At 48.7% G+C, this 57,671-nt stretch carries 52 protein-coding genes (2 of these 52 cut by a window edge); 4 read left to right on the plus strand and 48 right to left on the minus strand.

Annotation, left to right across the window (positions count from 1 at the left end; genetic code table 11):
- From PAEAM_RS28270 to modA, 16 genes are all read right to left on the minus strand, one after another.
- Positions 1-326: the 5' portion of a polysaccharide biosynthesis protein gene (locus PAEAM_RS28270; protein ID WP_017692517.1), read on the minus strand. It extends 661 nt beyond the left edge of the window; only the first 326 of its 987 coding nucleotides appear in the window; it begins with the start codon at positions 324-326; its stop codon lies beyond the left edge, outside the window.
- Positions 319-1,410 carry a non-hydrolyzing UDP-N-acetylglucosamine 2-epimerase gene (wecB, locus tag PAEAM_RS28275; RefSeq protein WP_036605946.1) on the minus strand — a complete coding sequence of 364 codons (1,092 nt, stop codon included), beginning with the start codon at positions 1,408-1,410 and terminating at the stop codon, positions 319-321. The genes PAEAM_RS28270 and wecB overlap by 8 nt, the downstream gene beginning before the upstream one ends.
- Before the next feature lie 14 nt (positions 1,411-1,424).
- Positions 1,425-3,050: a glycosyltransferase family 4 protein gene (locus PAEAM_RS28280; RefSeq protein WP_133120496.1), complete on the minus strand. Its 1,626-nt coding sequence runs from the start codon at positions 3,048-3,050 to the stop codon at positions 1,425-1,427.
- 66 nt (positions 3,051-3,116) lie between these two features.
- Positions 3,117-4,256: a CgeB family protein gene (locus PAEAM_RS28285; protein WP_036673455.1), complete on the minus strand. Its 1,140-nt coding sequence runs from the start codon at positions 4,254-4,256 to the stop codon at positions 3,117-3,119.
- A 60-nt stretch (positions 4,257-4,316) separates the two neighbouring features.
- On the minus strand, positions 4,317-5,411 hold the full coding sequence (locus PAEAM_RS28290; protein ID WP_083669917.1) for a CgeB family protein: 1,095 nt from the start codon (positions 5,409-5,411) through the stop codon (positions 4,317-4,319).
- 250 nt (positions 5,412-5,661) lie between these two features.
- A complete protein-coding gene (locus PAEAM_RS28295; protein ID WP_051446920.1) occupies positions 5,662-6,003 on the minus strand; it encodes a FliH/SctL family protein in 342 nt (113 codons plus the stop codon).
- Between the two features lies 1 nt (position 6,004).
- Positions 6,005-6,304 carry a hypothetical protein gene (locus PAEAM_RS28300; RefSeq protein ID WP_017692511.1) on the minus strand — a complete coding sequence of 100 codons (300 nt, stop codon included), beginning with the start codon at positions 6,302-6,304 and terminating at the stop codon, positions 6,005-6,007.
- A complete protein-coding gene (locus tag PAEAM_RS28305; RefSeq protein ID WP_017692510.1) occupies positions 6,301-6,642 on the minus strand; it encodes an alpha-helical endospore appendage domain-containing protein in 342 nt (113 codons plus the stop codon). The genes PAEAM_RS28300 and PAEAM_RS28305 overlap by 4 nt, the downstream gene beginning before the upstream one ends.
- 23 nt (positions 6,643-6,665) lie before the next feature.
- Positions 6,666-6,953: a hypothetical protein gene (locus PAEAM_RS28310; protein ID WP_017692509.1), complete on the minus strand. Its 288-nt coding sequence runs from the start codon at positions 6,951-6,953 to the stop codon at positions 6,666-6,668.
- A gap of 121 nt (positions 6,954-7,074) precedes the next feature.
- Complete coding sequence (locus PAEAM_RS28315; RefSeq protein ID WP_017692508.1) at positions 7,075-7,827, minus strand: amino acid ABC transporter ATP-binding protein; 753 nt, start codon at positions 7,825-7,827, stop codon at positions 7,075-7,077.
- On the minus strand, positions 7,824-8,534 hold the full coding sequence (locus PAEAM_RS28320; protein ID WP_036673453.1) for an amino acid ABC transporter permease: 711 nt from the start codon (positions 8,532-8,534) through the stop codon (positions 7,824-7,826). The genes PAEAM_RS28315 and PAEAM_RS28320 overlap by 4 nt, the downstream gene beginning before the upstream one ends.
- 32 nt (positions 8,535-8,566) lie before the next feature.
- Entirely contained in the window at positions 8,567-9,304 is a 738-nt protein-coding gene (locus tag PAEAM_RS28325) for an amino acid ABC transporter permease (RefSeq protein ID WP_076211202.1), read from the minus strand.
- A 23-nt stretch (positions 9,305-9,327) separates the two neighbouring features.
- The gene (locus PAEAM_RS28330; RefSeq protein ID WP_036673581.1) at positions 9,328-10,149 is read right to left on the minus strand and encodes a transporter substrate-binding domain-containing protein; all 822 of its coding nucleotides are present in this window, start codon (positions 10,147-10,149) and stop codon (positions 9,328-9,330) included.
- Positions 10,150-10,464: 315 nt separating this feature from the next.
- Positions 10,465-10,797: a hypothetical protein gene (locus tag PAEAM_RS28335; RefSeq protein WP_017692504.1), complete on the minus strand. Its 333-nt coding sequence runs from the start codon at positions 10,795-10,797 to the stop codon at positions 10,465-10,467.
- Between the two features lie 273 nt (positions 10,798-11,070).
- Entirely contained in the window at positions 11,071-11,757 is a 687-nt protein-coding gene (gene modB / locus PAEAM_RS28340; RefSeq protein ID WP_100529718.1) for a molybdate ABC transporter permease subunit, read from the minus strand.
- A complete protein-coding gene (gene modA / locus PAEAM_RS28345; RefSeq protein WP_100529719.1) occupies positions 11,754-12,626 on the minus strand; it encodes a molybdate ABC transporter substrate-binding protein in 873 nt (290 codons plus the stop codon). Before modA ends, modB begins: the two co-directional genes overlap by 4 nt.
- A 237-nt stretch (positions 12,627-12,863) precedes the next feature.
- Between modA and PAEAM_RS28350 the strand changes: the two genes are divergently transcribed.
- The gene (locus PAEAM_RS28350) at positions 12,864-13,907 is read left to right on the plus strand and encodes a substrate-binding domain-containing protein (RefSeq protein ID WP_100529720.1); all 1,044 of its coding nucleotides are present in this window, start codon (positions 12,864-12,866) and stop codon (positions 13,905-13,907) included.
- Between the two features lie 144 nt (positions 13,908-14,051).
- Here PAEAM_RS28350 and PAEAM_RS28355 read toward each other — a convergent pair whose 3' ends face one another.
- A complete protein-coding gene (locus tag PAEAM_RS28355; protein ID WP_100529721.1) occupies positions 14,052-16,124 on the minus strand; it encodes a beta-galactosidase in 2,073 nt (690 codons plus the stop codon).
- A gap of 175 nt (positions 16,125-16,299) precedes the next feature.
- Here PAEAM_RS28355 and PAEAM_RS28360 point away from each other — a divergent pair, with 175 nt between their 5' ends.
- Positions 16,300-17,157, plus strand: coding sequence for a helix-turn-helix transcriptional regulator (locus PAEAM_RS28360; protein WP_243391496.1), 858 nt, complete (start codon positions 16,300-16,302; stop codon positions 17,155-17,157).
- Between the two features lie 79 nt (positions 17,158-17,236).
- On the opposite strand, the gene PAEAM_RS28365 is transcribed toward PAEAM_RS28360, so the two are convergent.
- The 30 genes from PAEAM_RS28365 to PAEAM_RS28510 all read right to left on the minus strand — a co-directional run bounded on the left by PAEAM_RS28365 (position 17,237) and on the right by PAEAM_RS28510 (position 48,997).
- A complete protein-coding gene (locus tag PAEAM_RS28365) occupies positions 17,237-17,470 on the minus strand; it encodes a helix-turn-helix domain-containing protein (protein WP_076211193.1) in 234 nt (77 codons plus the stop codon).
- Positions 17,471-17,479: 9 nt separating this feature from the next.
- Complete coding sequence (locus PAEAM_RS28370) at positions 17,480-17,956, minus strand: DUF2975 domain-containing protein (protein WP_036605833.1); 477 nt, start codon at positions 17,954-17,956, stop codon at positions 17,480-17,482.
- A 280-nt stretch (positions 17,957-18,236) separates the two neighbouring features.
- Positions 18,237-18,572 carry a DUF3024 domain-containing protein gene (locus PAEAM_RS28375; protein ID WP_165790089.1) on the minus strand — a complete coding sequence of 112 codons (336 nt, stop codon included), beginning with the start codon at positions 18,570-18,572 and terminating at the stop codon, positions 18,237-18,239.
- Positions 18,573-18,687: 115 nt separating this feature from the next.
- The gene (gene rpsN, locus PAEAM_RS28380) at positions 18,688-18,957 is read right to left on the minus strand and encodes a 30S ribosomal protein S14 (protein ID WP_036605831.1); all 270 of its coding nucleotides are present in this window, start codon (positions 18,955-18,957) and stop codon (positions 18,688-18,690) included.
- Between the two features lie 53 nt (positions 18,958-19,010).
- Positions 19,011-20,207 (minus strand): GTP-binding protein, encoded by a 1,197-nt coding sequence (locus tag PAEAM_RS28385; protein ID WP_100529724.1) that lies wholly within the window; start codon positions 20,205-20,207, stop codon positions 19,011-19,013.
- Between the two features lie 526 nt (positions 20,208-20,733).
- Entirely contained in the window at positions 20,734-21,966 is a 1,233-nt protein-coding gene (cntE, locus tag PAEAM_RS28390) for a staphylopine family metallophore export MFS transporter CntE (RefSeq protein WP_347707922.1), read from the minus strand.
- A gap of 29 nt (positions 21,967-21,995) precedes the next feature.
- On the minus strand, positions 21,996-23,189 hold the full coding sequence (gene cntE, locus PAEAM_RS28395; RefSeq protein WP_100529726.1) for a staphylopine family metallophore export MFS transporter CntE: 1,194 nt from the start codon (positions 23,187-23,189) through the stop codon (positions 21,996-21,998).
- A gap of 14 nt (positions 23,190-23,203) precedes the next feature.
- Entirely contained in the window at positions 23,204-23,956 is a 753-nt protein-coding gene (locus PAEAM_RS28400; RefSeq protein WP_100529727.1) for an ABC transporter ATP-binding protein, read from the minus strand.
- On the minus strand, positions 23,957-24,766 hold the full coding sequence (gene cntD, locus PAEAM_RS28405) for a staphylopine uptake ABC transporter ATP-binding protein CntD (protein ID WP_100529728.1): 810 nt from the start codon (positions 24,764-24,766) through the stop codon (positions 23,957-23,959).
- Positions 24,747-25,643: a staphylopine uptake ABC transporter permease subunit CntC gene (gene cntC, locus PAEAM_RS28410; protein ID WP_100529729.1), complete on the minus strand. Its 897-nt coding sequence runs from the start codon at positions 25,641-25,643 to the stop codon at positions 24,747-24,749. The genes cntD and cntC overlap by 20 nt, the downstream gene beginning before the upstream one ends.
- Positions 25,643-26,575: a nickel/cobalt ABC transporter permease gene (gene opp1B, locus PAEAM_RS28415; RefSeq protein ID WP_100529730.1), complete on the minus strand. Its 933-nt coding sequence runs from the start codon at positions 26,573-26,575 to the stop codon at positions 25,643-25,645. The genes cntC and opp1B overlap by 1 nt, the downstream gene beginning before the upstream one ends.
- Positions 26,576-26,588: 13 nt before the next feature.
- The gene (gene cntA / locus PAEAM_RS28420; RefSeq protein WP_100529731.1) at positions 26,589-28,217 is read right to left on the minus strand and encodes a staphylopine-dependent metal ABC transporter substrate-binding lipoprotein; all 1,629 of its coding nucleotides are present in this window, start codon (positions 28,215-28,217) and stop codon (positions 26,589-26,591) included.
- Between the two features lie 207 nt (positions 28,218-28,424).
- On the minus strand, positions 28,425-29,735 hold the full coding sequence (locus PAEAM_RS28425; protein ID WP_100529732.1) for an opine metallophore biosynthesis dehydrogenase: 1,311 nt from the start codon (positions 29,733-29,735) through the stop codon (positions 28,425-28,427).
- A gap of 66 nt (positions 29,736-29,801) precedes the next feature.
- Positions 29,802-30,596, minus strand: coding sequence for a class I SAM-dependent methyltransferase (locus tag PAEAM_RS28430; protein ID WP_100529733.1), 795 nt, complete (start codon positions 30,594-30,596; stop codon positions 29,802-29,804).
- A gap of 43 nt (positions 30,597-30,639) precedes the next feature.
- The gene (locus PAEAM_RS28435; RefSeq protein WP_100529734.1) at positions 30,640-31,500 is read right to left on the minus strand and encodes a histidine racemase CntK family protein; all 861 of its coding nucleotides are present in this window, start codon (positions 31,498-31,500) and stop codon (positions 30,640-30,642) included.
- Between the two features lie 332 nt (positions 31,501-31,832).
- Positions 31,833-33,059, minus strand: coding sequence for an amidohydrolase (locus tag PAEAM_RS28440; protein ID WP_243391497.1), 1,227 nt, complete (start codon positions 33,057-33,059; stop codon positions 31,833-31,835).
- A gap of 50 nt (positions 33,060-33,109) precedes the next feature.
- On the minus strand, positions 33,110-34,171 hold the full coding sequence (locus PAEAM_RS28445) for an LLM class flavin-dependent oxidoreductase (RefSeq protein WP_100529735.1): 1,062 nt from the start codon (positions 34,169-34,171) through the stop codon (positions 33,110-33,112).
- Between the two features lie 54 nt (positions 34,172-34,225).
- The gene (locus PAEAM_RS28450) at positions 34,226-35,098 is read right to left on the minus strand and encodes a LysR family transcriptional regulator (protein ID WP_076253264.1); all 873 of its coding nucleotides are present in this window, start codon (positions 35,096-35,098) and stop codon (positions 34,226-34,228) included.
- 69 nt (positions 35,099-35,167) lie between these two features.
- Positions 35,168-35,716 (minus strand): NADPH-dependent FMN reductase, encoded by a 549-nt coding sequence (ssuE, locus tag PAEAM_RS28455; protein ID WP_100529736.1) that lies wholly within the window; start codon positions 35,714-35,716, stop codon positions 35,168-35,170.
- Between the two features lie 123 nt (positions 35,717-35,839).
- Positions 35,840-36,757, minus strand: coding sequence for an ABC transporter permease (locus tag PAEAM_RS28460; RefSeq protein WP_100529737.1), 918 nt, complete (start codon positions 36,755-36,757; stop codon positions 35,840-35,842).
- A 60-nt stretch (positions 36,758-36,817) separates the two neighbouring features.
- Positions 36,818-37,750, minus strand: coding sequence for an ABC transporter permease (locus PAEAM_RS28465; RefSeq protein ID WP_036605816.1), 933 nt, complete (start codon positions 37,748-37,750; stop codon positions 36,818-36,820).
- Between the two features lie 222 nt (positions 37,751-37,972).
- Positions 37,973-39,616 carry an ABC transporter substrate-binding protein gene (locus PAEAM_RS28470; protein WP_100529738.1) on the minus strand — a complete coding sequence of 548 codons (1,644 nt, stop codon included), beginning with the start codon at positions 39,614-39,616 and terminating at the stop codon, positions 37,973-37,975.
- A 130-nt stretch (positions 39,617-39,746) separates the two neighbouring features.
- A complete protein-coding gene (locus tag PAEAM_RS28475; protein ID WP_100529739.1) occupies positions 39,747-41,090 on the minus strand; it encodes an LLM class flavin-dependent oxidoreductase in 1,344 nt (447 codons plus the stop codon).
- Positions 41,091-41,413: 323 nt separating this feature from the next.
- Positions 41,414-41,692 carry a glutaredoxin family protein gene (locus PAEAM_RS28480; protein WP_036605813.1) on the minus strand — a complete coding sequence of 93 codons (279 nt, stop codon included), beginning with the start codon at positions 41,690-41,692 and terminating at the stop codon, positions 41,414-41,416.
- 352 nt (positions 41,693-42,044) lie between these two features.
- Positions 42,045-43,772 (minus strand): glycosyltransferase family 2 protein, encoded by a 1,728-nt coding sequence (locus PAEAM_RS28485; protein WP_165790090.1) that lies wholly within the window; start codon positions 43,770-43,772, stop codon positions 42,045-42,047.
- Positions 43,773-43,838: 66 nt separating this feature from the next.
- The gene (locus tag PAEAM_RS32650; RefSeq protein ID WP_347707923.1) at positions 43,839-45,380 is read right to left on the minus strand and encodes a GT-D fold domain-containing protein; all 1,542 of its coding nucleotides are present in this window, start codon (positions 45,378-45,380) and stop codon (positions 43,839-43,841) included.
- 5 nt (positions 45,381-45,385) lie between these two features.
- Positions 45,386-46,117, minus strand: a complete 732-nt coding sequence (locus PAEAM_RS28495; RefSeq protein ID WP_076329021.1) for a sugar phosphate nucleotidyltransferase — start codon at positions 46,115-46,117, stop codon at positions 45,386-45,388.
- Entirely contained in the window at positions 46,114-46,887 is a 774-nt protein-coding gene (locus tag PAEAM_RS28500; protein WP_047841258.1) for a glycosyltransferase family 2 protein, read from the minus strand. The genes PAEAM_RS28495 and PAEAM_RS28500 overlap by 4 nt, the downstream gene beginning before the upstream one ends.
- Positions 46,887-47,999: a glycosyltransferase family A protein gene (locus PAEAM_RS28505; RefSeq protein WP_165790091.1), complete on the minus strand. Its 1,113-nt coding sequence runs from the start codon at positions 47,997-47,999 to the stop codon at positions 46,887-46,889. Before PAEAM_RS28505 ends, PAEAM_RS28500 begins: the two co-directional genes overlap by 1 nt.
- Before the next feature lie 41 nt (positions 48,000-48,040).
- Complete coding sequence (locus PAEAM_RS28510) at positions 48,041-48,997, minus strand: glycosyltransferase family 2 protein (RefSeq protein WP_100529742.1); 957 nt, start codon at positions 48,995-48,997, stop codon at positions 48,041-48,043.
- 767 nt (positions 48,998-49,764) lie between these two features.
- Here PAEAM_RS28510 and PAEAM_RS28515 point away from each other — a divergent pair.
- Positions 49,765-51,330 (plus strand): M4 family metallopeptidase, encoded by a 1,566-nt coding sequence (locus PAEAM_RS28515; protein WP_100529743.1) that lies wholly within the window; start codon positions 49,765-49,767, stop codon positions 51,328-51,330.
- Between the two features lie 170 nt (positions 51,331-51,500).
- On the opposite strand, the gene PAEAM_RS28520 is transcribed toward PAEAM_RS28515, so the two are convergent.
- Positions 51,501-56,723: a WIAG-tail domain gene (locus PAEAM_RS28520; protein WP_100529744.1), complete on the minus strand. Its 5,223-nt coding sequence runs from the start codon at positions 56,721-56,723 to the stop codon at positions 51,501-51,503.
- 514 nt (positions 56,724-57,237) lie between these two features.
- On the opposite strand from PAEAM_RS28520, the gene PAEAM_RS28530 reads away from it, so the two are divergent.
- Positions 57,238-57,671, plus strand: partial view of a YheC/YheD family endospore coat-associated protein gene (locus PAEAM_RS28530; protein ID WP_100529746.1) — the 5' portion only. 697 nt of this gene lie beyond the right edge of the window; 434 of the gene's 1,131 nt are visible here — the first part of the coding sequence; it begins with the start codon at positions 57,238-57,240; its stop codon lies off the right edge, out of view.

Here is a 57,671-nt window from a genome sequence, read left to right on the forward strand (position 1 = left end):
TCAATTACGTTCTGTGTACCAATCACGTTGGTTTTGAGTGCTTCGTACGGTTGGTCTTCACACACCGGAACATGCTTGAGCGCAGCCAGATGAAATACATAGTCCACATGCTGGCAAGCCGCCGTCAAGGCGTCCTTGTCACGAATATCTCCAATCCGGAAATGAAGACGCGGGTCTTCAAATTCACGACTCATAGCCACTTGGCTAGACTCGTTCCGGGAATATACAATAATTTCTTTGGGCTGCTGGGGCAGTAGTTGAGCCACAAGTTCATAACCCCATGATCCCGTACCGCCAGTCACGAGTATACGCTTATTTTCAAACATGCATTTTCCCTCCAAGCAGAAATTTAACCACTTTACTGGATACATCTGTGGCTTTGTAACCTTGCGGGCAATCCCAGTCGCTAGACATCTTTGTCATGACTTTCACGCAATCAGCGATGCGCGCGGCATCCAGACCGGAGACTACATTGCTGCCGCAATCGACCGTTTCCGGCCGCTCGGTAGTTCGACGCATCGTTACGGTCGGCACGCCCATAATGCAACACTCCTCCTGCACGGTACCGCTATCCGTAAGTGCACAGCGTGCATGACGTTCAAGCATTACAAAGTCGAAGAATCCAAACGGCTCGTGAAACTCCACCAGCGGGTTCATCTCCAGATGCAGATGCTCCGCAATCCGGATCGCTGTACGCGGATGAATACTGCAGATCACACGCAACCCGTGTTCCTCTGCGACCTGGTTCAGTCCTTTCATAATCTCCAGCAAATGAGGGGCATGATCCACATTCTCAGCTCGATGGGCAGTAACCAGGAAGTATTGCCCAGACTTCAGCTTGAGCTTCTTCAGTATTTTGCTGGAACTTACTTGCGCGTCGTAGTGCTGCATGACTTCATAGATGGGATTGCCCGTTAGCACGATGCGCCTGCTTGGTACCCCTTCGCTGACCAAATGTTTCTTGCTCTGTTCCGTGTAAGGCATATTAACGGTGGAGATGGCATCAATAACCTTACGATTTTTCTCCTCAGGCACATCCAGGTCAAAGCAACGATTGCCTGCTTCCATATGAATAACAGGAACACCCATGCGCTCAGCCAATACTGCACATAATGCGCTATTGGTATCGCCGAGCAGCAGCAATTTATCGGGTTTCTCCTGCAATATCAGATCTTCCATCTGCGTAAACATCGAGGATAGCTGTCGTCCCAGAGTGGCCGCTTCATCCTGAAGAACGTAATCCGGTGCGCGCAGGCCCATTTCCTTGAAAAAGAGACCGCTGAGACTTTCCGTGAAGTTCTGTCCCGTATGCACCAGAATATGTTTGGACGCGTACTGGTCCAGCTTGGAGATGATCAGGCTGAGCCGTATGATCTCAGGTCTCGTACCCAGCACCGTCATGATCTTCATCGTAATCCCTGCCTTCATCTTGTATTGGAACCCTTGCGCCCTGCTCGGCTACGTCCCGCTTTGGCAGATTTGCGTCTGCGACTAGCCGATTTCCCCATATGTGGACGCGGTCCCTTGGTTGTACGGGTTCTCCCCTTACGTCTGCCAGTTCCGGAAGTACGTTTCAGCCCCTCACGGTCTCGGCGAGAATGAGGTGCAAGTGGCTTGCGACGACGTTTCCGCGTTTTGCCCCTCTGTTGAATCGGCTTTGCAGCCGGGACAGTACCTGAGGCAACAGGAGCATCGTGACCCAATGCGATTGGAGGTAATGAGGAATGTGGCAACGCCTGTATGACGGTCAGTGGGAATAATAGTGCTCGAACCGTAGTCGGCTCCAGAACCAGTACAGTGCGTAGTCCTCCCTCCCCATGGGTATACACAGGTCCATTCGGAGGTTGGATATAAGCAAACCATCCGGGAAAACGCAATAACCACTGTGTCACCATCGTATGCAGTTTCGTTCGGTAGGTTTCAACGCCGTAGAGCCTTTCCGCTTCTGTCCGATTACGCCACCCCGTATTCGAGGCCAGCTCTGCATCATTCAGCAAGGTTGTTGCCAAGGTGACAAGCGCTTCGGTATCACCCGGCGGGGCCAGAAATGCATCACTGCCTACGGATTCCATTAATTCCTTCAGTCCACCCTGAGCAAAAGCGATGACCGGTTTGGCAAAATAGAGACCCTCCAGTGCGGTCATGCCAAACCCTTCTTTGACCATGCTTGGGATGACCAGGATATCCATCGCGGTATACGCCAGAGATACGTTCTCTTCAAATGTGGTGAAGGTAAACCGGCGTGAATACCCGGATTTTTTCACCCGTGATACACACTCGTCGTAATACTTTTTATCCGATGCTGCCCCGATGATCCAGAAGCGACAGCGCGAATGTGTTTCACAGATCCTCAAGGCCATATCTACAAAAGGTTTCAACCCTTTGGCATCATATATAAATGAAGAAATATAACCGATACAGGTCTGCGATGATTTGAAACCGAGCTCCTTACGCTTGCGTTCGCGCAGATGAACCCAGCGGTCCGGTGCTGGTAGCGCGGGTTCCCAAGTTGGGGAGATAATGGTCACTTTGTCACCTATGCCGGCTTCGTGGAATGGGGCTACCGCTGTCTCGGATATACCGATAATCCAATCCGCGTAACGCCCAATCATCTGGATTGCCTCGTTTGTATGTTCATTCGTATGAATGATCTCGGTAATCTTCCAGATGACCGGAATCTGAAGGGACTTTGCCGCTACAGCCGGCATCACATTAACGCAGGTGTTCGTTAACACCATATCGGGAGCAGTCTCCCGTATTAGGGAGACTGCTTCCTGATACGCCGGTGTATGACGAAGATGCTCCGCATCATCTGCAATGCCCAGGTAAGGTGTGTACACACCGTGAAGCATCGGCAGAGTGCATATTTTGACCTGAATGCCGAATCTTCGCGCAAGCCCCGCAAGCTTCCCCTCCTGAGGGGCTACGAGCACACATTCAAAGATCGTACCGATCTCTCTCATAAAATGAAGCAGCAGCTTCTCGGCGCCTGTAATGCTGCGAGTATTACACACATGTGAAAATAACATCATCTTTGGTTTCGTTGCCATGGCCGCACGGACCCTGTACACGATTATCCGATACAGGGTACTGTGCACACCTCCTCCCGGCCAGAATTAAGGGAATATGATGGTTAACATTTCATTAATTCTTTTGCCATACGTGTGGTCTTTCAGTGTACGTTCAAGTCCACGAAGTGCAATCTCACGACGTTCCTTTTCATGAGTAAGATAATATTCCACTTTGTCGAGTAACTCCTGCGGCGAGGAATATGTCTCAATCTCCACACCCGGTTTGTAGAAACGCGCAATGTCATCCCGGGCGTCGGTCAGCTGTAGCGTCGTGGACGCGGCAATTTCAAACGTTCTCGGGTTCGGTGAAGCTGGCGCGATTTTGAGGTGATTATTATTGACGGAATCATCTTCGTGGGATCGATGCAGGTTGATGACAATTTTGGTGCCATTGTACACATCATTGGTCTCCGGCGGACTCATCCAGCGCCCGAGCTCAATCTTCTCGCCATAGGCAGTATAGTCAGGCAGACGGTCCCACCAGATTCCGTTAAATACCGTATTGTGTGACATCAACTGAGGCATGATCGGATTGAAGAAGTATACCCGGTTCCAGTAGGCCGAGCCGATAAAGCTGACATCCCGTTTTAACGGGGAAGGAGTTGTAATCGGAAAGTAATGATTAGTAAATGCGGCAAAAGGGAGGTAGTGAACGGACGCGCAGCCGATTTGTCGATATAGATCGATACAGTTCAGTTCCAACGTGAAGACATGGTCAAAATGTGTCACAATATCCAGCGTCATATCTGTATAGTACGGGTCATCCGTGAGCCAGATCGCCGTCTGAATGCCCGCTTGGCGAATCGCATCGATATGCTCGATGGGGATATCCATTCCATCCAGCACAAGCACAAGATCAGGACGCGTCTGCAGCGCAATTTCAGAAATCGGTTGACGCGGATCAGAGAGGGTTACTTGAGCTACCATACCCTGTAGCGTGGCCATAATGGCCTCATCCAACGGGGAGTAAGGGAAGCCTTTACCCGAGGATACATACAGCACGTGAAGCTGTCGGAAAGGCAACGGTTCCTGTGCACAATTCACTATATAGTTGGCGCGACCGCGCAGATATCCTTCTTCCTTACCTGCGTCATATCCGGCATGTTGCCCATTTTTGCGTGCTTGATCAGCCAGGCTCAGTACGGGTGCATGAACCTTTTTGGTTTTACGGTGTTTGAGAGACATACCGCCACTCCTTTATTTTTTGGGATAGTGTTCTTGTTGATGCTGCACTTCAGACGGGGATTACAAATGTTCCAGCAACTGACCGATCCGGCGAGTGAATGTATGCTGGTTCATCGTGGTGAGAAGTCCACGCCACGCCATCGCCTGTCGTTCTTCTTCATGCTTCAGATAATAGTGGATCTTGCGCTGAAGTTCTGCTGCGTTGGTGAACGTCTCGATGTCATATCCCGGCTTATAATAACGGGGTAAATCTGCACGTGCATCCGTAATCTGCATTGTGCCGCAGGCGCTGATCTCATACGTGCGTGGATTAATCGAGTGACCTTTAAGATGATGTGTATTGCGATTGTCTTCCCCATTCTCGCAAGTCCGGTGAATGTTAATGACAATCTTGGCGCCATTGTAATAATCTACTGTCTCTCCAGGAGCAATCCATCCTTCGTGGATGAAACGGCCTAGTACATCATAGCGTGTCAACCGATTCCACTGGCTACCCGCAATGAATACCTTTTTGTCCGCTAGAAAAGGGGCCAGCTCATCAAACAAGGCAATCCGGTTCCAGAATCCGGTACCGATAAAACAAATGTCGTGCTGATGCTGCGGTGCGGCGCGCCGCGGTTGAAACATGCCTGGATTCACCGCGAGTGGCATATAGATGACCTGGTTCGCTCCATGTCCCAGATAGAAGGGTACGGCGGCCTCTTCATGCGTGAACACGACATCATAATGCTGACAAAGGGACGTTGTATCTTCGGTGAAATACGGATCATCCACAAACCACACGGCAGTTCGGATACCGAGTGCACGTATGCCATTCACCTGCTCTACATGATCTGCGGGGAATACATGCAGACCATTCATAACGAGCACAACATCGGGCCGATGGTGACTGGCTTCCTGCAACATCGCTGCTGGCGATCCAACAACGCATTCACGTACAGATTGCTGCAGAGCCAAGGTAACACCTTCATCGATGGCATCGAATCCTTGTGGGATATATAACACCTTCATGTCCCGCAGGGTCGGTTCAAACATCTGCACCCGCTCCATCATGGCTTGACAGCCGCCAAATCTGCGGCCTTCTGCATATCCGCCGCGGTAAGCTGTTTCCGCTTCGGTCAGCGGACGGTGCCTTCGTTTTGCCACATTATTCACCCTGTCTTCCTTCAGGAGATCTCACTTCCAGACTCTCCCCGAGATTGGTCTTCCCTCTAAAGGATATGCCTCGGGGTCAGATGCATCATGGACGGGTGTCCTGCAAGGCGCAAAATTGGCGCATGCCCTCCACATCCGCCTGTACGGGCATGTCCGCTTTTGCGGCGATGGAATAGCCCGGAGGGATCTGTCCCCCGGGCTAACTGTTATACAGGTATCATTCCATGCAGGAATAATCCGGTCTAATCGGTTACTGTGCTTTGTAAGCCAGCTGATGTCCGTCCTCGAATCCCTTGGCGAAACCCGCGTTGAATCCCTCGTTGTACGCCTCGTTGTATCCCTGGCTGTACGCACCGTCCGGGTTCGGATCGGTAGGGGTAGCCGGGACGACTGGTTGTACGGGCTTTGGACTCCGGTGCCGCCGTACCGCACGTTTCTTTTTTTTGAGCCACGCACTGCGTCCTTTAAGTGGACGTTTGTGAAGAACACGTTTGGCTCTGAGCGCACGCAGTTTGCGAATTTTGCGCAGACGGGCTCCACGGATTAACAAAGCTCTTTTGGTTCTCAGTCGTATTTTCTTCTTCTTTAACATGTCAACATTCCTCCTGTATGTCCCGAACGATACGAATTGCACACCCGGGGTCTTTGAGCCACGGCAAGCCAGGCTCCCCATGCTGTATTCGGGCCAGCCTGATTCCCGTAACCATACGAGACATTTCTGCCTGATAGCGACTCAGCAAACGAATGTTTTCGGCCAGACTGCGGGCGGATACTTCCGAATGAGCGGTTACACTGGCTACACTGTCCAGAATGCGTGCCAGCGCCTGCTGACTGTGTGCAATGGATTCAATGAGCGCCAGTTTGGCTTCCTGCTCACGCCGCATTAGACTCATTTTCCCATGTCTCCCAGATCCATGCCGCCAAACATGCCACCGTCCATACCGCCGCCATCTTCGCTATCGTTCTGCACCATCACCGCTTTGAGATTGTTGCACAGTCCGGTCTCCATCCGGGTTAATCCTTCCAGCAATTCCACCAGCTGATCATGCATTTTAAGCGGCTCGCCTACCTGATCCCCATGCGTCAGAAAGGTATCCCCATTCAAATGATTCAGCGTCCAGTTCCGTACCTTCTCGGCCTCAATCGCTTTTGCCTCCAGGATCAGGGCAATATTCCACTGCATTTTGGCTGCTGCGTCCAGCATCAGAATGAGGCTCTGTTCTCTACTCATGTTCCTTCACCCGCCTTCCGGGCTTATTCTTCCTCTTGAACCGCGATCTCCCGCATGACTTGGGTCAGCGTTTCGGCTACAGCCTCTTCCAGATCTGCAAGGCCCCCCAAGTAAGAGATAATGCTTTTGTTGATTTGCCCAGAGCTATCCAGCAGACCGTCAACGCCGTCCAACTCCGGTTCGATATCTGGCAAATGATTGATGATTTCAGACATGCGTACAGCGACTTGGCGTTTGGCATCCAGCACACGTGCGATCTGCTGGTGAGAGTGTGCAATATGTGTGATGATTTCATCGATTTTGCTCTGCATGGTCCTCCTCCTTACCGTCACGGCCTGCTTCACCCATAGAAAAACCCGGCCTATCAGCATTTGCCTGTTACAGCATATGCCGGGCCGGGATCGTCAGTTACTACAGCTTGCGCCTATATCGTCAGATGACATAACTCCAGTCGGAAGAATATCGACTGAGGAATTGGCGAGTACGTTCCTGCTTGGGACGTACGAACACCTCTTCCGGGGTTCCTTCCTCCACAACGGAACCTCCATCCATGAAAACAACCCGATTTGCCACCTCACGGGCAAACCCCATTTCATGGGTGACTACAATCATGGTAATCCCCTCTTGAGCAATGGAGCGGATGACAGACAACACTTCACCCACAAGCTCGGGGTCCAGCGCAGAGGTCGGTTCATCAAACAAAATCACTTCGGGATTCAGTGCCAATGCTCTGGCGATGCCCACCCGTTGCTGTTGTCCACCTGACAACATACTTGGATACTCATTGATTTTGGCAGACAGTCCGACTTGTTCAAGCACACGCAAGGCACGCGTGCGGGCATCGGCTTTGGACATTTTCTGGGCAATAATTAAACCTTCCGTGACGTTATCCAGCACCGTCTTGTGTTTGAACAGATTATAATGCTGGAACACCATCGCCGTTTTTCGTCTCAACTGCACAATGTCATGTTTGCGTGCATGCTTGCAATCGACGGTTAATCCACTGATCTGAACCTCGCCCTCATCGGCACGTTCCAGAAAATTGACGCAGCGCAGCAGCGTTGTTTTGCCTGATCCACTCGGTCCAAGGATCGCTACGACATCGCCCTGTTCCACGGTCAGATCAATTCCCTTCAATACTTCCTGCTTGCCAAAAGTTTTGTGTATGTTGGTTAGTGTAATCATGACACGCCTCCTTTGCTGTACACGGCAACCCGACGCTCAAGCAGAGCAGTGATCCGCTCGGCAATGATGGTCAGCCCCCAATAGATGAACGCTGCGGCGATAAAGGCCTCCAGAAACTTCAGACTGACGGATGCCACCACATCCGCTTTACCGAGGATGTCCATCTGAGACACGGTAAAAGCGAGTGTTGATCCATGCAGGAACCCAACAAACATACTGCACAGGTTAGGCAATACAGCCCCGATCGCTTGAGGGATGATGATACGTCTTAAAGCCTGGAATGTGCTCATGCCTACAGCGTGAGCCGCCTCCATCTGGCCGATATCCACAGCAAGAATGCCTGAGCGGATAATCTCGGACATATAGGCGCCCGCAGTGAGTGAGAAAGCAATCAGTACAAATACGAGAATTGGGATCGACGAGGATTGGAAAGCCCAACCGTAACGTTCCGCCAGCTTATCGATAATCATCGGAATACCGTAATAGATGAGGAATAGATGCATCAACATCGGTGTTCCACGCAGGAATGAAACGTAGAAGTCAGCAATGCGGTGAATCCACCGCACGCGATAGATACGGATCAGAGCTGTAGCCAGACCGATTCCGAAGCCTGCAATCAACGGAACAATCGTAATGACAAGTGTCAGTGGCAATGCCTTCAGGATTTGAAAAAAAGATGTATAGATAAACTGGAGATCAATCGACATATGCTCACCCCGCTATTCGTTTCAGTGAGAGTTCAAACCTCTTTCAGGCGTTTGGCTCGAATTGCCGGTTTGTGTACAACTCTCTTGCGTTCATGACGCTGGAGTCTGCGTTCTGCAAAGGCAAATCCTTTTTCAAGAACAATAACAATGACATAATAGACCACAGACAGACTGATATACACTTCAAGTGCATGCGATGTAGCCGAAATTAACGTCTGCCCTCTGCCCACCATATCCATGACACCAATGGAGAAGGCCAAAGACGTATCCTTTAATGAACCGATTAACGTGTTGGCCATGTTCGGAAAAGCAACAATCAGTGCCTGCGGAACAACAATCCGCCGAAAAGACTGGAATGTGGTCATACCCGCAGCATAGGCTGCTTCCGTCTGACCTTTATCCACACTGCGCACCGCTCCGCGAAAGATCTCGGCAAAGGATGCCGCATCACTAAGCGCATAGGTCACAATGACAAATAACAACGGGTCGGTTCTCGACAGATCGATGCCAATGGGTTTGAGCAACTCGGGAAGTCCATAATACACCAGGAACAATTTGATCAGGATCGGTGTGCCCCGCATGAATGAGACGTACAGAGTAGCCAACTGGCTTAGTACCGGAATCCGATACAGCCGGGGAACGGCCAGAAGCACGCCGCCCACCAGTCCGAGCACGATGGAACCACCCAGTACAATCAGTGTTATATGCAAATATCGTAGCAGTTCCGGGATGAAATCCAGAACCAATGACAGATCAAATGATTTTCCCATTACCGCTGCACACCTTTCTCAGACTACTCTTCAACCGTATAGTCAGCTCCAAGCCACTCTGTGCTCAGTTTGCCTAACGTTCCATCTTCTTTGATCGCTTTGAGCGCTTCGTCCACTTTGGTTTTGAGCTCCTGCTCATCTTTGTTCAGAATGAAGTATACTTTGGAGTTGGAGAGGGCATCTCCTACCGTTTTCAGCTGAGCATCAACCGCCTTATTCTGATAATCAATGGCAAACTGCGTGCTGATGGTGGCATCCACCCGGCCTGTTTTGATCTGGGTAATGGTATCCTCACCCGCTCCGGAATAAACGATATCAATCCCGTTGCCGTTCGCTGCATTCCATTTCTCAGCAAGTACAGCCGCATTACTTGTAGCACCAACAATCAGTTTTTTCCCTTTGAGATCCTCAATCGATTTTACTTCCTCATTTTTCTGACTTACGACAATTTTATTTGGAAAAATATTATAGGCTTCATCATTAAACAGGAACTTGGCCTGTCTCTCATCATTCACTTCCATCTGGTGAGCGATCAGATCAATTTTTTTCGTTTCCAGACTCAGCAGCAGGTTTTTGAAATCCATGGTGCTGAATTCGAATTCGTACTCAGGCAAACGTTTGTCGATCTCCCGGATCAGTTCCACATCATAACCTGTTAACTTGCCATTCTCATCAATGAAGCAGACATTTGGGAACTGTGTACCTGTTCCTACAATGATCTTTTTCACTTTGGTGTCGCCTGCTGCCGAAGCAGATTCTGAATCATTGCTTGCAGTTCCTGTGCTGCATCCAGCCAATACCGCCAGCATTGTAATGAACAGCAGTGCTGTCCGGAATTTTTGAATCCCCCGTTTTTTAACCATTCCCAATCTCCTCCACAGGCTGTTATCACAGCAAATATGATGTGTACTCCCATTCCTCTTCCTATTAACAAACCATTCTTACTTGTATAGTCGGAATTAGGTTGAACAAAGAATATCATTACAAGTCATCTTAGGGCAATAACTAAACTAATAGGACATCCTGATATGGTTATAGGACTTCTCTATAGTACAAGAAAAAGCCATCCCCCATATCGATTGGCGGATGGCTTCTTCTTGTATGACTCTCACTGATTATACCATTTTGGCGGTGCATCACTTGGTGTGTACACTACTCATCTATCTGCGACTCGCCCATTTAATTTTACGTGCAACTTCCACTCGCTGTAATTGTAAGAGACCGATCCGTTCCTCGAATTTCTTGCGTTCGTCCATGGAATGAGCGGCATGAATCTGGTGGCACAGACCTGTCAGTTTGCTGTTGATGTAATCAAACCGTGTCCATAGTTCCTCTTCAGGTGTGCGTTGCTGCTCCGTCGCCGTCTGAAATATTTTGAGTTGGCGGATAAGGGATTGTTGCCATTCCTGATCCTGAATTTGGATGGCAAAATGCAAAAGATCCAGATAGTCATCAATTTGCAACGAAACGCCGCAATCAGATTTAGTGTTCATCGTCGTCTCTCCTTATTTCAGTACTTGGCTGGAATCCATTACTTCTATCTTACAGGAACAAGCCCACTGAAAGCGAGTACTGAACGATTAAATTTCGGGAAAATTTTTATTTTTTTATGTTAAAACAGCTTTACATTTCCATTAAGACCAATTTGGCAGGATATTGATATTGGTACATATGAAATTGGTAATAAAAAACCGCGTTAAGGAAAAAAGTTCTTTCCTCAAAACGGATTTTTCATCATTTTATATATAATATTAACACATATCAAATTAGTCATTTTTTCCATCTCGCTGCTGTCTGGTCATCAGTAACATGAGAAACGAGATGATAATAATGGAAACAGTCCATGCCCAGGCCATGGTCTGATTGCCCGAATCCACAGCGACATAGATTGCCGTGGGTACCGTTTGTGTTTTGCCCGGAATATTGCCTGCAATCATCAGTGTCGCACCGAATTCGCCGAGTGCCCGGGCAAAGCCCAGGATGAAGGCGGTCATAAATGCTCTGCCTGCGAGCGGCAAGGAAATGTAACGAAAGACCTGCCACTCATTCGCCCCAATCGAACGACCCGCATCCTCCAGATCACGATCCACACCACTGAATCCCGATTTCATCGTCTGATACACCAGTGGAAAAGCAACCACCACCGAAGCAATCACCGCAGCCCACCAGGTGAAAATAACCGGTGCGGAGAATATGGCTTCAATCCATTGTCCAAACAGACTTTTACGCCCCAATATGACAAGTAACAGAAATCCAACCACCGTCGGAGGAAGGACTAGCGGCAGCATAAATGCCGTTTCCAGCAGAATCTTTCCCCGAAATGAAGAACGTGACATCTTCCAGGCTATCGCAATTCCGAGCACAGTGGCCACTACGCTGGATAATAACGCTACCTGAAGCGATAGGCGCACCGGTGACCAGAATACGGACCAGTCTATGGCGTTCACATTCATTTCGGAATTGTGAATCCGTATTTCGCGAAGATATCGAGCACTTCCGGGGTTTGTAAATACGCATAAAATTGTTCGGCCTCAGCACGGTGTTTGGTTCCTTCAATAATGCCTATTGGATAATTGGCTGGTGTGTAGCTGTTCTTGTCCACCTCAAACGCAATTTTCACCTGATCCGAAGTAAGAGCATCCGTTTTATATACAAATCCTGCATCTGCATTGCCTGTCTCTACATATTGAAGAACCTGTCTAACGTCTTTCCCCTGCACAAGTTTACTTTCCAGTTCATCCCACAGCTTGGCATTGGTCAGAGCTTCCTTGGCATAGGTTCCCGCAGGAACACTTTCCGGAATCCCAATGGCTACCGTCTTGATGGAGTCGCTGGTGAGATCCGTTTCACTGGTTACTGTGTGGGTCCCATCTGCTGGCACTATGGCCACCAGTGAATTCTGTAGCAGATTCTTCTGATCGCCCGATGCAATCAGGTTTTCATCCACTAGCGCATTCATATTTTTTGTTGCCGCCGATACAAAGATATCAGCCGGTGCACCCTGTTCGATCTGCTGTTGCAAGGCACCCGAGGCACCAAAGTTAAAATTAAGTTCTATATGAGGATTAGCTAACTCATAATTGGTTTCAATCTCTTTCATCGCATCGGTCAGACTGGCCGCCGCAGAGATTGTCAGATCTACCGTTTCCTGCGGATCGGTATTTCCTGTTGATGAACTTTCACCTGATGCCGCTGGCGTTGAGGTTGTTTGTTCTGCACCTGTGGATGTATCCGTAGTGCCCGTGCTTGCGCCGCAACCAGCCAATACAAGAGCCAGTCCCAGTGACATACTTCCCAACACATATCCGATTCTCTTTCTCATTCTTTTCTCCCCCAACGTTATCTTTAGATATAACTAGTTATAATTGATTATATCTAATTATACACAAGACAAAAAAAATGGGAAGGTGATTAAGATCACATTTGATTTTTGTTATCTGTCCTATGCGTGTATTGCGTGTTCTCAGGTTTATGGCATCCCTCAATTAATGATATAGTACAAGAAACATTCATAATAAAACCATCATTGCTCTATACCTTTGAAGGAGGATCTTCACTTATGACGGAGGAGCAATCCTACACAACCGAAGAAATATCCAAGCTACTCAAAATATCGAAACTGACGGTCTATGACCTAATCAAAAAAGGAGACCTCGTCGCATACCGTGTGGGCAAACAGATGCGAATTGATGCAACCGATCTGGAGGCATATAAACGTCGCTCCAAGCAACTTCAGTCCTCAGGGCAACGTATCCCGACTTCTCATCAGACCTCGGAATCAGGGACTCAGCCAGGTCAGGGTGATTTTCAGGGTACTTCCATACAATCGACTACACCCGTTGGGTCTGCGCATGCGATTACTCCAGCGAGTTCTGCTCATGCAATGACTGCTGTACCACGGCATCTGGTCATAACAGGTCAGGACGTCAGTCTGGATATCCTAATGCGCCATATGGAAAAACAAACCCGGGACATTCGTCCGCTACGTTCGTTCATGGGTAGTCTGGATGGGCTTATCTCGATGTATCGCGGTGAGTCCGATCTGGTCAGCACCCATCTGCTCGACGGAGATACCGGTGAGTATAATCTGCCGTATATTCGCAAAATTCTGACGGGACGATCTTATGTTGTGGTGAACCTGCTGTCACGACCTGCCGGACTGTATGTACAGCGTGGTAATCCGCAGAACTTGCAGAATTGGACCGATCTGAGCAAGTCTGAACTTCGACTCGCTAACCGGGAGATAGGTTCTGGCGCGCGAGTATTGCTGGATGAGCAACTTCGACTGCATGGAATTCCTGCCGCAGGTCTGATCGGATATCAAGTCGAAGAAACCAGTCACATGGGCGTGGCGGCCAAAGTCAGTTCAGGAGAAGCTGATGTCGGTGTTGGCATTGAAAAGGCTGCGCGACTTGTGGGGCAGGTGGATTTTGTCCCTCTCATTCAGGAGCGTTATGATCTGGTCATGCTGAGGAAGCAAGGTAATGAAGCCTGGACAGAATCTGTCCTGCGAATTCTCCAATCGTCGGAGTTCAGGCAGGAACTGCAATCATTCGAGGGATATGATGTATCTCGGACAGGTGAGATTTTGTACGAAGCATAGGTATACCAAATGTAGACAATAACAGCCCATGCTCAACGTGTATTACACATTACATCAGGCATATACAAAACGCCTTGCAATGGCTGCATGGCGTTTTTGGTGTTACTTTCTATAAATAATGCATGATATGGATGAATGAATTTTTTAATGTGGCAAATCGATCTCCAGGATGAATACACCATACGCGGGCATGTTGATCTCATTCTGAAGTGTTGTACCTGACAGTAACTCTTTTACTTGCTTCTTAAGGTTAATGGGGACTTGTTGATGCGAGTAGTTGAGTAAAAAGACATAAGCTTTATCCTTACCGGAACGGATACCAAGCTCAACTTCGGACGGTACCTCTACCAGGTCACCCACAGGTGAAGATAGCTCTATTTCATCCAGGAGAGCATCTACGACCGGTTCATTGTAAGCCGCTCCATAATACCATACTTGCCCCTGACCTACCGTACGTTTGGTCAATGCAGGACTACCTGCATAATATTCGGATGTATACTCAGCCACAACCTGTACGTCAGCATGCTCCACATGAAGAACTTCGTTAAATCCGGCCGTTGGCGTTCCCTCCTGAAGTCGCTCACTCGCCCCATTCCATTGCAGCTCAGCTGCTGGAATGGTTCCTTTGATTAAGGTAAAGTCCTCTACGGTTACACCACACAACTCAGCGACAGCCCCAGGAAACGGTCTCATATAACAATGCCCCCTGAGATCCTTATATCCAGTGCGCGCACCGAAAAACAGAGTGCCTCCTTGACTGACATAGGCTTGCAGAAGTTCTGCTGTCTCGTCTGTCATGATGGCCGGGTGAGCATAGATGATCACCTTATATTCGGATAACTCTTCCAGTGTTGTCGTTGGTTGCAGTGTAACCATGTCCGTCGGAATATGACGATACTGGAGCTGTTTATACCAGGAGCGTACACTCTGTTGCTGAAGCGGGCCGTGCCACTCATCCAACTCTCCATCCCAGATGTTATCGTAATCCTGTAGGATCGCAACATCGGCTTGATATGTAGTGCCCGCAATAACACGCCCGATCTTGGCAAACTCTTCCCCTACTTGTGCAACCTCGCGTACTCTTCTGTTGGGTTGATTATGGTAATCATTGATGCCATGCCAGTACATCTCGGTGCCAAATGTTGCTGTCCGCCAGCGGAAGTAGACGAGCAGATCTGTTCCGTGAAGAACAGATTGATACGACCATAATCGGATCTGTCCCGGTCTTGGCGTACCCATGCCTATACTGTCGACCCAGCCTCCTGGCCCAGACTGTTGTTCCATGACGCAGAAGTTCGGTGACATGTTACGTACGTTCGACAGTTTCATGCTCCAGGCCCGATCTTGTAATGAGTTATCGTCTGTCCCTGGGAAGATCGTGGCAAACTGCGGATACGAATCATAGGAGAAGAAATCCAATAGCTCCTCTGTCATTTCATGATTATCCAAGTGTCCAAACGTACCGTTTGTTGTGATCCAATGTTCCGGGTCCAGTTCCCGAATGATGTCCACCTGAAGCTTGGCAAATGAAATGGTATTGGCGGAGATGAATCTCTTTTCATCTAGTGCCAGGTGAGGATTGGGCGATGAACTGACCATATTTCGGGTAAGGTGAACTTGCTCCCAGTCAGTATAGGTCTGACTCCAGAAAACGGTTCCCCATGCTTGGTTCAGATTCTCTAACGATTCATAACGATCCTTTAACCATTCACGGAAGGCGACATGGTCCGCCTCAGCATAGAAAACATCCATATGACAATTGAATTCATTATCGATCTGCCATCCAATGAGAGCCGGATGATCTTTATAGGCAATCACCATATTGCGCACGATTTTTTCACATTGCTGTCTGAAGATTGGGCTGCTGTAGTTGGTATGACGCCGCATGCCGTGTTGATACAATACCCCGTCCTTATTTGCGTTTAATACTTCAGGATATTTGGATGTTAACCACGCTGGTGGAGTTGCAGTAGGTGTTCCCAAAATAACACTTAAACCGTATTGATGCGCCAGATCCAGTGCCTTCTGGAAAAAACTAAAATCGAACTGGTCTTCTTCCGGTTCAAAGATGGACCATGCAAATTCAGCCATCCGAATAACTGTGATATTCATCTCTTTCATTCTACGGAAATCGTCCTCCCACAACGCTTCCGACCAGTGCTCAGGGTAATAACAGACCCCCATTTTTAATTCATCCATTTGGATTGATTTTGCCACCTTTAATTGCCCCCTTAACCTGCCATATTGCCTCCATTCTATTGGAACCTTCACATATAATAAATGACAAGATTATGCGACTTATAATAAAATATTGTCATTGTCCAAGATTCAAATAACAGTAGGCTGAATCTATTTCAGTTCACTACATAAAAATATTGCGTTTAAATGGAGGATGCACGTGAAAGAACACATCTTTCTCCCCAAGCCGGTTTTCCCCAGACATGTATGCTTTCCCGATTTTATTGGAGGGTACAGTGACTTTCCGAAACATTATGTGAATCGGGAATATCGAACGAAAGATATCAACTTGGATCATTGCTATAATCTGCACCTTGTACTTGAAGGTAAAGGATTTCTGGACACAGGAACCGCTTGTTACGAGTTAACACGAGGACAGGGATTCCTCTACGGTCCCGGTCTCAGACAAACCTACTATTCAGATTTGGATGACCCTTGGAGTATTCGTTGGATTCACTTCTACGGCATTCGTCTCGAAGAACTGTTAAATGGAAAAGGCGTTGACGAGCCCTGGCTGTTTCAATGTTCCAACTTTCCGGTGGTTACCGCGCTCATGGATCGATTGCTGGAGCTAGGCAGAGGCTATCAGGTGGAGGACGAGCACAGTGTGGCAGCAACATTATATGAACTTCTGACCCGATTGCAATCCGCAGCGAGTCAAATCAATGTTTCTTTAAATCACACTTCAGAGCGAATTCGTGAAGCAGGGAATTATATTCGCTCTCATAGTAATGAGCACATCACACTTGATCACGCTGCCGGAATTGCCGGATACAGTACAACATACTTTAGCCGCAAATTCAGTCAGACGTTTGGCATCTCCTTCCCGGAATTCCTCTTGGAATCCAGGTTATTACATGCGAAACAGCTGCTCGCAACAACCAACCTTTCCATTAAACAAATTACGCTGGAAACGGGATTTTCACAGTCAAGCTACTTCATCCGCTGTTTTAAAACCCAGGAAAACGTAACACCTATGCAATTCCGTATGATGCACAATCATTCGTTATAGGGCACGGGACGTATTCCTTGAACAAGCTGATGCAAAAAAAGACTCTGCATATAACATGCAGAGTCTTCTTCGGTCACTTTTATAAATGCTCATTCGTATCTTCGTCCTCGTCAGCCTTATATTCCAATATATCTCCAGGCTGACAATCCAATGCTTTACAGATGGCATCCAGAGTGGATAAACGGATCGCTTTTGCTTTTCCTGTTTTCAATATGGAAATATTGGCGATTGTGATCTCAACTCTCTCTGCAAGCTCGGTAACCGTCATTTTCCGCTTTGCCAACATCACATCAATATTGATTATAATGGCCATATATTCACCTCAGACCACTAGGTCATTTTCTGATTTGATATCAATCGCTTCCTGTAACAATCTTTGGAGCACAGCAGAAAAAACTGCAATGACCAATGAAGCAAAAACAGGAACCATTCCCATTAGAATGAGGCCTGGGGCATCATCTTTCTCTGCGACAACATACACAAATGGCAACATCACAAAATAGAGACTACTGATTACAATAGCACAATATTTTATTGTTTTTAAGGATTTCACTGACATTAGAGAGAACGCTTCATTTTTGTCGATGTAGCTCAGCAGACGGAATGCCTGGTACAGTGCAACGATAAACGGAATAACGGACACATACATAATAATCACTATGGGGTATAGTGCACCTGCATAATTCGGATTCACCGGATTGTTTGCTAACCAGGGTATGCCGAATATACATAAGGCAAGAATGGGAACACCAATAAGCAACACAGCCAATTTTAAAAAGATGGTTGTACCTCGCTTCACAAAAAGCACCTCACTTGTTTTAAGTGATATGAATTTATCATAATTTTTATCGTTTTACAATAAATTTTTATTGTAAAACAGATTTTATTTATTCTTTTGCCCATTAAGGAAGGCAGACCAAAAGATCGCCCCCCCTCTTTGCTTCAATGATTTTTGAACACAAAAAAAAGCCCGATGCTAGCCACTGTTTCGCTAGCTTCGAACTCGGTTGCATATACGCCATATTTGTCTGAGTTAACATTAATTTTCACGAATGAAATATACTCTTAACCGATCTCGCTCACGTACGCCAGAACAACCCCGCCTCATCCCGTTCCACCTGCTCGAGCACATTCTCAAAATCGGAACAAGGTGTAATAACATCTACCGGATCCCAGCTGCTCTGTTCATCTCTGGCATACACTTTCCACTGATTTTCTTCCCAGTAAAATCGGGCAATATGCATCTTATCCCATTGATACCGTTCCTCGGCGGGTCTTTCTTCGGTCAGGATCAATTCATTGTCATTCATCACATACGTCAACTTCACCATCGTACGTAGTGGCGCGGGTACCTTCTCGTGAATATATCCGTTCATTACGGACTGAATTCTTCGTAACGTAAACGAGTCCAGCATGAAGATGCACATCCTTTCAGCAAAATACCACCTCTGTTCTACGCACCACATGCAGCTCCAAGCACACAACATCTTGCCTTCATGTAAGGGTGGTCAGCTACATCCCTTGATCATTTTACCAGCTGGATTTTGTTACACCAGGAATCTGTCCTTGATGAGCCAGTTCTCTGAACTTAATCCGAGATACCTTGAACTTGCGTAGATAACCCCGCGGGCGACCTGTCACTTCACAACGATTCTTTAGTCTGGTCGGAGATGCATTACGCGGCAATTTCTGCAATGCTTCGTAATCCCCTTTTTCCTTCAATTCCCGGCGCAGGTCCGCATATTTTGCCACGATCGCCTGACGTTGCTTCTCACGTACCACTTTTGATTTTTTAGCCATGAAATACAGCTCCTTTATCCATTAAATTTATGTTTAGAACATCAACTTCCGAGTTATACCGCTTCCACAGGCCATGGCAGTGGATTGTCGAACTGGCCCCAGTCGCCCAGCATTTCTTCATCACTGAGCAGGCACTGGTCCAGCTCATCTTCAATGCTTGCACGCTCCATTTCGATCCCAATCATGACAAGCTCCGTCTGACGATCTCCCCACTGGGCATCCCATTTCTCCAGAACATCCGGCTCGTTACGTAAAATCTCTTCTTTGTCCGCTTCCGGCAACGCCGCGACCCAATGTCCCGCAGGACCGAACTGAATGGATGGCCCTGCCTGACTGAGACTTGCCGCAACATCCCCTTCAGCCGCAAGCCATACCAAACCTTTGGCACGTACCACTTCTTCCGGCCAGTAACTCATGAATTCAGCCAGACGGGAAGGATGGAATGGCTTTCTACGGCGATAGACAAAGGAACCAATACCATATTCCTCGGTTTCCGGTGTATGCGACTCCTTCTCCAGCTCCTGAATCCATCCAGCGGACATGCTCACCTTCTCAAAATCAAAGCGGCCTGTATTCAGAATCTCAGACGGATTCACCTGTCCATTCTCAGTCCGAATGATCTTGGCGTTAGGCTGTAGCTTGCGGATGACCCCTTCGAGCTTGTTCAGCTCGGTTTCATCGACCAGATCACATTTGTTCAGCAGTAGCACATCACAGGTTTCGATCTGATCAATCAACAAGTCTACAACGTCACGGTTGTCCTCATCTCCAGTCGCCTGATTACGATCCAGAAGACTCTGTCCTGATCCAAAATCATGCCAGAATCGATTGGCATCCACCACCGTTACCAGACAATCCAATCGAGCCAGTCTAGTCAGGTCAATACCCGACTCCTCATCGGCGTATGTAAAGGTCTGTGCAACTGGAACAGGTTCACTGATGCCGGTGGATTCGATCAAAATATAGTCATACTTGCCTTCGTTCACCAGCTTCTCAATCTCTTGCATCAGATCATCCCGCAAGGTGCAGCAGATGCAGCCATTCGATAACTCCACCAGCTTCTCTTCGGTTCGAGACAAGGTTGCCTCCCCCTTGACCAGCGCTGCATCAATATTGACCTCACTCATGTCGTTGACGATTACGGCAACCTTAAGCCCTTGTCTGTTGTTCAACACATGATTCAAAACCGTCGTTTTCCCTGAACCGAGGTAGCCACTCAGTACGGTTACCGGAACTTGCTTTTGTGTCATAAATATCTACTCCTTATATGTGCAGTCTGTGTAATTCAGACTTTAATAGTAATTATTACGATTAACAACAATGACTATAATCCTGTTAGACGGTCGTTGTCAAACTATTTTTGATTCAACCTGCAAAAAAACAAAAAAAGGCTGATGACCGACCCTTACACTTTCGCATCCTGAGGATACGTTTTGGCAAGAAGTGAGTCATAAACCTCCTCTGTAAATGTTCGCATTACAAATACGCCTGTACCGTGACATATTCAACAAAGCTATATAGATTGAACTGAACATTTACACGAAACGGAGAGGACAGAAAGAACCTGAAGAAGCGGGGCTACAAGCTTTCTGCAGGAAAGCTACTTCGAAAGCATACACTTCGCCTACAAGCTTTCTGCAAGAAAGCTACATCGGAAGCATACGCTATCCCCGGATTTAACCTTTATAAAAAGGAATCAAAAAAATCTGGGGATAACAGCGATCGGAAGGTTGTTCTGTCATTGGAGTGATCCGTGTAAATGTTCTTTAGTTCAATTTATATAGTCACCCCAGATCTGGCCTTATTGCCCGCTTCCATCCGTTGCCTGAACACCAACACCAGAACCATCGCTGCAATAGACAGCAACGTGCAGATCATAAACATGGTCGAATACGAACTCATTTGCACAATGAGCCCCATTGCCAGTCCACCCAGAGAGAATCCGAGGTCATACGAGGACATGAAAATCCCCATGAGTACATATCTGGAATCCGCAGGCAACACAAAAGACAGATATGTGGTTAATGTCGGGTACAACAGTGCCAGGGCAAAACCGCTGAACACTGCGGAGAGATACACCAATGGCCCGATGATCTCCATTAAGCTGAGTAACTGGGTTCCCAGTGCTGCACACAGCATTAACCCTGCCATCAGCCAGGTATTCCAGCTACCGTCGGACGGAATTTTTTTGCGCAAAATAAACCTGCACAGGATTACAACTAATCCCTGAATCGTCAAAAATACGCCTGCACTCGCCATTCCGGTGGATACCATATACAGAGGAAGAAAGGTCGCTGTCGCCCCAAAGACGCAGGACGCAAACAACATCACCACACTGCTGATCAGCAGCGGTGTACTGCGCCAGATGCCGCCGAATGAACGAAACATGTCACCCAAGGTGTACGATTTGTTCTGCACGGTACTCCGCGGCAGATCCACATTATATCCAATCAGAAGTGGCAGCGCCGCCAGTCCGATCATCAGCAGCGTAAACGCCAGATCACTGGCATTTTCCCAGATTTGTATGGCAAGGATCGGAATGACCAGAGAAGGAACCATCGTAAAAAGGGTGTACATGGACAGCCCTTGTGCCCGGTCTTTGTCCTCCAGCTTTTCCACAATGCCTGCCTGCATCGTCATGGAGAAAAAGGCCGTAGCCACCCCTTGCAGGGCTCGCAACCACAGATACGTCTCCACACCAAAAACAACAAATAACAGCAACGTGCCCGCATGTAATAGCAATAACCATTGCATCACTCGGAGTGGCCCATGCTTACCCAGCAGTTGTGCTGCAAAAGGTCTCAAGAGCATACAGGTGAACATATATGCCCCCATCATCAGACCAATCTCAGCCTGGTTCAATCCGGCGGCTTCGCTTCGCAAAGGCAGAATAATCGTCAAAGCTGAATTCGCTGCAAAAAATAAAAAGGCCAGCATATAAAACCGTATAAACGAAAAGGATACCGGATTTAATTTCCCATTGGATGTTGCCGTCATTGAAGACTTCAAACGTTCGTCACCACTTTCTCTTCAGCCAGTCAACTCACAGATGTACCTGTAACGGGTCTCCGCCGTTCATAGGCAAAAACGATCATTACCGCTCCTAGGATAGCACAGATCATGTACATAAATGAATAGGAAGAGAAGTCAGCGACGGGACCCATAATCACACCACCCAGAGAAATACCCAGATCCGCCATCGCGATAAATAACCCAATCAGGACGTTCCGGTTCAGTTTAGGCAAGACAAAAGATAAATAGGTCGTGAGTGTCGGATACAGGATCGCCTGACCGATTCCCATGAATACAGCGCCCACATAGAAAAAGACTACCCCACCTGTCACGGCAAAACTGACACATTGCGCAGCTACGGCGAGCAGACACATCGTACCCATGATGAAAGGAGAATGCCAACTGCCATCGGACGGAATCCTTTTTCGAAGCATAATTCGAGCCAACACCACTGTTCCTGCCTGAAGCATCAGATATACACCCGCATTCCCGTCTGGTACTTGACTCGCATACAGCGGAATAAAGGTGGTAATCGCGCCAAATACAACCGAAGCGGCGAGCATTAACACACTGCAACGAAATAAATGTGGATTCTTCACCAACTGACCAAAGGATTCCCACATACTCACGTTCTGCTCCGAAAGATTCTCAGCAGGCTGCTCCTTGTTTGGTTCCATTTTGGCGGTATATCCGAAGACACCCGTACAGACGGCAATGCCGATCAGAACCACTGTAAAATAATCCATGCCACCCGTCTGCCAGATTCCTAATGCGATAACTGGCCCCACGATGCCTGGTATATAACTGAACAGCGAATAATACGAAATCCCCTGTGACCGATCTTTCTCCGGAAGTGCATCAATAATGCCAATCTGCAAGGCCATGGAGAAAAACGCTGTCGATACCCCCTGCAAAATACGAGCAACCAAATAACCTCCGAGTCCCGTAGAGGTATATAAAATCAGGGCAAATCCATTGATAATCAGAATTAGACGCAATATTTTAATCGGACCGTGCTTTTGAATAATCCGACCTGCCCAAGGTCTGAAGAACATTGTTGTGAACATATAAGCGCCCATGATCAGTCCGATTGTTGTACCGCTCGCACCCAAGGACTCCCCTTGCAATGGGATGATCACGTTAAGAATGGCATTGGCACTGAAATATAGAAGAACCAGTATGTACAAGCGCAGAAAAGGCCAAGACATCGCTCCACTCACAATGGGTGTTCCCCCTAAAATGGTATTAAATGCTTCAATAATCGCTTCGCATAGTCGGACTGTACGTCCTTGAGTTGCTTGGTCGTAACGATCTCTACAACCTGTCCCTCTCTGAAAATGATTACCCTGTCACAGATATAGGCTGCCGCCTGTATATCATGTGTGATAAAGACATAGCTCAGCTTATAGATTTCTTTCAACTCTTTCAGTAATTGCAACACCTGAATCTGAACAGACACGTCCAGTGAACTGATCGCTTCATCGAACACAATAAGTTTTGGGGCTGTCGAGATGGCCCTGGCAATGCACACTCTCTGAGCCTCCCCGCCGGATAGTTCATGCGGATATTTGGACTTATAAGAAGGGTCCAGTCCAACTTGGTTCAACAACAGATCCACCTTCTCTGAGTTACCCTGATCCTTTCGCAGCTTTTGCTGTGCTTGCATCGGTTCCATAATGGCAGCTTCCACGGTAAGAAACGGATTGATGGATGACGTATAGTTTTGAAAAACAGCGCTGAGATTTCCCATCCGTACACGCCGATCCTGTACGTCTTTACCATCGAGCGAGATCATTCCACGATCCGGGCGTTCAATGCCCAAAATCAGACGGCCCAACGTCGATTTACCGCTTCCGCTTTCACCGATGATACCGAGACACTCGCCCTGCTGGCATTCAAAGGTAACCTGTTTCAAAACTTGTTGTTTGTGCTTGGAGAACAGTCCGCCTTGGTTATATGATTTTTCGATACCTTCCACCTTTAGCATCTATGAGTCCCCCTGTATCAACGCCTTAAAATGATTGCTTAGCTCCAGTCGGGTAGAGACCAGATACTGCGTGTAGGCATGCTTCGGCTCTGTCAAAACAGAATGCATGCTGCCATGCTCTACGATGTTTCCGTCTTTCATGACCATCACGTCATCTGCAATCTTCTGAACGACGCCGAGGTCATGGGAGATGAACATCATGGAACAACCCATGCGTTCGCGTAATTGAATCAATTGCTCCACCACTTCATATTGAGAGATCGTATCCAGCGCCGTTGTTGGCTCATCCGCAATAATCAGATCAGGCTCAAGCACCAATGCCAGAGCAATCATGATTCGTTGCAGCATCCCACCAGACAGCTGATGTGGATATTGATTCAGAATCTCGCGCGGATGTCTGAGCATGACGCTTTCCATGGCATTGATGATTTTCCGTTCACTCTCGCGGGTATTCCAGCCAAAATGCTGCTGAAGCGTCTCCCGAATATGAACACCAATGACACAGGAAGGATCAAATGCACTCATGCCATTTTGCAAAATCATACATAGATGCTTGCCCCGCTTACGCCGCATCTCCGGTTCCGAAAGCTGGTTCAGGTCTTCGCCCTGAAATAACATCGTGCCCGATTGACGAATCCATGGCTTGTTCAGTCGCATGATGGCTCTGCACGTAACGGACTTGCCGCTACCGCTTTCCCCCACAATGGCCATGCAGCTTCCCTGCTTAACTTCAAATGAACTGTCATGAATGATCACTTTGTCTGTGTTGGTGTCCCATACTTTCAAATGTTCAACCTCGACTATATTCATAAGCCGTCTTTCTCACCTCACTTTCGTAAGACTTGTCAGACTTACCTTGAGAGGTCATCAATTTGGGGTCCAGAGCCACTTGAAGCGCATCCGATAAAAAATTAAAAGCAGACACCACCACCACAATGGCCAGGCCTGGTGCCAACATTAATTCTGGTCTGGAAAACATGACTTCCCTCGCCTCATTGAGCATCATGCCCCACTCCGCATGCGGAGCCTGAATGCCAAGCCCCAGAAAGGAAAGGCCGGAGATCTGCAACATCATTGAACACATGGAACCACTCGCAATGACGGCAATATCGGCAAAGGTAACCGGAACAATATGTTTGGTTATGATTCTCATATTAGGCGTGCCGGAGGCTTTAGCGAATTTTACATAATCCATATCAGAGAACTGCATCACAGATGTGCGAATAACGCGGGCAAACCAGGCCCATTTCATGAACACAAAAGCAATCAGAATGTTCTCCAGTCCTGCACCCAAAATGCCGACCACCGCCAGTGTCATCACGTATCCCGGAAAAGACAGCATGATATCACAGACCCTCATGATCCACGCATCCACTTTCCCCTTAAAGTAACCCGCGATGAATCCAACAATAGCCCCGATCAAAACAGACAGACTGAGCGCAACCAGAACCCATAACACACTTGGACGGATACCATAGATAAGCCGGGATAATACACATCTGCCCAGATGATCATTGCCTAATAGATATTCCCAGGATGAGGAGGCGTATCGAAGCTTCATGTTCACTTGTCCAGGATCATGCGGCGCAATAAGCGGAGCCAGTATGCCCGCCATAATCATGACGATAATCACTACCAACGAGGTCATCGCAAGCTTGTCTTTACTGAGATTTTTCAGTATTCGCATCAGAATTCCTTTCTCAACCGGGGATTCATCGCCGCATTAATGATGTCGGATAACGTATTAAACAACACAAAGGTTACAGCCAACATCAGAACATACGCCTGAATAATCGGAAAATCCCTGCTTAAAATGGATTTCACGCTGAGTCTACCGAGCCCCGGCCAGGCAAATACATTTTCGATGACTACCGTGCTGCCCAACACGATCGGGATCGCCATGCAAAAGATGGACACGGCCACCTGTAATGAATTTCTCAGAATATGCAGGGTGACTTTCTTTTCGCTCAGACCGCTTGCCCTTGCATATAACACATAGTCCTCATTCATATTGCTCAGCATGGAACTTCGAACCGTTCGGAAGTAAATGCCCGTATAACTCACCGTGATCACAATCACCGGTAGAATATAGCTTCGATACGAGTCCATGCCACTGGTAGGTAACAGGTCCAGCTTGACGGAAAAATACCAGATCATCATGGCTGCAAGCCAGTAGGACGGCATGGCTGTTAGGAAAAATGATACGCCTCTGACCGATTGATCCAGCAACTTGCCTTCTCTCATGGCACAGATCACACCCAGCAGAATGGACAGCGCAATAATAAATACCGATGAGACAAGCGTTAACTTCAATGTGTTCATAAAAGCCGGCCCCATTAATGACCACACAGGTTCACCAGATACATAAGAGTTGCCAAAGTCCAACTGTACAACAGCCATGATCCAGTTCGCATACTGGATCATGAACGGCTGATCGAATCCCAGCGCTTTATTCGTTTGGGCGATCAGTTCATCCGTGATCTGCGGAACTTCCTGTGCCTGTAACACAACAACCGCCGGGTCCAAGGGAGATAGATTAATCAGAACAAACGTTATAAATGAAATGATAATCAGTAAAGGGATGGTTAACAGAATCCTTTTGACGATATAACTTCCCATATCCATCTCCGCTCTATTTAAAATTCATTTTTTCAAAAGGTAGTTCATATTGAGTCTGCTTGAATGAGATTCCATTAAGATTCTCGGGAGCGACTACGGTAACACGTCCGTTGGTAATCGGGATGAAGACCGCTTCATCATGAACGATCTTCATAATGTCGGCATACAGGGATTGGCGTGAAGCCTCATCCGTGGAAACCATAACCGCATCAATTTTCTGATAAAGTTCATCTGCTTGGGCAATTCCGCTTGTTGTATGCTTGTATGCCGAATCAGACGTAAATGCTGCAATGGTACTCTGTGGATCATAGGCCAGTCCCCAGGTTTGATTAAAGAGCAGATCATATTCCCCGGTAGCTCTCCGATTCGCGATGGAAGTAGACTCTTCGCCCACGATTTCAAGCTGAACACCCAATTCTTTCATGGAATACTGGATCAATTCAGCCTGTATTTTCTGTGAAGACGAGTTGCTGTCATAGTATAGTTTCATGGCCAAAGGCTGACCGTTCTTCGTTCTCACCCCTTCACCATCTGCCAATGTCCAGCCAGCTTGCTCCAGAAGATTTTTAGCCATTTCCGGATCATACTCCCGTTTTTTAAGGTCCACTTTGGCGTAATTGACATTGGCTGAAAATAGCGTGTCCGCTACAGTCTGTGTTCCGTTGAAAATATCTTTACTGATCGTTTCCCGATCGATGGCATACCAAAGCGCTTCCCGCACTGCCGTTTCCTGAACCGGACTATTCTCGCGACTGCTATTGGCTACGATCATATTGGTGTTCATCGCTTCACTTCGAACCACTTGATAATCACCGGATTCAGCCAATTGGTCCATGGCTTCGACATCGATACTATCTGCTCCCCGGTCATCGGTGAACACAAAGTTGATTTCTCCTTTTTGCAATGCCAGGAATGTTGTTTCTCCAGCCGGAAGAACCTTGGATGTGATTTTCTTAATTGCAGGTGCACCACCCCAATAGTCTTCATTGGCTTCAAACGTGGCATTCTCTTCAACTTTATGAGCAGTAAGCTTGTAAGGTCCTGTGCCGTGTAAACCACTTACTCCGTCTTTGGTTCCCCCATCCTTGAAATCCTTGGGTGATATGAAGACGTAAGGTCTTGTCATGGACAATTCCACCAGTGCCGGATAATAGGCTTCCGACAGCACCAACTCCACCGTATACTCATCGATAACTTTTACACTTATGATTTTGGTAGACAGCTTGATCCAGACATGTTTTTCGGCATTCGCCTGTACTGCATCGATATTTTGTTTAACCGCCTCTGCGTTGAACGGCTCTCCATCATGGAATTTCACATCTTGTCGCAGATGAAAGGTATAGGTCTTGCCATCCTCGGAGATATCCCATGATTCAGCCAGCAATGGCTTGATTCCGTCAGGCGTGTTTTCCACCAGAGACTCATATACCATTCCTTGCGCAGGCATGGAGCCTGTATACAGATGGGGGTTCATATCATTAATATCTTTGGCAGAAGCATAGATAAGTTCGGTTTGTACCTGACTATTTACAGACTCCGTTTGGGCGCCCTCTTTCTCTTTTGTGTTCTGAGCGCATCCGGCGAGCAGCGCAATGGCTGACACCAGCAATAGTATAGATGTAAAAGTAAGACCCTTTTTCACAACATTTCCTCCTGATAAGCAAATCAAATTCAAACTTTACACAAGACCACTACGTGGTCAGAACAACCTTCTGATCCCTGTTATCCCCAGATTTTTTTGATTCTCTTTTCTAAAGAGAAAATCCGGGGATAAAGGGGAACGCTTCGCTTCTTCAGGTTCTTTCTGCCCCCTCCGTTACTGTGTAAAACAAAATTTAATTTGCATTATTTAAATGTAATTAACCCTACTACTTACAAGTCCGGTGCAGATCATGCGGATATCCTCTTCAAAGGATTGGATTGAAAAGGCGCTGGACAAGCGTTGATCCGGGTGTGCGTCAGCCACTTCCTGAAGCTTCGCTTCATATCTGGTGATAAATCGATTAATGGTTGGACAGTTTACATCCAGATGTCTGGCTATGCCCTGAATGATTTTGATGCGGTAGTAATCTTCCTTGGGCATACGGGGGATGTCCAGTTCCCCTTCGCGGTTCATGAACGTTTTGCGGAATGGGACTGCTGAAAAGTCGAAATATTTCCCTTCCGAATCAGGTTCCGAGAATGGGTCAATCAATAATGAGGTGTACCGTATGTATAATAAATACTCCTGATGAATGACCTGCAGCTGATTGAAATTCTCGATATCCTGGCGTGATATACTCTCTAATCGAACCGGATAGTTGTCATCCGTCATGAATTGAAGCAGGTTCACTCCCTGGATATGGAGTCGGTCCGTAATATTCATAATCTCCTGCCACTGTGCCCGCATTTCCCGTATCAAAACTTGTGTAATCGGACCTTCAGGATACATCTTGTATATGTATTTCTGAATATTCGATGCTCCAAAGATGGCTTCTAATGAGAAGTCGTTCATGAACAAAGGTGGATGCACGTACAACGAAATATTTCTCGTTTCCGCCTCCAGTGGGGATCGCATCACTTCCAGCGCAACACCCAAACGCTCATACACTTGGCATAGCTTACTGACCTGTTCAGACGGGTAAAGAGTGGAACCGATATAAACCTTTTTCTTGACCCCTGTAGTAATCACATGATTCGACGGATGCTCGTGCATCCAACGAGTATCTCCGAGGTAGGTAGAGAAACTGATCAATTCCGGCGCCGCATTCCGCTCTCTCATATAATGGGTCACGAGTCGATTCGACCCAAACGTTGGAGAAATAAAAATGATACATTTCAGTTGTTTGATGAAATCATTTTTCATTTGTTCCAGTACATCGATATACGCATCGGTGGTAACCGCCAAAATGAGTGTATCCCATTCACCCTCAATGGTGTGATATCCCTTGAACACATGATCAACGTAACACTCACCTGCGAGCGATTGATGTTTCTCATTTTGAATGCTGACCTGAATACGCCCATTGCTCTGTTCGAGGGCTGAGAATACGGACGCTGAACGAACCGATTGTCTCCCCGCAATGCCTATACAGCAGTTGAGATGGTCTTTGAGTGTTACCGCAAGCTGAATGGAAACAGGTCCGGTTCCGAGTATCAGAATTCGCTGAAGATTGCTCATATAAGCCTCCTTAATTCAATGTTCAATCTGTAATCCATTTGGACGCACTTGGATGCACTTGCATACCTATGCTTTTTGATACAACGCAATATCAAACACATCATCCGGGCGCAGGATCGTATCCACCAGCTTCCATTTGTTGCTGTCCGTCTCTCTCATCGGATAATTGAACAAGGACTTCAACTGATCACCGTATCTCATGGCTACAACCACCTGTGCATTCGTCAGGGCATGCAGTTGATCAAGCAGCTCATATTTAGGGGCCACCGTAGAGCTGAAAATGATATGGGTTGCTTCCCTGGTATAATCCAGATCCTCAAGCAATGTTGACTCCAAACGAATCTTCAAACCCGCGCCCAGCGTCTCCACCACCTTCTGTCCGAGTCTAATGGATTCTTCATCAATATCGATCCCGACGACCTGTGCACCTGTTCGCTTGGCGATGAGTAATGGTGTCATAGGGAAGGAACCCGAGCCTACCAACAACACTTTCGAATCGAAGGTGACATGGAAGCTGCCGAATTCTTTATCGATGCACTCTTCTATGTTTTTGAAATAATCGGCAATCTGCACATCCCCACTCTCTAACTTTAATGCACGATATTTCTCCATGATCGCTACACACTGGGCGGATTTATTTCTTAACTCCCACACAAGCGAATCCAGTTCTTCCAGCTCCGAATGCTCCAACTGTTCCCATGCTGCCTTATTCTCCTGATCGGTCACAAAGCGGGAGTAGTCATTGATCACAGCTTCCAGCTCTGCACTATGCTGAATCGTATGATCATACTTGCTCGCGAGCTTATCGAATTTCTCTGCAAATTCACTCAAACATGTCTGAAAATGGACCAATGTGATCATTTCTTTTCCCCCTATACGTTGTCTCGATCATGTATCATGTACCTCATGCGTTTACAACGCTCCATTCTGCTGGAGCATCTATGAAGGCTTTGCCCTGAGCCACGATGCCAACAGATCCCTCAATCGTAATACTCCCAAGTTCTGCGCCATTCCACTGGGCTACCACTTTGATCGCACCACCAGGCTGCTTGATGTACTGCGTAATCTGCCTCTGCTGGCTCCATGCGAGATACGCTCCGACGGAGGCCGTACCCGAACCACACCCTCTCTCCCAGATCAGACTATCCAGCTCTGGAACATAGATGAGTGGGGCCATTTCTTCCGAATGTGATTGATATAACAAGATACCGATCAGCTTATCTCCCAGGGTTAATCCCAGTAACCTTGCAAGGGTCTGTGCCCTCTTCTTCATCGTATCGTCGAAGTCATCGACTTCGATCACGATATGGATGAACTCAGCGTACCGGATGATCACCATATCGAGCTCGATGCCTTCGTATCGGATTGTTCGTTGTTCGATCTGCTTTGGTATCGGCATGGTTACCTGGCAGTCATATTCGTTCTGCTGTTTCTTCACATGGCACATGATCAATTGATCGGTTCCGGAAACCTCCAGCATGATATCCATAAACTCCTGTTGTTCCAGTCCTGCTTCAGATGCGTGGTGTGCTGCAAGTGCCATACAGGCATTGCCACAGAACTCTCCTCCGGCCATTTCCAGACGGGCAGCAGCTTCCGGTCTCCTCGTTGGTTCAATGAATCCCACTTGTTCAGCGTAAACGTTATCATACGACATTAGACGAGTTGCAATATGATTGTATTTCTCGGCTGCATGATCCGTTTTAACCAGAATCGTCATGTTTTGGGTGGGACTGAACTTGATAAAATCGATCTCCTGTTTCATCGCAGCGACTACTCCTGTTCTTCTTTTTATCTAATAGTAATTATTACGATTAAATGTCGAGAAAAATATAGCACATCTTTTTGGGGAGCGTCAACAAATATTTCCATTTAAAAAAAATAAAATTTCATAATACCTTTAGCTGCACCTCCTGTAAGAAAACCCAAACAGAGCTGACGCTTCTGCGCCAGCCCTAGCCATAATTACACCATCTGATAAGATTCAACGAATCGTCGTTCCTACCTCGCTCTCACTTAAAAAGTGAATACGAAAAACGGTTGCCGTCGAACGGAACCGTTTCGATCTGGATATGATCCAGTGATTCACTGTACTCATCACTCTTGATGTGCTTGCACATTGTGCAGTGCTCTCTCAGCCAGTGCAGCCAGAAGATGTGCTCCCAGCGACAGAGCCCGTTCATCCACATCAAAGCCAGGGTGATGCCACTCATGCGGGCCAGAGGTGCCCAAGAAGAGGAACAGGCCGGGAACTTCTTTTTGATAAAAAGAGAAGTCCTCTCCTGCCGGAGAAGGCAGCGGTCTGATGCTATTCAGCCCAATCTGACTTGCAACTTGCTCCGCCGCAGATGCCAGAGCTTCATCGTTGACCACGGCAGGTGGTCCCTGAATCCAACGGACCGTAGCCCGTGTGCCATAGGCTGCCGCCACACCGGCGACTACCTGATTGAAACGTTCGCGAATCCGTGCACGCACTTTCTCATCAAAGGTACGCACTGTGCCATCAAGGATCGCTTCATCCGGAATAACGTTCCAGGCTGTGCCACTGTGGAGCTTGGTGACACTGATTACAGCACTCTCCTGTGCTCCCACATTGCGACTCACAATGGCCTGTAATGCCGTAACAATATGTGCGGCAACCACAATTGGATCAATGCCGGCTTCAGGCACAGCTGCATGGGTGCCTACACCTTCCACTTTGACAACAAAACCGTCTGCTGCTGCCATCAATGCGCCTTCCCGAATGCCCACCGTACCTACCTGGAGATCAGGCTTGTTATGCAAACCAAATACGGCCCGAACATCGGATAATGCGCCGCTCTGGATCACTTGCCGAGCACCCGTTGCTTTTTCCTCTGATGGCTGGAATATCAACCGTACTTTTCCCGGTAGGATGGACTCGCGCTGTTTCAGTAATCGTGCAGCACCGATCAGAATTGCCGTGTGTGCGTCATGTCCGCATGCGTGCATCTTTCCATCTACCTGGGAGGCAAATTCCAGCTTTGTCTCTTCCTGAATGGGCAGCGCATCAATATCCGCTCTTAGGGCAACCACAGGTCCGTTCCCTTGACCCACTTCAGCGACAAGCCCTGTCCGGAGCGCATATTCGTCTGCAATATGGACGCCTTCCTCTTCCAGCCAACTGCGAATGGCTGCCGTCGTCTCCTTTTCCTCGCCGGACAATTCCGGGTTACGATGCAGATGTCGCCGAATGGTGATTAATCTTTCCACGAATTCTTCCGCCCGTTCACCGTGAAGTTCATGCTCGGGGCCCTGTACTTGTTGCTCAGAATGCTGCTTGGGCTGTTCCAGATCACTTTTCATCACATGGCCTCCCATTCGTATATATTTACTGCTATATTAACTGCCTAATTCTATCCGATTGCAGCTTCCTGTTCCTTGGATTCCAGTGCAAATTCACTCAGTCCCTGCTCTGCCAGAATCTCACGCAACAATTCGAATGAACGAATTCGCTTGGTAAAGTCCCGTGTAGCTGTAGTCACAATGAACTCTTCCACAGCAAATTCCTGCTGGAACTTCAGCAACGCCTGACCTACGCTTTCCTTCGTACCCCTGGTCACACTTGGCTCCAAAATCTCGATCCGATAGGTTTCGTTTGATTGACGGCCGAATTCTTCCGCCTGTTCCACAGAACCGACAGTGAGTACTTTCCCACTCTCCAGATGGATCTTCACCAGCATATGCTCGCTCGCAAGTCCTTCCGCTTCCTCCTCACTCTCGGCCACAATTAACGATATGGCCAGTGCAGCGTAGGGCTCTCGTCCCTGGGAACGATCAAATTGTTCACGATATACACGGATCGCTTCAAGCGCTACCTCTATATTACTGTTAATGAACAGTGAAAAGACATATGGGAGTCCCAGTTCCGCAGCCATACCTGCACTATCGACACTTGCTCCAAGTACGTACAGCTCCGCTGGAATATCCGACACAGGCGAAGCACTGAGACCTGCAAGTGGATGCGACTGATCTTCAAGCGACTCATTGTGGATGTATCGTTTCACCTGAACAATTTTCTCTTGAAGAGATGCGGCTTCCTGAATACCTTCCTGCAACGCCTGTGTCGAACGTGGTAACCCGCCTGGTGCACGACCGATTCCCAGGTCAACTCTTCCTGGTCCGAGCGCGGCGAGGATATTGAAATTCTCGGCGACTTTGTATGGACTATAATGCTGGAGCATTACTCCGCCAGACCCCAGCCGAATCCGCTTTGTATGCGCAAGCAAGTGGGAGATGAGTACCTCTGGGGAGGAACCTGCAACATGCCCTGAATCATGGTGCTCCGACACCCAGAATCGATGGAATCCAAGCTGCTCTGCCCGCTGTGCCAGCTCAATCGTATGCCGAAAAGCATCCACCGCCGTTTCCCCTTCATAGATGGGAGTCTGATCCAAAATGCCAACACGAATACTCATATCCTTCTCCTCCTTGATTGTGCTGAACCGCTGTTCTTGAATCTTACAAACAATCTATAACTTCCGCAGCAGTTCCCCGAAGGGCTCTGCCAATGGCGAATATTCTTCCTTTAAAGTAACGACGCTGATCTGCAACGATACACCTGCTACCTCATGTACCTGAATGGGGAACAGCTCCTGATTTTGCACTTCCTTCTTCACCGTAAGTCCTGGGAGAAAGGCAATGCCTGCCCCTTGCATAACCAGTTTCTTCGCCGTCTCCGAATTATCAACATGGTATGTAATATTCGGCGGATGTTCCAGCGAGTCGAAAGCCCGGTGAATGCGAAGCCAGTCCAGTGAACCACATTCAAAAAAGACCAGTTGCTCATTCCGGATGGCTTCCATGCTGACATGCCCGCTCTCAATGAATGGATGCCCTTTGTACACATAGAGCTGGATCGGATCTTCATAAAAAGCAACCGTACGGATCGCAGGATGCATGACCTTGCGCACAAAAGCAAGATCGATCTCCTGACCAAGCAGTTTGGCAATCAGCTGATCCGTCGTTGCTGTCGTCAATTTGATATTAATTTCGGGGTAAGCTTCCTTGATCTTGGGTAAAAAATCGGGAATGACATAGTTGGATACCGATACTGTACTACCGAGTCGAAGAGCATCCGGTGTTGATCGCCGTTGCTGAATCTTCTGCTTGCCCTTCTGAATCACTTGCAGCACTTGCTGCGCATATGGCAGGAATTTACGGCCTTCCTCTGTCAGCACAATTTGTTTGCCAAGCCGATCAAACAACTTGCAGCCCAGCTCCCTTTCCAGTGACTGAATGCGAGCTGTGACCGAAGGTTGGGACAAGAAGAGTACTTCGGCAGCCTTATTGAAGCTTCCATAATGATTGATATATACAAATGCTTCAATATTCTCAATATTCATGAGCGCCTCCGTATCCACGTCCGCAGACGTTTGATCTTATATTGATTTATCCAATATACTTACTTGGTTTTATGATATCGTAATCCCATCCTTTTCCAGTGTCAATATCAATTCATCCAGCGAGCGATCCAAACGTGTAGTCACATCTGCCGAGAGTACAAATTTTCCATCATCCAATCGCTCAATTCCCTGATCCACAGCATACACGCCACCCAAGATATGTCTTCCACCAAGGGCTGCCAGAACAGGTTTCAATGCATAATCAATGGCGAGCAGATGAGCTATAGAGCCACCGATAACGAGCGGAAGTGTCAACTTGCCCCGCAACCCTTCTTGCGGAATCAGATCCAGGAACAGCTTGAGCACTCCCGAGTACGATGCCTTGTATACCGGTGTAGCCACAATAACTGCATCCGCCGCTTCCACGACAGCGAGTGCATCACGAATGAATGAGCTGTCAAACCGGGCTTGCACCAGATCCTCAGCGGGCAGGTCCACAACATGAATGACTTCAACAGTGATGCCTGCCTCCGTTAATTTTTGGCTGCTGTAATCCGTCAGACCTGTCAAACGCGAACTTTTGGAAGGTGATCCTGCAATAATGACAACATGTGACATGAATATCTCCTCCTCAAGCGTAAACGGCTGTCGCCGTCCTCTGGTGGCACAGCTACCGTTTCGCAGTGAAATATAAAAATGGATAGGGTGAAACTTATAAATTCTTATATTTTGGAATAGCGGTCAAGCCGCTCCTTTTACTTTGGGGTCCAGCCGATCGCGAATATCGTCTCCAATCAGATTAACCGCCAGTACAAACAACGTGATCGCCAGACCCGGGAACGTACAGATCCACCAGGCAACCGTCAGATACCCTCTACCTTGCGAGAGCAATGCGCCCCAATCCGGTATTTCCTTCAACACCCCAAGTCCCAGAAAACTGAGTCCGGAGCCCGTAAGAATTGATGTCCCTACGCCCAGCGTAGCCATGACCAGCAGGGGTGACAATGAATGTGGCAGTACATGTTTCCAGAAAATACGTGCATTGGAACCGCCCAGTGAACGTGTCGCTGTAATGAAAGGCAGACCTTTAACTGATATGACCTGCCCACGCATCACCCGTGCGTAGCCCGGAATGGAGGAAACCGCAACAGCCAGTGCAATATTCATCAGCCCTGGCCCGAGAGCAGCTGCAACAGACAATGCCAGGAGCACGCCGGGTACAGCCATCAGAATATCGACAGCCCGCATCGTGACAGTATCAACAATTCCTCCGGCATAACCGGAGATAATACCAAGCGCACTACCGACAATACCGCCCACTAGAACGGAAGCAAATCCAATGAGCAGCGAATCCCTGCTTCCATGCACAACCACACTGAAGATATCCCTGCCAAAATAGTCCGTCCCGAACAGATGCGTAGCAGAAGGAGCCTGCAGTATGGCATCCGTCATCATCTGAGTTGGATCATAGGGCGCAATCCAGCCCGGTACAATCGCACATGCCACGGTAAACACCACCACCAGCAATGCTGCATAAAAGAATAATCGGGATACCGCGAATGAGACGCGATAACGCCAAGGGCGGCGATTCCACAGATGGATACGTCCTATACTGCCGGCCCATGCTTTTTTGTCACCAGCCAAAGGTTTCATGCTCATGAGCAACAACTCCTCCTTTCATACTCCGCGTCAGGACACTTCTGACTGTTCTATCCGATATCATGTGCGGACTGCACGCCGAACCCGGGGATCAATGTACGAATACGAGATATCCACCAGCAGGTTCAAGACCACATAGATAATGGATGTAAAGAAAACAACCCCTTGCACCACTGGCAGATCCTTGGCCATTAGTGCATCCGCAATAATTCGGCCGATCCCCTGTCTGGAGAAGACGGTCTCCACCACAACGGTTCCCGCAAGCAGATCACCGATCAGCATGCCAATTACCGTTACTGCAGGAATAAGCGCATTACGCAGTGCATGACCATACATGATGGCACGTTCCGAAAGTCCTTTGGCCCGTAACGCCACGATAAACGGTTCATTGATCACTTCCAGCATGCTGTTCCGCACCATCCGTACAATAAATCCTGCACCCACGAGACCCAGCGTAGCTGCCGGAAGAACCAGTGAGCTGAATCCGTCGGAACCCATCGCCGGGAACCAGCCAAGCTGTACTGAAAATAACAGGATGAGCAGTATCCCCGTCCAGAAGGTTGGCATGGAAATGCCGAACAGTCCAACGAGCCGGGCAACGAAATCAATCACGCCATTGCGATGAATCGCAGACAATACACCAAGTGTAATTCCAATCGTGATGGCAATGATTGAGCTGAGTGCGGTCAAAGCCAGTGTGGCTGGAAAATGTTCCAGTATTTTTGGCAAAACCGGATCGGAATTGATCATTGATTTACCGAAATCCCCACGCAGCATATCACCGAAATAGTTCGCAAACTGGATGTAAAACGGCTGATCCAGTCCAAGCTGGACCCGCAGATTCTCGATCATCTCCGGGGTAGCCGAGGACGGGTCCAGCATGAGCAGAACCGGATCACCCGGCAGGAGATACATGATGCAGTACACCAGCACCGAAGCTCCGAAAATAACCAGAAGCGATGTTGCAAGTCGTGACAGTATCGTTTGAACCATACCGGGATATCTCCTTCCTCAATCTGGATTGGCCGTTCCTATAGTGCGTGTTCAAAAAGACCAGTTTTCAGTACCGAGAAGATGGAATGAAGCTAGAAATGGAGTAGCGGAGCGTAGGAAACTACGTGAGCAACGGACATTTCGGCTGAATTTCATATTCGATGCTGATCATGCCATTAGGCATGACTCGTAATCAAAAGTGGACTTTTTGAACAACCTCTGTTAGGGCTGAATGCGGACGTCGTTAAAGAGTGGATAACCTAATGAATCAAACTTGATGCCTTCGACCTTTTTGGATGCAGCGACGGTATACGGGAATACATAGATCGGCAGAATTACCGCTTGCTCAATCAGGTATTGCTGGATTTGATTGTAGATCTGAACACGTTTATCAGGATCCGTCTCGACCGCTCCCTGCTCTAACAGTTCATCGATCTTTGGATCAGACAAACCGGACAATGTGGGGCGCTCGCCCTCTGCACTCGTATGGTAGAAAGCGTACAAGGCATTTGGGTCAGAATTGACCTGACTGTTTCCATAGAGATCATAATCCCAGTTCTGATAGATGACTGTTGCGATATCTTTTGTAATCTCGACTTCAACAGCAATGCCAACCTGTTTCAACTGTTGCTGGATAATGGCGGCAATGTCATTGCGTTTCTCCCGATTGGGCGAACCATCGACATAACGCAGGGTCAGTTTCTGGCCGTCTTTTGCACGAATACCATCAGCACCTTTCACCCAGCCTTGTTCATCGAGCAGCTGATTGGCTTTGTTGATGTCCGGGTTAATGCTACCTTCCAGCGATGCATCATAACCCAGGATTCCAGGAGACAGTGCAGACCATGCTCGTTCGTAGTTGCCCAGATACAATGTTTTGACAATCGAATCTACATCTACGGCGGATTGTACCGCCTGCCTTACTTTCACATCATCCCAAGGCGCTTTGCGCAGATTGAAAAAGAGTGTGTACGGCAGTCCAACCGTATTGGCCTGTAACAATTGCTGGTTCGGATCGTTTTTTAATGCAGCGATATTTTGCGGTGGAACCGTCTCGGCAGCGAGTACCTGACTACTCTGTACACTTCCGATACGCGTTGCTTCTTCCGGTACAATCTTGAATGTGATCGTATCCACATGGGGCGCGGCTTTATTTTCAACCGTCTCAGGTCCCCAGTTGTAATCCTTGTTTTTGGCAACGACGATATCCGCATTTTCTTCCCATTTCACAAAGGTATACGGACCTGTGCCCACCGGATTTTTACCTAGCTGGTCACCATATTTTTGGGCAGCTGTAGGGGATACGATCCCCAGAAGTGCCTGGCTCAAGTTACCGAGAAAGGCTTGCGATGGTGATTCCAGATTTACCTTGATGGTATATTCATCAATGACTTCGGAGGAGCTATACGGTCTAATCAGGGCCAGAGAATTGGCAGCTTTGGTGGCCGGATCAATCACCCGGTCCAGATTGTATTTCACGGCTTCCGCATTAAACGGTGTGCCATCATGGAACTTCACACCTTCACGCAGCTTGAACGTATAACTCTTGCCGTCCTCGGATACGCTCCATTCCGTGGCAAGCCACGGTTTGATGGAACCATCAGGCAACTGCACAACCAGATTGTCGTAGATCGTCCGGATGGCGCGTACCGTTACGGCAAGCCCACTGCGATGAGGGTCTAGTGTATCCGGTGAAGTCGCGAGTGCAAAAGTCAGGTTGCCTCCTTCAGCTTGCCCGGCCTGCCCCCCGCCCGAAGCCTGTGCTGCACCGTTCGTGCTGCCTCCCGCCGCTCCGCAACCGGATAATACCATCACCAATACTGCTGCCAATGCCATATATTTCATCCATGAGATAGACCTGTTCATATCGCTTCCCCCTCTGTGTATACAGGTGTCATTAAATTGATGTTTATACCAATACTCTATATATCCTATGAGTTAAGTCGGTTTTAAAGCAGTACGAAACGTAGTGTAAATTGAATAAGGTTCATCTCAGTTATGCCAAATCAGATACAACTTGCTTCTTCGCAGCCGTATAACGGTTAACCGGAATCTGTACCCCAAGGTTACCTCGCAATGTATCGTATTCATAGTCCGTACGATACAGACCGCGTTCTTGCAGAATCGGAACAACCAGTTCCACAAAATCAGACAATCCACTTGGCAGCTCCGAAGCAATAATGAAACCATCCGCCGCTTCCGTCTCGAACCATTCCTGAATCTTGTCAGCAACCTGCTCCGGTGTGCCCAGGAATTTGCTGCGCGGTGTTGCTGCCCGCAGAGCCACTTCACGCAAGGTCAATCCTTGCTCTTTGGCATCCTTCTTGATCTTGTCAGTCCCACTGCGGAAGCTGTTGCTTCCAATGCCATTCAGCTCCGGGAACGGTTCATCCAGCGGATATTGGGAGAAATCATGGTGTTCGAAGAAACGTCCCAGATAATCCAGCGCTTTATCAATGGTAACCAGGCTTGCGATCTCCTGATACTTCTGTTCCGCTTCCTCTTCGGTCTGTCCAACAATAGGATTGATGCCTGGCAGAATAACAATATCCTGTGCAGAACGTCCATAGGAAGCCGCTCGTGTTTTCACATCCTTATAAAATGCCTGTGCATCTTCAATCGTATCGTGTCCGGTAAAGACAGCATCCGCTTCTTGCGCCGCCAGCGTTTTGCCATCTTCCGATGAACCTGCCTGGAAAATCACCGGCTGTCCTTGCCGTGAACGGGCAATATTGAGCGGACCTTGTACGGAGAAAAACTCTCCTTCATGATTAAGCGTGTGCAGCTTGGATGGATCAAAGAAGACACCGCTCTCTTTGTCTCTTACAAAGGCATCATCTTCCCAAGAGTCCCACAACCCTTTGGTTACCTGTAAATATTCCGCGGCAATGCGATAACGTTCCGGATGCGAAGGGTGACTGCTCTTGCTATAGTTCTTCGCTGTACCTTCCAGCGGAGAAGTCACGACGTTCCAGCCTGCACGGCCATCACTGATCTGATCGAGGGAACCGAACTGTCTGGCTACGGTGAACGGATCACTATAGGATGTCGAGAGGGTGCCTACCAGTCCAATATGTGAAGTAACGGCAGCCAAAGCGGAGAGGATACTGATTGGTTCGAAGCGATTGAGGAAATGCGGAATGGATTTCTCGGTAATATACAGACCGTCTGCGATAAAGACCAGATCAAACTTGCCTTCCTCCGCTTTCAGTGCCTGACGTTTGTAGAATCCAAAGTTAACGCTGGCATCCGACAGAACCTCCGGGTGTCTCCATGTGGTGTTGCTTCCTCCAACCCCATGAATAATGGCTCCAAATTTCAAACTGCGTTTCGCTGTCATATGCACTCCGCCTTCCTTGGATTAGAATCTTCAAAAGAATGATCAAGGGCCAACTGAACTGATTACGTATGCGAAATAACTTAAAAGTTAACTATTCCTATGAGTTTGGTTTGTTTTAATTTCACAAATCTTATCACTGCCCCGTAAAAGGGTCAACAGCGTGACTAATAGATTTTTTCTATATGAACATTGAAGATGTAAATAAGACCATTTACATCCCAAGAGAGCTATAACTTATTGAACGTTCCGGCTGCTGTACAAATGCGATCTTGCATCATGCAGCAACCGGAACGGCTTGCTCCAAAGGTATATATCCACTCCCGTTAGACTGCTGCCGCTTCGTCCGCTCGTGCCAGAAGTTCCGCCAGCTTCTCCAGATCAGGTTCCAGCAAGGCTTCAAACTTGCCGTCCCCTCCCACTTCAATAACGGGTACATGCCGAATGCCATATTTTGCTTCAAGCACATCACGCAGCACGTCATTGCCCTGCACTTCAATGTTCTCAAAAGGCTGGTTTCGCTCTGTCAGAAATGCTTTCACTTCCCCGCAGAAATGACAGCCTGTTTTGCTCCACAGCACGACTTTTTTGGTTGATGATGACATCGACATACCTCCTGATTAGTTTTAAGATCAAGATCTGGGCCATTGAATATGAACGCCCTAGACCTTCAATTCCCATCTGTTAAATAAGAATTATGGCTCTAAATGTACTCCTGTGCCCTTCCTGCGTCAATGGATCTGCTAATAGAATAAACCTATAACCAAATAGAAAGATTAAATTATAAATTTGAAAGATGGCTTATTTTACAGGAATGAATCGCACTGCTTCAGTAGTCTAGCTACCAACTCATATGTAATATTCGGATGCGGAATGAATCAGAGCGATTACACAGGGTACCGCTACATTTTCCATTCCGCATCATGCTGCTGATTCGCATAAACAGATCGCCTGACATTACAGATCTGGGTTCAAGAGCTGAGGTGGGGCGATAATGGGCCAGCCTTCTTCCATCGCATTCAGTTGGTCCGCAGACACGCTGATAATATGCCCAGAATGTACACCCCAACGTTCTGCCGCATAGACCGAAACAAATCGTCTCCGCTTGTCTCCGCTGATCTGATATCGAATCTCGGGTGCATCCACTGCGGCAACAATACTTCCTTCTGCCCAGCCATTGTGAGAACCATGAACCGCTGTTGTATGCACCTGTTGTGATTCCCTCGGCCATCCTTGTACGTCCCCCGCTGATATCAGTGCTTCTCCGGCAGGAATGGCGAGCAGGTCCGGTTTGGCAACCTGAACAGGAGATATTCCACGCGGTACAGGGATGTTCAACTTACGCCGCCGACCGCCAGTTAAAGTATAGACCTCTCCTTTGGCATCGGACAGGAACGAACCTTCCGGGTAGAAGTCATAACTGTGTCTGAACTGTAATGCTGGATCTTGGCTGCCCTGCGTTGAGATTGGCTGACGCGGATCCATTGGGTTTGTGTCACCCTCCTCTTGTTGACCGGATGGGGTACCAGAGGTTTGTTGTCTAGCCAAGCGGGAGGTTTCGGCAACCAGCGCATGGGGATCTCCCCACTTTTGGCTATAAAACTGCTCGTTATCCTTATTCACTACAGCAAAGTCTTGCTCACCCAAGGCTTTCATACTGACACTTCCGAAGTGGTGGATAAAAGCATCCCCGGCTACCGCAAGCTGGTATCCTGCCAGCTTCACCCGAATGATCCAGTCATCATCTTCGAAATTGCCCACCGCGTACCCTTCGTCCAGATAACCTACCCGTTCCAGCAGCTCCCGTGAGAACAGCCAGCAGAATCCGACCAGGCGATCGGTTATTCGATGTTTGTCTGCATCCGGACGATTATGTGTGGCGGCAAAAGGCCACATCTCTTCTACCTCACGGTACGGAACCTGAATCTGCTGATCCCCGCCAATATAGTTGGTCACCGGACCCACTACACCAATCTTCGGATCACTGGCAAGACAAGTCATCATGTTATCCAGCCAGCCTGGAGTAACGAGCGTATCGTTGTTCAACACGATGATATGTCGTCCTCTCGCCATCATCAGCCCATGATTGACACCTCCGGCAAACCCCCGGTTCTTATCCAGGGATGCCACCCTCACCATGCCGCCTTTGCGGAGCATGGCCTCGGCAGTTCCATCCTTGGAGGCATTGTCCACAACAATGATTTCGAAAGGGGCAGGGGTATGTTTCTCGATACTGGACACACATTGCAGCACATACTCCCGCTGATTGTACGTGGGGATAATGATGCTAACTCCTTCAAATACAAGACCAAACGAGCTCCGTCCCTGGCGAACACCTTCGTTGTATCCTCTGGTATACCCCTGTTTGTAGAGCCTGGCGCCTTTGGGTGTGCGCCTGCTTTTGCCTTTACGTCTGGATTTCCGCATTGAGCGGCGACCTGCTGCATGCAGGACTGCCATGTCAGATCGCGAGACATCGTGTTGTGTGGCACGGCGGGCCGCTTTTTTTTCGCTGCTTATGCTGCCATTCCTGTTGTTTTCACTGCGGCTGTTGTCACTGCGAGTGCTGATATTTGGAATAATGTTCAGATGACTGTGACCTTTTCGACGGACAACATTTCGAGCATTAACCCTGTTGTTACGACCATGACGTCCTTCCCCGCGCTGTTGATCGGGTGTGTTCATGTTGCTCCCTCCATTTCCACTTGTCCGTGAGGCCAACACGCACATAACCAGCCCCCGGACGGTCCACTAGAGTTGAAGCTCTCCTGTTACCAGTTTGTCAGCCAAATGTCCAAAATCCAGAGCGACCTTGCCGAGTTCACCTGCAATTCGCCGACACAGAATGACCGCTGGAATTCCCGCCGCCACCAACGCGATATCAAAAGCATGTTCTGCGGTTTGCTGCATCACCTTTGGAATATCCATGACTCCCGCCACAGAACCAATGATGCCTGTGACATGAATCCCCCGGTTATGCAGCAGTGCCGCAAGCTCTGGTGCCTGGCTGCCTATGAGCAGAACCCGCCGTCCTTGCAGCAAGGGCAACACTAGGCCGGACTGATGCAGACTGTAATTGATCGTGGAACTGGTCAATTTCAGCCGAGACCAGTCAATCCCGAAGTGGCGCAATACCGGGAATAACAGACCCTGGAATGTCGGCGCCCGCGAGATCGGCACGCCAACCCAGTCGGCGGCCTGTATGGCTTCCGCAAGCATCGCGCGGATGTCGGGGGTTGAGCATGGCACCCCTGCATAGGGCAGAAACGGTGCCAGCTCCTGCACTTCCTGACCTGGCAGCACCGTATCGGCTGCCAGTGTGAGCAGTTCGCCATCTCCGAGGCGAACGACAGACAAGGGGCGCTGCGCATCCAGCGCCGCCGTGATGTGTCCAGCCATCTCATGCGGGCTGGACAGCCGGGCCAGGCTGGGCGCATATTGGCGGAATCCCGCCGCGATCAGATCTGCCGCCGCCACGGCAGGCAGAATGTGATCCGGCGGGATGTGCTGCGCCACCAGCGCCTCCCCGCCGGCGAATACGCCGTCGCGGTAGCCCTCGGCGTAGCCGCCGGGCACAGCCTCCGCCTGCACTGCGTGCTCCGCGGGCGGAGGCGGCAAGCCCTTCGCGCTGCCCGCCTTCGCGCCGGCAGCGCCTCCCCGCCCCGCGGGGGCGACACCCTTCGGGTGTGTCGCCTGGCGCGGGGCGGGGCCAGCACCGCTGGCAGGCATCGCCGGTGGCGTGCTGGCTTGCGGTGCCGGCATGGGCGCACGGCGCATCGCCGTGCGCTGCTTGGCGCGGGCAGCGGCGCGCCGGCCCCGCGCGGATGCTGGCCTGCGCCCAGCAGTGGCCTGGCGCAGACCGGCTTTGCCTTTGCCGGTGCGGCTGGCTCTTGCCGCTCTGCTCGCGCCCGCAGACCCAGCTTTGCCTGCTCTGCCAACAACACTGCCTGTGCTGCTCGCTTTCCTTGCAGCAGCCTTATGCGATGCGCCGGCAGATGTACCCGCTTTGGTCGGGGTACTACGTTTCCCTGACTTCACACCTTTGACTCCAGCAGACCCTGTACCTGCTGCTGCCGGAGTGCCACTGCCCATAAATACGGCCGGGTGGATGCCCCGGGGCTTACCCGACACGGAGGCCTTAGCGGCCCCGGTGCGTGTCACTACTCTCACGCCATTCCCTCCTTTGGCATGCACGAGGATTGTCGCTGCGCAAAGCGCCGGAGCATCCTTCCAGCTCCGGCGCAGAGTGTTCTGCTCCCATGGGGCACCGCACAGCGGCAGCATCAGTCGCATATATTTTAGGGCAATTGTCCTTTCATACGGACAGCTGCTTCCTGGAGCGATTCAAATGTACCTGCATCACTCCAGTATTTCTGCAAAATGTCGTATTCCAGTCCGCCAGCAGACGCGTAGTGATTATTCACATCCGTAATTTCAAGTTCTCCACGCGCAGACGGCGCAATGTTGCGAATCAGGTTAAATACATGATCGTCATACATGTATATGCCCGTCACACAATAAGAGGTTTTCGGGTGGCTTGGCTTCTCCTCAATGTACGAGATTCGCTCTGGATGCTTTGAATCAAAAACAGGCACCCCGTAACGTCGTGCATCATCCACCTCTTTGAGCAGAACTCGTGCTGTACCAGCAGGTTGCTGCATGTAACGATCCACATAAGGCTTCAGATCATCGCTGAAGAGATTATCACCGAGAAGCACAACGAATTTTTCGCCAGGAAGGATAAAAGTGGTCGCCAGATCCAACGCTTCCGCAATCCCGCCTGCCTTTTCCTGAATGCGATAAGTCAACTTGACCCCATGATCCGCTCCCCCACCAAGATACTCTGTATATAACCCGGCCGAATGTTTGTTGATTACAATCAATAGTTCATCAATGCCTGCCTGGCGGAGCCTGTCGATGCCATACATAATCATCGGATGTTTACCGACTGGAAGCAGATGTTTGTTAATGAGCCGGGTCAGCGGATACAGTCTAGTTCCTGTTCCGCCGGCAAGAATTACACCTTTCATTCCACGTTCCCTCCTTCATCGGATATGTCCATATATTCAAGCGGATCGACATGCCATTTGTTCATAAAAATCGAACGATTACGCTCAAGCAGCTGTTTCCACGCTACCGGATCTGTCTTCTGGAAGCTGGCACTTCCCTGATGATGCACGAGAACATCTCCACATACCAGCAGGCGATATCCCTGCAATCTTGCTCTATAACAATAATCGTCATCCTCATAGTGTCCCGGAGAATATGCCTCGTCAAGCAGCCCAACTGATTCCACGACATCTCGTTTCATCAGCATGCACAGACCGACGATCCGACGTACTTCCCTCCACCTTGAAGAATCCGCAACATTATTGGAATTGGCCAACTCCTGAAAATGTTCCATGTCCCGAAACTGCAGTTTAATCTGCTGGATGCCGCTTGCATAATTCGTAACAGGACCCGTGATCCCAATACTTGCGTCACTGTACAGAGCCGTTCGCAGGTTCTCCAGCCAACGGGGCGTGACCGTAACATCATTGTTCAACAGCAACAACTCATCCCCGCAAGCTGCACGAAGTCCAGCGTTACACGCTGCCGGAAACCCCCGATTGTCCGGGAACCTTACAAATCGAATTCGCTCCAGCGCACAATATTCAGCCGTTCCATCCGTCGAACCGTTATCTACCACGATAATTTCATATGACGCAGGATCGCCCGAGTATTGACGTATGGCATCGATGCAGGGCCTGATCAGATCCAGACCATTGTATGTTGGGATAATCATACTCGTCAGTGTCATTAGGCGTTCCTCCTGTAAGCGACTTCTACACGGGAGAGTGTATGTGCCTGGGCTGGATTCCAACCTGTACCCAGCAATGTAGCCAGTGCCTCCAGATGATCTCCGATGATCAATTTGGCGACATCATTCCCACTTCCCGTGTTACCAGGACGCAACCGATTGGAACGAATAACATCCACCTGACTTGGTGCCGAGACGTTCATTCCATGCTGAATAGCTAGACTTTGTGCCTTAGGTGGAACAGCCAGTGATGCTGGCTTCACGGTCTGAATCATACGACGAGATAATGCATGAGGCACGGCTGTCATGGAATTGGAACCCAGATCTGCCCTGCCTAATGTTCGGTTTAGATATGCTTTGATCCGGCTTACCTCATCCTGCCCTGCAAACGCAGGCAGCAAAGACGTCAGATTATTCAACGCCACATCCTGTCCCCGATCAACCGCGAACAGAAAGGGTGCAAGCTGTTCAGCCGATACGACCATATCTCCATCCACAAAAAGTACCGTCTCCGCATCCGTCATCTTGGCTCCAAGTGCCCGGCCCACATCATGTCCTGCCCGATCCGGTTCATAGATTACTGTAAGTCCCGGCTGCCTTAGTACCTGCTTCAAACTGTCATCTGTCGTTCCATTCAGTACCACAATAATATCCGTCAGAGGCAACCGCTTTAGTTGCAATAACACCTGCCCCAGTGTGTGTTCTTCATTACAGGCACAGACAATGGCAGCAGCCGAATGACGAAGAGGTAGTGGCACGATCTGGAATGAATGTCCCGAGGCCTGAGCATAACCCTGCATAAATGCCTTACCTGCCTTCAGAGCTAGCTCGAAGTTGCTTAGCTCCGCAACGTTCACCGCGTGTGCATTCCATACGAGACGTGCATGTTCTTCTGATACTGTGTTGTTCGCCTTTGCCTCCCTTCCTGCAACTTGCCCCGCTTTCCACATCAAGTGTAGATCTACTTGGCCAGACTTTGCTCGGCTTCTTCTTTTTTTTTGAATATCTACATGCTTCTTGTTCCTATGACGCTTGTTCATTACTGTTCTTCCTGCTGTCATTTGTCTACTTGTTGTCCGCCTGCGGCGGACAACCCCTGAACGTCCCTTCATTTCCTCACCTCCAGCATGTTGCATCATCCGATGCGACATGCTTACCTCGCCAGGTTGCGAACACGTTTCAGATCGGTATAACCTCCGCGGGGACCGAGCGTATCCGTAATCCACTTAATCGCTGCCATATGATCATTCAGTACCACTTGACTGAGCGGATCAGGTCCTCTTCGCTTTTTGATTCGTACTGCATTCATTCTACCCACAGGTACGTGATGAACAGCGCGTACCCGAAGTCCGCCGATCACTGCCTTCGCTTGTGCGAGTGGCGGAACTTCCAGTGAGGATATCCCCATGACCTCAAGCCCTTTTCGGCTTATTGCATGTGGAATTGCTGTCATGGATGCCCCCCGGAGATCGGATCTTGCGAGTATGCTGTTCAACATGTGTTTGGCCTCCACTACCGGATGAACGGGATGATGAGTGACCGGCCCATGGTAGTCGTTAAGTGCCACATCCGTTCCCTTCAGCACAGCCTTCACGTAAGGTGCAAGGTGCTCTGCGGGAATTGCGATATCTGCATCAGTAAATAACAATACCTGACCGCGCGCCTCCGCTGCGCCTACTTTTCGTCCTCCATCATGCCCCAGCGCTTCGGCATACGTGAGCACTCGTGCTCCAGCCCGTTTGGCTGCTTTAGCTGTACCGTCTGTTGAACCATTCACTACGACAAGCACTTCAGCATCACGGCATATCCGCAGCGCTTCACGTACAACTGCACCAATCCTTTTCTCCTCATTCATAGCAGGGATAATGACCGAGAGCATCGGTCGCTGAGAAACATCCCTGTGTGAAGGAGCATCACTCATGCCATTTTCCGCGCCATTCTCTACTCCATCCTTAGCCTGTGACATCAGCTGTTTGGATGGAATAACGAACGTATAGGCCTTTGTACCCTTTTTGTGTCCAGACTTCCATCTTCGTTTCTTCAGCACTGTTTTTCTTCGTGTCACATTGGTTTGGGTTGCATAACGTGCTGTGGTACGGGTTTTGCGCAACAGTTTCACCTCCCGCATTCGATCATCGGCATGCCAAGGGAGTACACGTTATTCTATGTATTCGTGGAGCAGTGGAAACGGCGTTTGTCCTTGCACTAAGCAGGTTCTCTCTGTGAACACGAGGGTACAGGCCTTGGTTTTAGACAAAATGCGTCAAATTATGTGAAAAACGCTACCTCTCCCCTACTTCAGACACAAATTTAACAAAAATCTAAAATTGCATCTTTTCCAAAGTTTTACATTGTGATAATATACGTTCCAAGCAGTTTTATTTACAAAAATAACCTTGTTGTGAACATAAGTTCCCCTATATTTTTTAAATCAATTTATTGACCTTAGGTTGATTAGATTATGACCTCATTCACAGAACCTGTTAAGCAGATACATTCTACTCTTGAGAGGAGTGATGCCGTTCAGAACACACTGCCTTTGTCATTTACGCAAACCCGGATTGAACACCCCAGTTTTCCGTAAACGTATCTTCTACCTGCGCAATTGGACAACCCCCGGCTTTCTGAAAGAGGAACACAATAGACGATTAAACCTTCGGGCTGAACTGAATAAACGGTTATCCTTTCGTTTGGTGTCGTGCTTAACACTTCCCGAGCTAAGGCCAAGCCGATTTTGTTCCAATCGTTTCTTGTCTCATTCCACGCTTCAGGTTCAGCCCCACGCTCCGCGCTGCCCAAGTTGCAGACGGAAATCCAACCGAGATAGGCATAAACATTTTCCAACAAAAAAATAATTTAAGAATGGGAGAGTTTACTATGAAATTTGCCAAAGTTATGCCAACAATTCTTGGAGGAGCTCTTTTGCTCGCTTCCGTGTCCTCTGCTACTGCAGCTCCAGTGTCTGATCAATCCATTCCACTTCAGGCCCCTTATGCCTCTGAGGAGGGTATTCCATTGAACAGTGGAACAGATGACACTATCTTTAATTATCTTGGACAGCAGGAACAATTTCTGAATACCGATGTGAAATCCCAGCTCAAAATTGTTAAAAGAAACACAGATACATCTGGCGTAAGACACTTCCGCCTGAAACAATATATTAAAGGTATCCCGGTTTATGGTGCAGAACAGACCGTGCACCTGGACAAAACCGGAGCCGTGAGCTCCGCACTTGGCGATCTTCCACCGATTGAAGAGCAGGCCATTCCGAATGATGGTGTAGCCGAGATCAGCGGAGAAGACGCGATCCAGATTGCAACCGAAGAAGCAACCTCCCGAATTGGAGAGCTTGGCGCCGCGGAAATCACACCTCAAGCTGAATTGAACATCTATCATCATGAAGAAGATGGTCAGACGTATCTGGTTTACATTACGGAAGTAAACGTACTGGAACCTGCCCCTCTACGGACCAAATATTTCATTAACGCAGTGGATGGCAGTATCGTATCCCAGTTTGACCTCATTAACTTTGCCACCGGAACAGGTACAGGTGTACTTGGAGATACCAAAACCCTGACAACCACCCAATCCGGCAGCACCTTCCAACTGAAAGACACCACTCGCGGCAATGGCATCCAAACGTACACGGCGAACAATGGCTCATCACTGCCTGGTAGCTTGCTCACAGATTCGGATAATGTATGGACTGATCGTGCAGGTGTAGATGCTCACGCTCATGCGGCTGCTACGTATGATTTCTACAAAAACAAATTCAACCGTAACGGTATTAATGGTAGCGGATTGTTGATCAGATCAACCGTGCACTACGGCTCCAATTACAATAACGCCTTCTGGAACGGGGCACAGATTGTCTTTGGTGACGGCGATGGAACGATGTTCCGATCCCTGTCTGGTGATCTGGATGTTGTGGGCCATGAATTGACGCATGGTGTTATTGAATATACAGCCAATCTGGAATATCGCAATGAACCAGGCGCACTCAATGAAGCCTTTGCCGATATTTTCGGTAATACGATCCAAAGCAAAAACTGGCTGCTCGGTGACGATATCTACACACCTAACACTCCAGGAGATGCGCTGCGCTCCCTCTCCAACCCTACATTGTATGGTCAACCTGACAAATACAGCGATCGCTACACAGGCTCACAGGACAACGGCGGTGTCCATATCAACAGTGGTATCATCAATAAAGCCTATTTCCTTGCTGCTCAAGGCGGAACACATAATGGTGTGACTGTTACCGGAATCGGTCGGGATAAAGCGATCCAGATTTTCTACAGCACACTGGTGAACTACCTGACACCAACGTCCAAATTTGCCGCTGCCAAAACAGCTACCATTCAAGCAGCCAAAGATCTGTACGGAGCAACTTCCGCTGAAGCTACTGCTATTACCAAAGCATATCAAGCTGTAGGCCTGTAAAATCTTATTTTATTGTGGTTGAACTTATAATGTACTCATCCTAATGGTAACAAAACGTTCAGACACCCCTCACCGTCCGAACGGATTAAGCTTAGATCAACCAAAAGCGGTGTCCCGGACAACTCTGGACACCGCTTTTGTCATTTGTTTATTACGGATACAATCCTGCACTACCCTTGCGAAGGTCCCGCAGCAATCCATGACAACAATCCGTACGTATGCTTGCAATCTGCCGTACGTGACACTTCAAGAACCGCTTCATCCTCACTCTGCGAGAGCAGGGAAATCTGGAATCCCCGATCATTACTCATGCCCACAATCACATAATGTTCTGAAGCAAATGATTCTTCAAAAACAACGGTTACCTCTGTGCATACTTCACTCTCTGGCAGTACAAAAGCTTCCATCCCGAATTGTTGTACAACCGGTTGTTTGCTTACGCTGCGAACGGGCTGGAAGGCCAAATGTTTGGCTTGAACTGCCCCCGATTGCAACTGGCTGCTGCCCACGGCATCATCACACAGATGCTCCTGTGTAATCGATTGTTCACTTAACATAAACTCCGTAGTTCCAACGATCTCCTGTGACCGTTCAAGCTGTGGTTGCTGAGCCTGATCTCCCTGATCTTCCTGATCTGCCTGCACTGCCTGCTCAGTTGTGAACAAAGCTGCCGATGGTTCGCCAAGCTGATCTGTTTGGGATATCAGCTCTTGTTGTTGCTCCAGACCAGTACTCGGTAATTCCTCGACGATTACCTGCTGTGATTGCTGTACACCTTCATTTTCTGGTTGAAGCAATCCCTCTTGTCTTTTGATAGCTGCCAGCTGCTCCAGCGTTTCTCCACTGAACTGACGAATCGCATTCCATATCTCTTCGCTCAGATGCGCTGGACCTACAATCCCCGCATTCAAATGATTAGAGGTAATACTCTGCTCACTCAGTTTGCTGCCGTTCACGCTGCCATCGGCCAATTTGGCACTGGTGACAGACCCATTTTGCAGATGAACCCCGCTTACTGCTTCCTCTTCCAGATGAGTTGTGCGAATACTGCGTTCTTGAATATGATCAGCAAGAATGGTTCCATCCTGGATATGACGAGTTTGCACACTTTTGTCTGCTATGTGGATAGCCGATACCGCACCTTCAAGCAATTTATTACCGTTTACACTGCCGTCAGCCATTTTGGCACTTGTTATGGAACCATTGTGCAGATGAATCGAACTTACCGATTCGGCTTTGAGGTGGGAGATTCCAATGCTTCGCTCTTGAATATGGTCAGCATGTATGGCTTTCTCTTGGATATGACGGGATTGCACACTTCCATTGGCAATATGGACATCCGACACCGCATCTTCAAGCAGTTTGTCACTGCTCACACTGCCATCCGCCAGTTTGGCACTCGTTACAGACCCATTTTGCAGATGAACCGCACTTATGACTTCCTCTTCCAGATGGGACGTACCAATGCTATGCTCCTGAATATGATCAGCAAGGATCGCTCCTGCCTGGATATGGCGAGTTTGCACACTTTCCGACGCGATATGGCTCCCCAATACAGTATCTTCGAGCAATTTGCTGCCACTAATGCTACTGTCAGCCAATTTGGCACTTGTGACGGACCCATTTTGCAGATGAACCGCACTTACGGCTTCCTCCTCCAGATGGGCTGTGCCGATGCTTCGCTCCTGAATATGACCAGCATGAATAGCTCCTGCCTGAATATGGCCGGATTGCACACTTTCCGATGCGATATGAATCCCGGATACCGTACCTTCGAGTAACTTGCTGCCAGTTATACTACCATCCGCCAGTTTGGCACTCGTTACAGCTCCATTTTGCAAATGAATGGCACTTACAGACTCCTCTTCCAAATGTGCTGTGCCGATGCTCCGCTCTTGAATATGATCAGCATGAATGGCTCCTGCCTGAATCTTACTGGATTGCACACTATCGTCTGCAATGTGGATATCTGATACTGCTCCTTCAAGCAACTTGCTGCCGGTTACACTGCCGTCGGCCAACTTGGTACTTGTTACAGATCCATTTTGCAGATGAATGGCACTTACTGCTTCCTGTTCCAAGTGAAGCATGCCAATGCTGTGTTCCTGAATATGGTCAGCAAGGATTACTCCTGCCTGGATATGGCGGGATTGCACACTTTCAGAAGCGATATGGATTCCCGACACCGCATCTTCGATCAACTTGCTGCCGGTTACACTGCCGTCGGCCAGTTTGGCACTGATGACAGACCCATTTTGCAGGTGAATCGCACTTACTGCTTCCTCCTCCAGATGGGTTGTGCCGATGCTCCGCTCCTGAATATGGTCAGCATGAATGGCCCCTGCCTGGATATGCCCGGATTGCACACTTTCGGACGCAATATGAATCCCCGATACGGTTCCTTCAAGCAATTTGCTGCCGTTGATACTGCCATCCGCCAGTTTGGCACTTGTTACAGATCCATTTTGCAAATGAACTGCACTTACAGACTCCTCATCCAGATGAACTGCGCCAATACTGCACTCTTGAATATGATCAGCAAGGATTGCGCCTTCTTGGATATGACGGGTTTGCACACTTTCATTGGCAAGGTGAGTAGCCGATACGGTTCCTGCAGCTAATTTGCTGCCATCCACACTACCCGTTGCTAGTTTGGAGCGTGTTACAGATTCATCCTGCAAAATACTCGTACTTACCGCTTCTTCTTCCAGATGAGATGTTCCGATGCTGCGTTCATGGATATGATGAGGAAGAATTTCACCATCTTGAATATGACGGGAATGCACAGCTCCTTGCTGCAGGTGAACAGCACTTGTCGACTCTGCCTGAAGATGCAAACCACTGATCAAACCTGGCTGAAGGTGAGCCGCTGTAATGGATAAAGGTGCCAGATGGTCTGTTTCGACAGATCCGGGTGCCAAGTGATGCGATGTGACCACCTGTTCAGCAATATGCTCCTCATGAATGATGTCTGCCTTCAGATGCTGTGAGCTCACTACTTGAGTTCCCAAATGGTCAGATTTCACGCTGCCTTCAGCCAGATGCACGGATTGTACAACGGATGGTTGCAAGTGCTCGCTACCTACAGCAGCCTGTTGCAGTTCTGCTCCGGATACCGAGTCTGCTGTCAAATGGTCCGCACTTATGGAGCCATGCCGAAGTTTGTTGCCGGCAATACTGCCATCAGCGAATAACTCGGGCGAGCGTATTTCTTCCGACAAATGTTCCAGGGAAACGGAATGCTGCTTCAGGTGATATCCGCGAATGGTTCCTGATGGAATATGTTTGGCGTTAATGCTCTCTGCCATAATCTTGGAAGAAGTCACGCTGCCGTCTGCCAGTTTAGCTGATGTGACAGCAAAATCCGCCAGTTTATCTGTTGCAACACTCTCTGGTGAAAGCTTGGGGGAAGTAACCGCATGATCTGTTAGATGAGGCGGAAAAATGGACCCACCAGCCAGCTGGGCTGAAGTTACACTATCAATAGCCAATTTGTCTGTTGTGACCGCGGCCCGTGCAATCGCATCCGTTTCAACACTACCCGGCTGAAGATGAGGTACACCTACGGCATGTTCTGTCAAGTGTTCCGATTTCACTGCATATGGTCTCAGGGCCTCGGAACCCACGCTGCCTGGAGCCAGATGTGTCCCTGTGACTCCACCACTCGCAAGATGCGAGGATATAACACTTCCCGGGGCAAGCGCTCTGCTACTCACCGATGCCGTTCCAAGCTTTTCCGTTGTTACACTTCCATCCGCGAGTTTAACGTCTGTAACGGCAGCATCCTGCAATTCATACGTACCCACGGCCGACTCTGCAAGATGCCGCTCACACACCACGTCGTCTGCAAGAGCGTCTCCGGACACACTTCCGGCAGATAGATGAGCTGCCTCGATGCTTCCACTTGCAATGTGAATAGAGTGAATTGCGGAATTGTCCACATGTACCGGCGTAATTCCCCGATTCACAATGTGTTCCGCACGAATGGACCCTCTAGCAAGATGTTTACCCTGTACGGCTTCATCCGCAATTTTGGAAGATATGACGCTCTGATCAGAGATTTTGGATGCCGTAATAGACTGCTCTAGCAATTTTGCTGTTCCAACAGACTGGTCTGCCAGTTTGCTACTGGTTACTGCACCTTCTGTCAAATGCTCACTGCCCACTTCTCCATTGCCAATCTGCTCCTTGCCAACGGAATGAGCTCGAATCTGACTTGAACCGATTGAACCGTCCAGTAGATGTCTTCCAGTTAATGAACCCTCAGCTAAATGTCTTGTTTGTATGGATCCATCCTCTATCTGGTCACTTCCAATACTGCCATTTAATAGTTGTGAACGACCGACAGACCCTTCTGCCAGATGTGTCTGTTTAACAGCACCTGCCTGAATATGGTGAGACTCGATGGAGTGTTCTTCGATTTTGCTGCCTGTGACAGCAGCTTCACGAATTTTGGTTGTAGTCACTGCATCGTCAGCCAGTTTGGAGGTATTCACAGCTCCTCCCGTGAGATGCCTTGTATCCACCCCGCTAATCGCGATCTTGTCTCCAGTTACGGCATGATTCTTGATTAATTCTTCCGTTACCAGCATGCGGCTGAGATGTCTTGTGCTGATGGAACCGTCGGCAATTTTGGCCGAATCGATGGCCTGGTTGCCAAGTTTCTGAGAAGTAATACTGCCATCTCTGATTTTCTCGCCTGCAATAGAAGCATTTCGTATTTTGTGACCAGACACAGAACCGTCAATCAGGTGCTCCTCAGATACAGACGCTTCCGCAAGTTTCGCTGAAACAATGGCCCCGTCTGCAATGTGAATGCTGGTCACCGCATAATCCTGCAATGCTTCACTGCCGACCGCATCCGGTTTCAGCTTGGAGGCATCTACAGAGAAAGGAGCCAACTTGCTCTCCGTAACAGCAAATTCACTCAAGTCGTCCGTGTAGATGTAATGTCCGGTATGACCCGGCATCTGGTTCTGGTTCAGGATCTGCAGCCGGTCCTTGCTTGTTGTTTCTTGCTTGATGATAACCACCTCTTCTTCCAGAACAAGCGGAGCCACGCTGCTAACCTGAATCTGCTTATCCGAGCTAACTTCTGTCTCGATTTCCTTGCTATCAGACTCTACGGGTTCCGGCTTGATTTCGGCTTCGATCTCCAACTCTTCCAGCTCGTTCGTTGAAGCAGGTAGCTCCATTGAGTCGAATAGGAATTCTTCCGACTCCTGAACAGCTCTCGAATCCCTTTTATTCGTATTCAAGCGTTCTTCCCTATTCACAGTGAAACCTGAGTTCATCTTGTCTGCCCGGCGATCAGTCAGTTCCAATTCCTTGTATTTCGGGCTCACATGCCGCAGTTTCGGCGTCGGAACCTTCTTTTTGCCATTTTTACTCATGCAGCTTGCTCCTTCCTCTAACGTTCGTCTCCGGCATCATATGCTTCCATCTGGGCATCTGCCACTTCATTTATGACTTTGCGGATTCCAGAGCACGAATGTACGGGCGTCAAGACAGGAAGGTTCGATGATCTTCGTGGAAATAGGCGTGTCAGGGCAGCAGAGGAAAGGCGGCTGTCCACGCCCCCGTCCCAGTCATGTCATAGGATATTATATCTAGGTCGTGTCTGAAAACTCGCTGAAGTGCATCTTTCACCTTCTTTTTGCCCCCTGCTGTGTCACTTTCCCTTGACGTGCCCCGGCACGCCCGCGGAAAACTTCCTTGCTTGGAACGAAAATTCGGCAAAACCTGCTTCCTTCAGAGTTTTAGACACGCCCTGAGCAAGCACTAGTGCTTGGCGATGCATCTTACACACCGGTCTGCGTTATCGCGATGTCTGAGCCATGCGGTGACAGGCCGGCATTCCATGAATGGACGATCCATGGTCGCGATAACATCGAAGGAGGAACGGTCATGCTCCAAGAAACGATCGGCATTATGTTCGATTCACGCATGTACCGGGGGATACCGGCCGGAAGGACCGGTCAGGAATCACTCGCGAATTATGAACAGGCAGCGGCCAGTTATGGATTAACTCCCTGCTTTTTGCGGCTGGAAGATATCGATTCGGATCAAAAAACATGTCTTGCCTATGTTAAAAAAGAAGGCAGATATGTTCGCGAGCGCATGCCACTGCCCTCCGTCATTCATAACCGCTCACTACAGCTTCGCCGGACGGAACAGCATCAGATTACCAAGCTGATGTTGCAGGGTATTCAGGTATTCAACGTTCGCAACCGGTACCGTAAAGATCACATTCATGACATGCTTCAGCAGGACCCCGCCTTGCGAGAACACTTGCCCCATGCAGTTAAAGCTACGCCAGAGTCTCTGGCCTATATGATGGA

Source organism: Paenibacillus sp. GM1FR (assembly GCF_002803315.1).
Lineage (GTDB): Bacteria > Bacillota > Bacilli > Paenibacillales > Paenibacillaceae > Paenibacillus > Paenibacillus amylolyticus.

Bases quoted from the DNA above. Each gene is read 5' to 3' on its own strand.
- wecB (WP_036605946.1), bottom strand. From the start codon at position 1,410: ATGAAGATCATGACGGTGCTGGGTACGAGACCTGAGATCATACGGCTC.
- PAEAM_RS28280 (WP_133120496.1), bottom strand. From the start codon at position 3,050: ATGGCAACGAAACCAAAGATGATGTTATTTTCACATGTGTGTAATACT.
- PAEAM_RS28285 (WP_036673455.1), bottom strand. From the start codon at position 4,256: ATGTCTCTCAAACACCGTAAAACCAAAAAGGTTCATGCACCCGTACTG.
- PAEAM_RS28295 (WP_051446920.1), bottom strand. From the start codon at position 6,003: ATGTTAAAGAAGAAGAAAATACGACTGAGAACCAAAAGAGCTTTGTTA.
- PAEAM_RS28300 (WP_017692511.1), bottom strand. From the start codon at position 6,304: ATGAGTCTAATGCGGCGTGAGCAGGAAGCCAAACTGGCGCTCATTGAA.
- PAEAM_RS28305 (WP_017692510.1), bottom strand. From the start codon at position 6,642: ATGAGTAGAGAACAGAGCCTCATTCTGATGCTGGACGCAGCAGCCAAA.
- PAEAM_RS28310 (WP_017692509.1), bottom strand. From the start codon at position 6,953: ATGCAGAGCAAAATCGATGAAATCATCACACATATTGCACACTCTCAC.
- PAEAM_RS28315 (WP_017692508.1), bottom strand. From the start codon at position 7,827: ATGATTACACTAACCAACATACACAAAACTTTTGGCAAGCAGGAAGTA.
- PAEAM_RS28320 (WP_036673453.1), bottom strand. From the start codon at position 8,534: ATGTCGATTGATCTCCAGTTTATCTATACATCTTTTTTTCAAATCCTG.
- PAEAM_RS28325 (WP_076211202.1), bottom strand. From the start codon at position 9,304: ATGGGAAAATCATTTGATCTGTCATTGGTTCTGGATTTCATCCCGGAA.
- PAEAM_RS28335 (WP_017692504.1), bottom strand. From the start codon at position 10,797: ATGAACACTAAATCTGATTGCGGCGTTTCGTTGCAAATTGATGACTAT.
- modB (WP_100529718.1), bottom strand. From the start codon at position 11,757: ATGAATGTGAACGCCATAGACTGGTCCGTATTCTGGTCACCGGTGCGC.
- modA (WP_100529719.1), bottom strand. From the start codon at position 12,626: ATGAGAAAGAGAATCGGATATGTGTTGGGAAGTATGTCACTGGGACTG.
- PAEAM_RS28350 (WP_100529720.1), top strand. From the start codon at position 12,864: ATGACGGAGGAGCAATCCTACACAACCGAAGAAATATCCAAGCTACTC.
- PAEAM_RS28360 (WP_243391496.1), top strand. From the start codon at position 16,300: ATGCACGTGAAAGAACACATCTTTCTCCCCAAGCCGGTTTTCCCCAGA.
- PAEAM_RS28365 (WP_076211193.1), bottom strand. From the start codon at position 17,470: ATGGCCATTATAATCAATATTGATGTGATGTTGGCAAAGCGGAAAATG.
- PAEAM_RS28375 (WP_165790089.1), bottom strand. From the start codon at position 18,572: ATGCTGGACTCGTTTACGTTACGAAGAATTCAGTCCGTAATGAACGGA.
- rpsN (WP_036605831.1), bottom strand. From the start codon at position 18,957: ATGGCTAAAAAATCAAAAGTGGTACGTGAGAAGCAACGTCAGGCGATC.
- PAEAM_RS28385 (WP_100529724.1), bottom strand. From the start codon at position 20,207: ATGACACAAAAGCAAGTTCCGGTAACCGTACTGAGTGGCTACCTCGGT.
- PAEAM_RS28400 (WP_100529727.1), bottom strand. From the start codon at position 23,956: ATGCTAAAGGTGGAAGGTATCGAAAAATCATATAACCAAGGCGGACTG.
- cntD (WP_100529728.1), bottom strand. From the start codon at position 24,766: ATGAATATAGTCGAGGTTGAACATTTGAAAGTATGGGACACCAACACA.
- cntC (WP_100529729.1), bottom strand. From the start codon at position 25,643: ATGCGAATACTGAAAAATCTCAGTAAAGACAAGCTTGCGATGACCTCG.
- opp1B (WP_100529730.1), bottom strand. From the start codon at position 26,575: ATGGGAAGTTATATCGTCAAAAGGATTCTGTTAACCATCCCTTTACTG.
- PAEAM_RS28425 (WP_100529732.1), bottom strand. From the start codon at position 29,735: ATGAGCAATCTTCAGCGAATTCTGATACTCGGAACCGGACCTGTTTCC.
- PAEAM_RS28430 (WP_100529733.1), bottom strand. From the start codon at position 30,596: ATGATCACATTGGTCCATTTTCAGACATGTTTGAGTGAATTTGCAGAG.
- PAEAM_RS28435 (WP_100529734.1), bottom strand. From the start codon at position 31,500: ATGAAACAGGAGATCGATTTTATCAAGTTCAGTCCCACCCAAAACATG.
- PAEAM_RS28440 (WP_243391497.1), bottom strand. From the start codon at position 33,059: ATGAAAAGTGATCTGGAACAGCCCAAGCAGCATTCTGAGCAACAAGTA.
- PAEAM_RS28445 (WP_100529735.1), bottom strand. From the start codon at position 34,171: ATGAGTATTCGTGTTGGCATTTTGGATCAGACTCCCATCTATGAAGGG.
- PAEAM_RS28450 (WP_076253264.1), bottom strand. From the start codon at position 35,098: ATGAATATTGAGAATATTGAAGCATTTGTATATATCAATCATTATGGA.
- ssuE (WP_100529736.1), bottom strand. From the start codon at position 35,716: ATGTCACATGTTGTCATTATTGCAGGATCACCTTCCAAAAGTTCGCGT.
- PAEAM_RS28460 (WP_100529737.1), bottom strand. From the start codon at position 36,757: ATGAGCATGAAACCTTTGGCTGGTGACAAAAAAGCATGGGCCGGCAGT.
- PAEAM_RS28465 (WP_036605816.1), bottom strand. From the start codon at position 37,750: ATGGTTCAAACGATACTGTCACGACTTGCAACATCGCTTCTGGTTATT.
- PAEAM_RS28470 (WP_100529738.1), bottom strand. From the start codon at position 39,616: ATGAACAGGTCTATCTCATGGATGAAATATATGGCATTGGCAGCAGTA.
- PAEAM_RS28475 (WP_100529739.1), bottom strand. From the start codon at position 41,090: ATGACAGCGAAACGCAGTTTGAAATTTGGAGCCATTATTCATGGGGTT.
- PAEAM_RS28480 (WP_036605813.1), bottom strand. From the start codon at position 41,692: ATGTCATCATCAACCAAAAAAGTCGTGCTGTGGAGCAAAACAGGCTGT.
- PAEAM_RS28485 (WP_165790090.1), bottom strand. From the start codon at position 43,772: ATGAACACACCCGATCAACAGCGCGGGGAAGGACGTCATGGTCGTAAC.
- PAEAM_RS32650 (WP_347707923.1), bottom strand. From the start codon at position 45,380: ATGCGACTGATGCTGCCGCTGTGCGGTGCCCCATGGGAGCAGAACACT.
- PAEAM_RS28495 (WP_076329021.1), bottom strand. From the start codon at position 46,117: ATGAAAGGTGTAATTCTTGCCGGCGGAACAGGAACTAGACTGTATCCG.
- PAEAM_RS28500 (WP_047841258.1), bottom strand. From the start codon at position 46,887: ATGACACTGACGAGTATGATTATCCCAACATACAATGGTCTGGATCTG.
- PAEAM_RS28505 (WP_165790091.1), bottom strand. From the start codon at position 47,999: ATGAAGGGACGTTCAGGGGTTGTCCGCCGCAGGCGGACAACAAGTAGA.
- PAEAM_RS28515 (WP_100529743.1), top strand. From the start codon at position 49,765: ATGAAATTTGCCAAAGTTATGCCAACAATTCTTGGAGGAGCTCTTTTG.
- PAEAM_RS28520 (WP_100529744.1), bottom strand. From the start codon at position 56,723: ATGAGTAAAAATGGCAAAAAGAAGGTTCCGACGCCGAAACTGCGGCAT.